The sequence below is a fragment of the Arthrobacter sp. zg-Y1143 genome (assembly GCF_030125565.1).
In the GTDB taxonomy this organism is placed as follows: domain Bacteria; phylum Actinomycetota; class Actinomycetes; order Actinomycetales; family Micrococcaceae; genus Arthrobacter_B.
In genome coordinates this window covers 557,058-612,894 of sequence record NZ_JASKLW010000001.1, presented here as the reverse complement: position 1 = coordinate 612,894, position 55,837 = coordinate 557,058, and the positions used below count along the sequence as shown (strand labels likewise).

At 66.7% G+C, this 55,837-nt stretch carries 53 protein-coding genes and 1 other RNA gene (1 of these 54 running past the window's edge); 24 read left to right on the top strand and 30 right to left on the bottom strand.

The genetic code is table 11. The features are described 5' to 3' along the window. Window positions 1-19: 19 nt before the first annotated feature. Window positions 20-1,132 carry an NAD(P)-dependent alcohol dehydrogenase gene (locus QNN98_RS03125; protein WP_283996234.1) on the bottom strand — a complete coding sequence of 371 codons (1,113 nt, stop codon included), beginning with the start codon at window positions 1,130-1,132 and terminating at the stop codon, window positions 20-22. A gap of 78 nt (window positions 1,133-1,210) precedes the next feature. Between QNN98_RS03125 and QNN98_RS03120 the strand changes: the two genes are divergently transcribed. Then, the gene (locus QNN98_RS03120; protein ID WP_283996233.1) at window positions 1,211-1,507 is read left to right on the top strand and encodes an EthD family reductase; all 297 of its coding nucleotides are present in this window, start codon (window positions 1,211-1,213) and stop codon (window positions 1,505-1,507) included. Here QNN98_RS03120 and QNN98_RS03115 read toward each other — a convergent pair. The 9 genes from QNN98_RS03115 to QNN98_RS03075 form a co-directional block, all read right to left on the bottom strand. Beyond that, a complete protein-coding gene (locus tag QNN98_RS03115; protein WP_283996232.1) occupies window positions 1,504-2,091 on the bottom strand; it encodes a DUF3592 domain-containing protein in 588 nt (195 codons plus the stop codon). The two genes, QNN98_RS03120 and QNN98_RS03115, sit on opposite strands and share 4 nt — an antisense overlap. 107 nt (window positions 2,092-2,198) lie before the next feature. Next, window positions 2,199-2,861: a DUF6308 family protein gene (locus QNN98_RS03110; RefSeq protein WP_283996231.1), complete on the bottom strand. Its 663-nt coding sequence runs from the start codon at window positions 2,859-2,861 to the stop codon at window positions 2,199-2,201. Between the two features lie 9 nt (window positions 2,862-2,870). Continuing rightward, the gene (locus QNN98_RS03105; RefSeq protein WP_283996230.1) at window positions 2,871-3,911 is read right to left on the bottom strand and encodes a glycine betaine ABC transporter substrate-binding protein; all 1,041 of its coding nucleotides are present in this window, start codon (window positions 3,909-3,911) and stop codon (window positions 2,871-2,873) included. After that, on the bottom strand, window positions 3,911-4,675 hold the full coding sequence (locus tag QNN98_RS03100) for an ABC transporter permease (protein ID WP_442860307.1): 765 nt from the start codon (window positions 4,673-4,675) through the stop codon (window positions 3,911-3,913). The genes QNN98_RS03105 and QNN98_RS03100 overlap by 1 nt, the downstream gene beginning before the upstream one ends. Window positions 4,676-4,698: 23 nt before the next feature. Further along, window positions 4,699-5,985, bottom strand: a complete 1,287-nt coding sequence (locus QNN98_RS03095) for an ABC transporter ATP-binding protein (RefSeq protein WP_227925557.1) — start codon at window positions 5,983-5,985, stop codon at window positions 4,699-4,701. After that, complete coding sequence (locus tag QNN98_RS03090) at window positions 5,978-6,619, bottom strand: ABC transporter permease (protein ID WP_283996229.1); 642 nt, start codon at window positions 6,617-6,619, stop codon at window positions 5,978-5,980. Before QNN98_RS03090 ends, QNN98_RS03095 begins: the two co-directional genes overlap by 8 nt. Before the next feature lie 370 nt (window positions 6,620-6,989). Then, window positions 6,990-7,706 carry a DUF6308 family protein gene (locus QNN98_RS03085; RefSeq protein WP_283996228.1) on the bottom strand — a complete coding sequence of 239 codons (717 nt, stop codon included), beginning with the start codon at window positions 7,704-7,706 and terminating at the stop codon, window positions 6,990-6,992. A 71-nt stretch (window positions 7,707-7,777) separates the two neighbouring features. Next, the gene (locus tag QNN98_RS03080) at window positions 7,778-8,338 is read right to left on the bottom strand and encodes a hypothetical protein (RefSeq protein WP_283996227.1); all 561 of its coding nucleotides are present in this window, start codon (window positions 8,336-8,338) and stop codon (window positions 7,778-7,780) included. A gap of 14 nt (window positions 8,339-8,352) precedes the next feature. Then, window positions 8,353-9,057, bottom strand: a complete 705-nt coding sequence (locus QNN98_RS03075) for an Rv1352/Rv1906c domain-containing protein (protein WP_283996226.1) — start codon at window positions 9,055-9,057, stop codon at window positions 8,353-8,355. A gap of 198 nt (window positions 9,058-9,255) precedes the next feature. Here QNN98_RS03075 and QNN98_RS03070 point away from each other — a divergent pair, with 198 nt between their 5' ends. Continuing rightward, window positions 9,256-9,810 carry a hypothetical protein gene (locus tag QNN98_RS03070; RefSeq protein ID WP_283996225.1) on the top strand — a complete coding sequence of 185 codons (555 nt, stop codon included), beginning with the start codon at window positions 9,256-9,258 and terminating at the stop codon, window positions 9,808-9,810. Between the two features lie 12 nt (window positions 9,811-9,822). Here the strand turns inward: QNN98_RS03070 and QNN98_RS03065 are convergent, their stop codons facing one another. Beyond that, window positions 9,823-10,284 (bottom strand): DoxX family protein, encoded by a 462-nt coding sequence (locus tag QNN98_RS03065; protein ID WP_227925564.1) that lies wholly within the window; start codon window positions 10,282-10,284, stop codon window positions 9,823-9,825. Window positions 10,285-10,325: 41 nt separating this feature from the next. After that, a complete protein-coding gene (locus QNN98_RS03060) occupies window positions 10,326-11,501 on the bottom strand; it encodes a M20 metallopeptidase family protein (RefSeq protein ID WP_227925566.1) in 1,176 nt (391 codons plus the stop codon). 362 nt (window positions 11,502-11,863) lie between these two features. Between QNN98_RS03060 and QNN98_RS03055 the strand changes: the two genes are divergently transcribed. The 4 genes from QNN98_RS03055 to QNN98_RS03040 all read left to right on the top strand — a co-directional run bounded on the left by QNN98_RS03055 (window position 11,864) and on the right by QNN98_RS03040 (window position 16,430). Further along, window positions 11,864-13,258, top strand: a complete 1,395-nt coding sequence (locus QNN98_RS03055) for a sensor histidine kinase (RefSeq protein ID WP_283996224.1) — start codon at window positions 11,864-11,866, stop codon at window positions 13,256-13,258. A 184-nt stretch (window positions 13,259-13,442) separates the two neighbouring features. Continuing rightward, entirely contained in the window at window positions 13,443-14,198 is a 756-nt protein-coding gene (locus QNN98_RS03050; protein WP_227925569.1) for a response regulator transcription factor, read from the top strand. Window positions 14,199-14,307: 109 nt separating this feature from the next. Further along, window positions 14,308-15,189, top strand: coding sequence for an ABC transporter ATP-binding protein (locus QNN98_RS03045; RefSeq protein ID WP_283996223.1), 882 nt, complete (start codon window positions 14,308-14,310; stop codon window positions 15,187-15,189). Continuing rightward, on the top strand, window positions 15,186-16,430 hold the full coding sequence (locus tag QNN98_RS03040) for an ABC transporter permease (RefSeq protein ID WP_283996222.1): 1,245 nt from the start codon (window positions 15,186-15,188) through the stop codon (window positions 16,428-16,430). Before QNN98_RS03045 ends, QNN98_RS03040 begins: the two co-directional genes overlap by 4 nt. Before the next feature lie 2 nt (window positions 16,431-16,432). On the opposite strand, the gene malQ is transcribed toward QNN98_RS03040, so the two are convergent. Further along, window positions 16,433-18,607, bottom strand: coding sequence for a 4-alpha-glucanotransferase (malQ, locus tag QNN98_RS03035; RefSeq protein ID WP_283996221.1), 2,175 nt, complete (start codon window positions 18,605-18,607; stop codon window positions 16,433-16,435). A 66-nt stretch (window positions 18,608-18,673) separates the two neighbouring features. After that, window positions 18,674-19,006 carry a DUF6221 family protein gene (locus QNN98_RS03030; protein WP_227911841.1) on the bottom strand — a complete coding sequence of 111 codons (333 nt, stop codon included), beginning with the start codon at window positions 19,004-19,006 and terminating at the stop codon, window positions 18,674-18,676. 128 nt (window positions 19,007-19,134) lie between these two features. On the opposite strand from QNN98_RS03030, the gene QNN98_RS03025 reads away from it, so the two are divergent. Then, on the top strand, window positions 19,135-19,377 hold the full coding sequence (locus QNN98_RS03025) for a hypothetical protein (RefSeq protein ID WP_227911842.1): 243 nt from the start codon (window positions 19,135-19,137) through the stop codon (window positions 19,375-19,377). 30 nt (window positions 19,378-19,407) lie between these two features. Here QNN98_RS03025 and QNN98_RS03020 read toward each other — a convergent pair whose 3' ends face one another. Further along, the gene (locus QNN98_RS03020) at window positions 19,408-20,172 is read right to left on the bottom strand and encodes an SDR family NAD(P)-dependent oxidoreductase (RefSeq protein ID WP_227911843.1); all 765 of its coding nucleotides are present in this window, start codon (window positions 20,170-20,172) and stop codon (window positions 19,408-19,410) included. 265 nt (window positions 20,173-20,437) lie between these two features. Further along, complete coding sequence (locus QNN98_RS03015) at window positions 20,438-23,905, bottom strand: bifunctional proline dehydrogenase/L-glutamate gamma-semialdehyde dehydrogenase (RefSeq protein ID WP_283996220.1); 3,468 nt, start codon at window positions 23,903-23,905, stop codon at window positions 20,438-20,440. Window positions 23,906-24,044: 139 nt separating this feature from the next. On the opposite strand from QNN98_RS03015, the gene QNN98_RS03010 reads away from it, so the two are divergent. Continuing rightward, window positions 24,045-24,944 carry a LysR substrate-binding domain-containing protein gene (locus QNN98_RS03010; protein WP_227911845.1) on the top strand — a complete coding sequence of 300 codons (900 nt, stop codon included), beginning with the start codon at window positions 24,045-24,047 and terminating at the stop codon, window positions 24,942-24,944. Between the two features lie 181 nt (window positions 24,945-25,125). After that, window positions 25,126-25,503, top strand: coding sequence for a hypothetical protein (locus tag QNN98_RS03005; RefSeq protein ID WP_229958040.1), 378 nt, complete (start codon window positions 25,126-25,128; stop codon window positions 25,501-25,503). Window positions 25,504-25,539: 36 nt separating this feature from the next. Here the strand turns inward: QNN98_RS03005 and QNN98_RS03000 are convergent, their stop codons facing one another. The 5 genes from QNN98_RS03000 to QNN98_RS02980 form a co-directional block, all read right to left on the bottom strand. Further along, complete coding sequence (locus QNN98_RS03000; protein ID WP_229958042.1) at window positions 25,540-26,010, bottom strand: hypothetical protein; 471 nt, start codon at window positions 26,008-26,010, stop codon at window positions 25,540-25,542. 156 nt (window positions 26,011-26,166) lie between these two features. Next, entirely contained in the window at window positions 26,167-27,132 is a 966-nt protein-coding gene (locus tag QNN98_RS02995) for a YsnF/AvaK domain-containing protein (RefSeq protein ID WP_227911848.1), read from the bottom strand. Between the two features lie 250 nt (window positions 27,133-27,382). Then, entirely contained in the window at window positions 27,383-29,083 is a 1,701-nt protein-coding gene (locus tag QNN98_RS02990) for a long-chain-fatty-acid--CoA ligase (RefSeq protein ID WP_283996219.1), read from the bottom strand. Between the two features lie 138 nt (window positions 29,084-29,221). After that, window positions 29,222-30,178 carry an ATP-grasp domain-containing protein gene (locus QNN98_RS02985; protein WP_227911850.1) on the bottom strand — a complete coding sequence of 319 codons (957 nt, stop codon included), beginning with the start codon at window positions 30,176-30,178 and terminating at the stop codon, window positions 29,222-29,224. A 352-nt stretch (window positions 30,179-30,530) separates the two neighbouring features. Then, the gene (locus QNN98_RS02980; RefSeq protein ID WP_229958045.1) at window positions 30,531-31,283 is read right to left on the bottom strand and encodes an SDR family NAD(P)-dependent oxidoreductase; all 753 of its coding nucleotides are present in this window, start codon (window positions 31,281-31,283) and stop codon (window positions 30,531-30,533) included. Between the two features lie 111 nt (window positions 31,284-31,394). On the opposite strand from QNN98_RS02980, the gene QNN98_RS02975 reads away from it, so the two are divergent. The 3 genes from QNN98_RS02975 (at window position 31,395) to QNN98_RS02965 (ending at window position 34,376) form a co-directional block, all read left to right on the top strand. After that, window positions 31,395-32,099 (top strand): phosphoribosyltransferase, encoded by a 705-nt coding sequence (locus tag QNN98_RS02975; RefSeq protein ID WP_227911852.1) that lies wholly within the window; start codon window positions 31,395-31,397, stop codon window positions 32,097-32,099. Window positions 32,100-32,258: 159 nt separating this feature from the next. Beyond that, entirely contained in the window at window positions 32,259-32,855 is a 597-nt protein-coding gene (locus QNN98_RS02970) for an HdeD family acid-resistance protein (protein WP_227911853.1), read from the top strand. A gap of 234 nt (window positions 32,856-33,089) precedes the next feature. Further along, window positions 33,090-34,376: an ammonium transporter gene (locus QNN98_RS02965; protein WP_227911854.1), complete on the top strand. Its 1,287-nt coding sequence runs from the start codon at window positions 33,090-33,092 to the stop codon at window positions 34,374-34,376. Between the two features lie 132 nt (window positions 34,377-34,508). On the opposite strand, the gene QNN98_RS02960 is transcribed toward QNN98_RS02965, so the two are convergent. After that, on the bottom strand, window positions 34,509-36,302 hold the full coding sequence (locus QNN98_RS02960; protein WP_283996218.1) for a thiamine pyrophosphate-requiring protein: 1,794 nt from the start codon (window positions 36,300-36,302) through the stop codon (window positions 34,509-34,511). Window positions 36,303-36,500: 198 nt separating this feature from the next. On the opposite strand from QNN98_RS02960, the gene QNN98_RS02955 reads away from it, so the two are divergent. From QNN98_RS02955 to QNN98_RS02935, 5 genes are all read left to right on the top strand, one after another. Then, a complete protein-coding gene (locus tag QNN98_RS02955) occupies window positions 36,501-37,034 on the top strand; it encodes a dihydrofolate reductase family protein (protein ID WP_283996217.1) in 534 nt (177 codons plus the stop codon). A gap of 197 nt (window positions 37,035-37,231) precedes the next feature. Continuing rightward, window positions 37,232-37,471, top strand: a complete 240-nt coding sequence (locus QNN98_RS02950) for a hypothetical protein (RefSeq protein ID WP_283996216.1) — start codon at window positions 37,232-37,234, stop codon at window positions 37,469-37,471. Window positions 37,472-37,596: 125 nt separating this feature from the next. Next, entirely contained in the window at window positions 37,597-38,376 is a 780-nt protein-coding gene (locus tag QNN98_RS02945; RefSeq protein ID WP_349643200.1) for an alpha/beta fold hydrolase, read from the top strand. A gap of 6 nt (window positions 38,377-38,382) precedes the next feature. Then, a complete protein-coding gene (locus tag QNN98_RS02940; RefSeq protein WP_227925590.1) occupies window positions 38,383-39,945 on the top strand; it encodes a PAS domain-containing sensor histidine kinase in 1,563 nt (520 codons plus the stop codon). Between the two features lie 139 nt (window positions 39,946-40,084). Beyond that, complete coding sequence (locus tag QNN98_RS02935; protein WP_227925592.1) at window positions 40,085-40,576, top strand: GtrA family protein; 492 nt, start codon at window positions 40,085-40,087, stop codon at window positions 40,574-40,576. A gap of 7 nt (window positions 40,577-40,583) precedes the next feature. Here QNN98_RS02935 and QNN98_RS02930 read toward each other — a convergent pair whose 3' ends face one another. After that, the gene (locus QNN98_RS02930; protein ID WP_227911861.1) at window positions 40,584-41,963 is read right to left on the bottom strand and encodes an NAD-dependent succinate-semialdehyde dehydrogenase; all 1,380 of its coding nucleotides are present in this window, start codon (window positions 41,961-41,963) and stop codon (window positions 40,584-40,586) included. 95 nt (window positions 41,964-42,058) lie between these two features. Beyond that, window positions 42,059-42,856 carry a trimeric intracellular cation channel family protein gene (locus QNN98_RS02925; protein WP_227911862.1) on the bottom strand — a complete coding sequence of 266 codons (798 nt, stop codon included), beginning with the start codon at window positions 42,854-42,856 and terminating at the stop codon, window positions 42,059-42,061. A 279-nt stretch (window positions 42,857-43,135) separates the two neighbouring features. Between QNN98_RS02925 and QNN98_RS02920 the strand changes: the two genes are divergently transcribed. Further along, window positions 43,136-43,768: a hypothetical protein gene (locus QNN98_RS02920; RefSeq protein ID WP_283996214.1), complete on the top strand. Its 633-nt coding sequence runs from the start codon at window positions 43,136-43,138 to the stop codon at window positions 43,766-43,768. 6 nt (window positions 43,769-43,774) lie between these two features. Here QNN98_RS02920 and QNN98_RS02915 read toward each other — a convergent pair whose 3' ends face one another. From QNN98_RS02915 to ssrA, 3 genes are all read right to left on the bottom strand, one after another. Further along, entirely contained in the window at window positions 43,775-44,083 is a 309-nt protein-coding gene (locus QNN98_RS02915) for an Rv3202a family protein (protein WP_283996213.1), read from the bottom strand. Between the two features lie 98 nt (window positions 44,084-44,181). Next, complete coding sequence (locus QNN98_RS02910; RefSeq protein WP_283996212.1) at window positions 44,182-45,225, bottom strand: glucose 1-dehydrogenase; 1,044 nt, start codon at window positions 45,223-45,225, stop codon at window positions 44,182-44,184. Between the two features lie 163 nt (window positions 45,226-45,388). Then, window positions 45,389-45,758: a transfer-messenger RNA gene (gene ssrA, locus QNN98_RS02905) on the bottom strand. Between the two features lie 205 nt (window positions 45,759-45,963). Here ssrA and QNN98_RS02900 point away from each other — a divergent pair. After that, complete coding sequence (locus QNN98_RS02900; RefSeq protein ID WP_283996211.1) at window positions 45,964-46,830, top strand: PaaX family transcriptional regulator; 867 nt, start codon at window positions 45,964-45,966, stop codon at window positions 46,828-46,830. Window positions 46,831-46,846: 16 nt separating this feature from the next. On the opposite strand, the gene QNN98_RS02895 is transcribed toward QNN98_RS02900, so the two are convergent. Beyond that, complete coding sequence (locus QNN98_RS02895; protein WP_227911867.1) at window positions 46,847-47,248, bottom strand: RidA family protein; 402 nt, start codon at window positions 47,246-47,248, stop codon at window positions 46,847-46,849. A 161-nt stretch (window positions 47,249-47,409) separates the two neighbouring features. Between QNN98_RS02895 and QNN98_RS02890 the strand changes: the two genes are divergently transcribed. The 5 genes from QNN98_RS02890 to QNN98_RS02870 are packed head-to-tail and all read left to right on the top strand — an operon-like array spanning window position 47,410 to window position 53,750. Then, window positions 47,410-48,267, top strand: a complete 858-nt coding sequence (locus tag QNN98_RS02890) for a fumarylacetoacetate hydrolase family protein (RefSeq protein ID WP_283996210.1) — start codon at window positions 47,410-47,412, stop codon at window positions 48,265-48,267. A gap of 43 nt (window positions 48,268-48,310) precedes the next feature. After that, on the top strand, window positions 48,311-48,781 hold the full coding sequence (locus QNN98_RS02885) for a cupin domain-containing protein (protein ID WP_227911869.1): 471 nt from the start codon (window positions 48,311-48,313) through the stop codon (window positions 48,779-48,781). Then, window positions 48,778-49,647 (top strand): acyl-CoA thioesterase, encoded by an 870-nt coding sequence (locus QNN98_RS02880; RefSeq protein ID WP_227911870.1) that lies wholly within the window; start codon window positions 48,778-48,780, stop codon window positions 49,645-49,647. Before QNN98_RS02885 ends, QNN98_RS02880 begins: the two co-directional genes overlap by 4 nt. 41 nt (window positions 49,648-49,688) lie before the next feature. Continuing rightward, on the top strand, window positions 49,689-51,314 hold the full coding sequence (locus QNN98_RS02875; RefSeq protein ID WP_283996209.1) for an AMP-binding protein: 1,626 nt from the start codon (window positions 49,689-49,691) through the stop codon (window positions 51,312-51,314). Window positions 51,315-51,350: 36 nt separating this feature from the next. Then, entirely contained in the window at window positions 51,351-53,750 is a 2,400-nt protein-coding gene (locus tag QNN98_RS02870; protein ID WP_283996208.1) for a bifunctional salicylyl-CoA 5-hydroxylase/oxidoreductase, read from the top strand. A gap of 100 nt (window positions 53,751-53,850) precedes the next feature. On the opposite strand, the gene QNN98_RS02865 is transcribed toward QNN98_RS02870, so the two are convergent. Next, a complete protein-coding gene (locus tag QNN98_RS02865) occupies window positions 53,851-55,509 on the bottom strand; it encodes a thiamine pyrophosphate-binding protein (RefSeq protein WP_227925607.1) in 1,659 nt (552 codons plus the stop codon). A 59-nt stretch (window positions 55,510-55,568) separates the two neighbouring features. Beyond that, window positions 55,569-55,837, bottom strand: partial view of an MFS transporter gene (locus tag QNN98_RS02860; RefSeq protein ID WP_227925609.1) — the 3' end only. Its footprint extends 1,096 nt past the window's final position; the window shows 269 of its 1,365 coding nt (coding positions 1,097-1,365); the start codon falls outside the window, past its right edge; it ends in the stop codon at window positions 55,569-55,571.

Here is a 55,837-nt window from a genome sequence, read left to right as displayed (position 1 = left end):
AAGCAGGTCCGCCGCGGCGTCAGCGCCACGGCTGGACCAGTGCCTTGAGCGTCTCGGGCCGGCGTCCGGCGTCGAGCGCCTCCGCCACCTGCCCGAGGCCGAACAGATCCGTCACCAGCGCATCCAGGTCCACCCTGCCTTCGGCGGCGAGGCTTATGGCCGTGGGCCAGGTGTTCGCGTAGCGGAAGACTCCGGTAACCCAGAGCTCGCGGTTCTGGATCACGCTCACCGGCAGCTCGGCGTCGTCGGCGCCCATGCCCACCAGCACCGCCCGGCCGCCCGGCGCTACCGCCCGGATTCCGGCGCGCACAGCGGAGGGAGCACCGGACGCGTCGATAAACGCGTCCGCCCCCAGCCCGTCCACCGGCTGGGAAGCGTGCAGGGTGTGCGTGGCGCCGTGCCCGGCGGCGAAGTCCAGCCGTTCCCGGGAAATGTCACTGACGTAGACGGCGCTGGCCCCGAAGGCCCGCGCCACCTGCGCAATGATGACGCCCACCGGACCGGCCCCGGCCACCAGCAGGCGCTGGCCCGGGCCGATGCCCGCCTTTCGGCAGGCCCAGATCCCCACGGACAGCGGTTCCAGCAGGGCGGCGGCCTCGTCCGAGACGGAGTCCGGGACGGGATGGGCGAAGTCCGCCTCGATCACCACGTATTCGGCGAAGGCGCCGTCCACCGGCGGAGTGGCATAGAACGCCATGTCCGGGCAGAGGTTGTAGCGGCCCTGCTTGCACTGCCCGCATTTACGGCAGGGCTTCTGGGGCTCAATGGACACCCGCTGTCCGATCCGCTCCGGATCCACGCCGGGCCCGACGGCGGCGACGGTACCGGATGCCTCGTGCCCGAGCACCAGCGAATCCTCCACCACAAAACTGCCGATCCGTCCGTGCCGGTAATAGTGCACGTCGCTGCCGCAGACGCCGACGGCGGCCACCCGGACCAGCACCTCGCCCGCGCCCGGCTGCGGGACAGGACGTTCCTCGACGGTGAGCGTGTTGGGGTGCTCGGTGCCGGGAACTGCGGCCGGGTCGTCGGCACCGGGGTGGGCTGCGGGGACGCGCAGGACCGAGACGCGCATGGTGGCCGGAAGGTCCGGCGTCGGAACGGCGGAAGCGGGGCTGGTGGTAAGCGACATAGACAGGACCCTAGCCCCTGCGGCCGCGGGCCGGAACCACTCGTGCCCGCCGCCGTCGTTCGCGCTACCCTGCCCGGCATGCACACCCTTGTTGTCCTCTACGGCCATCCCCTGGACCATGACGCGTTCCGCCGGCACTACCGGGACGTGCATCTGCCGCTGGTGCGGAACATTCCGGGTATCCGTGCTTTCCGGCAGTCCCAGCGGCTCAGCTCCCCGGAGGGACAGGCTCCGTTCTTCGCGCTGTTCGAGGCGGATTTCGACGACGAGCCGGCCATGCAGGAGGCCATGACCACCGCCGAGGGCCAGCTGGCCAACGCCGACATCCCCAACTTCGCCTCCGGCGGGGTGACGGTGTTTACCTACGGAACCTAGCGGCCCGCAGCTCCCGATCCGGCGCCCTCGTCAGCAGGTTTCGCCTTTTTCTTCAGGCCCTTGACCAGCGGCACCAGGAAAAGGCAGCTCAAGAGGCCAAAGAACGCAATGATGAAGTAGCCCACGCCAGTAGAAGCCTCCTGGCCCTGCACTACGGCTTCCCCGGGGTTGGACCGCTCATAAAAGACAGTAACGCCGGCACCGCGCAGCTTCTTGGACACCTCGGCTTTGGAACCTTCTTCCTTGCTCCGGTACGGATCCTTGTAGGTCACCGAATGCGTGTGTCCCTTGGTGTCCTGATAGGAAGCGGTGACAACCTTCTTGTCGCCCTTCTTGCGTCGGTGCTCGAAGACCACTTCGGTGACGGTGCCCTGCGTCTGGACACCCATTGATATCAGCTGATGATCCCGATGGCTGTCGGAGATATCGTCAATGCCGAGAAAGAGGCCCGCAAGCAGCAGCACCAGCCCCACGGCCAGGTCGGTCAGCGGATGGTGCTTGCCCTTGGCGGTCTTGGCGGTCTTGGCGGCGGCGGCGCTGCTGCCGTCCTCCCTGGGCAAACCTGGATCGGTGTTAACCGTCATACTAAATCCCCCCGAAATCAGTACTTTTGTCAAAAGTGCGGCAGTTTCTGCCACGTGGGATCCTACCGCCAACCACCGCCGCCCCGGTGCCCTCCGGCTCCCGCGCGTCAGTAGCTGCGCTGCTTGGCATCCATCCAGAGAATGACGTCCATGGCCCGCAGCGCGGAGATCCGCACCGGCAGGTCCGCCGCGTCCTGGACGGAACCGAGCCGCCGGACCAGGGCGCCGTCGTCGGCCGTGAGGAGCCGGTGCCACTCTTCCCAGTAGGTCAGCGAGGTGTCCAGGTCCGCTGCCCGGGCCAGTACCGGATCCCAGATGGGAATCAGCCGCGGCCGCTTCCGGGCCAGGAGCTTGCTGGTTTTCGCCGCCCCCATCCGCCACTGTCCGCCCGCATAGCCGCGGACCACATCCCACAGCTGCCAGGCGGCGCTGTTCCGGCCGTACACCCGGATGTAGTCCTGCGGCGGAACATCCGCCATGTCCAGATCCGCCGGGATTTGTTCCAGCAGCTCCGCAACCGGAGCGGCGTAGGTGCCCAGCAAACCCAGGGCGGCCGGGCCCTTGATGTCCTCGCCCAGCAGGGTGACCGCCACCAGGTCATCGGCCGTCAGCCGGTTCACGGTGTCGGGCGCGTCTCCCCCGCCGGCCCACGTGTCGAAGGACGCGCCGGTGCGGACGTGCCCGGAGGTCAGTTTCCGCGTGTAATAGCTGCGCAGCAGCCCGGCCGCCTGCTGCACGTTCCTTTGCCCAAGGATTGCCGGTAGATCCACGGGGCCACCTCATTCCGGAGCGGTAATCAGCCCCTTGGATATCATCCAGTCGTACGCCACCTCGGCCGGTTCCTGGCCGTTGACGTCCACCTCCAGGTTCATTTTCCGCAGCTCCTCATCGGTCAGCAGCGGGGTGATCAGCGCAAACACGTCCACCAGCTCCGGATATTCCTCCAGCGCCTTGGTGTTGAAGACCGGAGCACCGTTGTAGGCCGGGAAATAAGCGAGGTCATCCTCGAGCACCGTCAGCCCCAGCGAATCGATGCGCCCGTCCGTGGCGAACACCTCGCCGAAGTTGCATTCCCCGGCGTCGCTGGCCGAATACACGGCACCGGTGTCATAGATGCCGATGTTCTCGTCCGGCACCCCGTCCGGGGAGCCGCGCGGAATGCCGTATTTCTCCAGCATCGGGTTCATGCCGTCCGGGCGGGAGTTGAATTCGGATTCCAGGCAGAAGGTTCGCTCCTCCACAGGCAGGGAGGCAATGTCGGAGATGCTGTCCACTCCCAGCTCCTCGGCGGCTTCGCTGCGGATGGCGAAGGCATACGTGTTGTTCATTGGCGCCGGGTCGCCCCAGGTCAGCCCGTTGGCCAGGTCCGCGTCATGCACCGCCTGCCACATCTCCTGCTTATCCGCTATGCCTTCCGTCTGCCCCAGGTAGGCAATCCAGCCGGTGCCGGTGTACTCCCAGGTCATGTCCGCCTGGCCGGAAACCATCAGTTCGCGGGCCGGCTGGCTGCCGGGAATGTTGGTCAGGTCGGTGACGTCGAACCCGGCAACCTTGGTGGCCAGCACCGAGATCTTGCCCAGGATCAGCTGTTCGGTGAAGTTCTTGCCGGTGACCGTGAGCGGGGCAGGATCCGGCAGGCCCTCGATTGGCTGGATCAGGCCGGGATCGGCGTCCGGCACGTAGGAATCAGCCGGTTGCAGGCCGCAGCCGGAAAGCAGGAGCCCGACGGCGGCGGCACCCGCTGCGGCGGCACCGGCAGCCCGGCGCAGGTACGGGCGGCGGGCAGGGTTTGGGCGGGCGGGATTGTTCGGCCGAACCATCACAGTCCTTTCGGCCGGGCGACGTGTTCCACCAGCCGCCCGATCCAGTCGACCACCAGTGCCAGCAACGCCACGAGCAGCGCCCCCGCCACCAGCACCTTGTCCAGGTTCAGGTTCACCCCGGTGGTAATGAGGATGCCCAGCCCCCCGCCGTTGACGAACGTGGCCAGGGTGGCGGTACCCACCAGCAGCACCAGGGCGGTGCGCACGCCGGAGAGCATCACCGGCACGGCGAGCGGCAGTTCCAGGCGGAACAGCACCCCGGCGGAACTCATGCCCACCCCGCGGCCGGCCTCCACTATGCGCGGATCCACCTGCTGCAGCCCCACCATGGTGTTGCGCATGACCGGCAGCAGGGCATACACCACCAGCGCGGTAATGGCCGCCCAGAACCCGAAGCCCAGCCAGAAGGCCAGCAGCACCAGCAGCCCGATGGCCGGGGCGGCCTGGCCGATGTTGGCCACCGCTATCACCGGCCCGGTCAGGCGGCGCAGCGGACCGCGCGTGAGCAGGATGCCCAGCGGAATGGCCACCACCAGCACAATCACGGCGGCGACTCCCGTGAGCAGCAGGTGCTGCACGGTGTACGCCCAGAGGGCTTCCGGTGCCAGGGTAGCCCGCTCGGTGGCGCTCAGCTCCACGGTGGTCAGCCAGAGCATGAGAAGCCCCAAGGCCACCGCAATGCCTGCCAGCTGCAGCAGCAGTGGCCGCCAGGACTGTGGACCCGTGCCGGTCTGCGTGTCGGCATGGGTCCGGGCCGTCAGCGGGACCGCCGGCTGGGCCGCGCTCACCGGGACCCCCGCCCGGCGGCGGCACCGGCGTCGTCGGCCGTAGTGCCGGAACCGTCCGCGCCGTTCCGTGCAATGAGGCCGCTGTTGATCCCCACTGGCGCCCCGGAGGAGCCCAGCTGCGCGGCTTCGTTCGCGGCGGTAATGGCTTCCATGACCGTCTGCACGGTGACCAGGCCCAGGAAACGGTCCCTCGGCCCGGTCACCAGCGCCGCGCCCGTGCTGGAAACCAGCATGGTGTCCAGGGCGTCGTTGAGGGTGGCCTGGTCGCCGATCACTGGAAGCTTCAGGTCCGGAGTGTCCGTGTGCCGGTCCAGCCGGCTGAGCTGGCGGCGGGACAACCACTGCACCGGGCGGCCGCGCCCGTCCAGGACCACGACGTTCTGCTGGCCTTCGCCCTGCAGCCGGGAAAGGGTGTCGCTGGCCAGGTCCCCGGCGTTCGCGGTGACCGGCATGGCCAGGTCCACTTCGTTGACCCGGGTCAGGGTGAGCTGCTTCAGGCCCGCGCCGGAGCCGATGAAGTTTTCCACGAACTCGTTGGCCGGGTTGGCCAGGATCCGTTCCGGGGAGTCGTACTGCACCAGGTGCGCGCCCTCCTCGAAGATCGCGATCCAGTCCCCCAGCTTCACAGCTTCATCGAAGTCGTGGGTGACGCACACAATGGTTTTGTGCAGCTCCGACTGAATGTGCAGCAGTTCGTCCTGCAGCCGCTGGCGGGTGATCGGGTCCACTGCGCCAAACGGTTCATCCATGAGCAGCACCGGCGGGTCTGCGGCCAGCGCCCGGGCCACGCCCACGCGCTGCTGCTGCCCGCCGGAGAGTTCCTTCGGATACCGGTCCCGGTACGCGGCCGGATCCAGGGAGACCAGTTCCAGCAGTTCGTCCACCCGGGCGCTGATCCGGGCCTTGTCCCAGTTCAGCATTTTGGGTACCACCGCAATGTTCGCGGCCACGGTCATGTGCGGGAACAGTCCACCGGCCTGGATCACGTAGCCGATGCCGCGGCGCAGCTGGTCGCCGTCCATCCCGGTGACGTCCTCGCCGCCCAGGATGATCTGTCCGCTGGTGGGCTCAATCAGCCGGTTGATCATTTTCAAGGTGGTGGTTTTGCCGCAGCCGGAGGGGCCCACCAACATCACGATGCTGCCTTTCGGGATTTCCAGGGTGAGCCCGTCCACGGCCGCTTTCTCCTGGCCCGGGTAACGCTTGGTGACGTCTTCCAAAAGGATGCTGGCTCCGGTGACGGAACCGCCGTCGTTAGCTTGGGGGGATTCTGTCTCAGACACGGATACCTCGCGGGGTTGTGAGCCGGCCCAGGCCGACCAGGAGCAGGTCAAGGATCATGGCCAGCAAAATGACGCCAACCACGCCGACCACCACGGATTCCAGGGAATTGGCGCCGCCGAGCCGGGACAGGCCGGAGAAAATGAAGCCGCCCAGGCCCGGACCCAGGGCGTATGCGGCAACGGCGGCAATGCCCATCACCATCTGCGCCGACACGCGTACGCCGGCCAGGATGACCGGCCAGGCGAGCGGCAGTTCGATCCGCAGCAGCGTACGCAGCCGGCCCATACCGATGCCGCGGGCGGATTCGACGACGGCGGGCGACACACCGGCCAGCCCCACCACGGCGTTGCGCAGGACGGGCAGGGTGGCATAGAACGCCACCACGATCACGGCCGGGGTGGCACCGAAACCCACGGGGCCAATCAGCAGGCCGATCAGGGCAAAGGAGGGCAGTGTCAGCCCGACGGCGGAAACGCCGTTGGCCAGCCCGGTCAGGGTCTTGTTCCGGTAGACCAGTGCAGCGATGACCACCGCCAACACAGTGGCCAGGACCAGGCATTGAATAACTAGGCTGAAGTGCTGCCATCCGGCGAACAGGATCTGCGGATACCTGTCCGCCACGAATTCCCACACATCAAGACCTCTTCACTTTGGTACGTATGTTTCTTGTCCAAGCCGCCGCCGGCCCGAAGGCGGCGGGGCGAAAACGAGCAAGCAAACTTACCGTTACCACCCTCACATTAAGCGCCTAAAGACCCCGCAGCGGAACAACGCGGGGCTTTGGCGCCGGTTTCGGGGCCGGGGTTGACGCCGGATGCGGGAGGTGGGTGGAGGGGCAGTGCGGGGGGCGAGGCGGGTGGGGGAAAACCCTGCCGGTTTGGGAAAAATCGACCGGTTTGGGAAATCCCTGCCACTGCATAGCGGCAGGGATTTCCCAAACTGGCAGGAGAATCCCGGAATGGCAGCGGAAACGCCATCCGGTCAGGAACCAGCGGTCCGGAAGCTAGGCGGCGTCACTATCATCGGCTTCGTCGGCTGCCGGCTCCAGAAGCCCTCCGTCAGTTCCGTGCATCCACAGGACAACGTCCATGGCGCGGAGCCGGGAGACGGGGTGCGGGAGGTTGGCCTGCTGCTGAATTGCATCCAACCGGTCCGCCACCAAGCCACCGTCCCGGGTGAGCAGGTCATGCCAATCAGACCACTGGGTGAGCGAGCCTTTCAGCTGGGTCTCTTTCTTGACCACGGAATCCCAGACCGGTATCAGCAGGGGCCGCTTTCGGGCCAGCAGCTTGCTGGTTTTCGTGGATCCCATTTTCCACCGTGCACCCTTGGAACCGCGGATCACCTTCCACAGCTCCCAGGCGGCGCTGCCCTCACCGTAAAGCCGCTCGAAGTCCTGAGGTTTCACATCGGCCATATCGACGTCCGTGGGAATCTGCTCCAGCAGCCGGGTGATCTCCGCAGCATGGGTGTCAAGCAACCCCACTACAGCTGGGCCCTTAACCTCCACGCCCAGGAAGGCCAGTGCCAGCAGGTCGTCGGAGGTGACGGCGTTGGCTACTGCCGGCGCGTCGCCGCCGCCTGCCCACGAATCAAAGCGTGCGCCGGTGCGGATTGAACCGGTGATCACCTTTTCCGTGTAGTACCGGCTCAGAAGCTTGGCAGCTTCGCCGGTGCGGTCTTCAGAAAGGATTCCAGGCAATTCCACGACGTTCCCCATTCGGTGGTTTGTTTGTCTAATGACTGGCCCGATAGTACCGACAATGGTGTCCGGCACCCGGCAGGCTGCAGCTAGTCTTCGCTGGGTTCCGGGATTTCGATGACCACGTTCATCCCGCTGTCCGGGTGGTAGCTCCAAGACGCGGCGAACTCATCCCACTCGGCGGTCAGCCGGCCGTCCAGGGACCGGGTGGCATTCATGCGGTTACTGACGCTGTCCGGAATGTCGATGGCATCCAGCACGCAGGTGATGTCGGCGAAATCGGCCCCGTAGGATTCCTTGCCCTCGCTGTCCATCGTCAGGCTTTGCCCCTCGTCTCCGAGTTCGATGCCGGTCGTGTCCTCAACCCCGCAGCTGCTCACCGCGTCGGTCAGTGCCACTGAGGGCTCGGGCTCGGACGAAAAATCGATCTGCGCGAGCAGGAATCCTGCACCCAGGCCCAGCACCAGTCCGGCGCCTGCGAACAACGCGTAGTTGCGCCGCGGAGATACGGGATCGGGCGCTGTCCGGTATGGCTCCATGACGTACGGTGCGGCCGGTGCCGTGTTCACCGGCGCCGCGGGCGGAGGAGGCGGCACCGGCATGCCGCCGTCGGCGACGGGCGGTGTCAGGTTTTCCGGGTTCTGTGTCATGCCATTTTCCTTCATTACTGCTTCTCCCACTTTCCGCAGCGGCTGGACTTGAAGTCCTGGCCCTCCGAGATGGTCACCGACGGGCGTCCGCCGCCGGGAATGTCGTTTTCGATGATGTCGTCGCCGTTGGAGCCGCTGCGGTAGATGCCCCAGTAACAGCTCGAGCCGACGTCCGTCGTCGTGGTGTAAGTGCCCGCCGCGACGGTCTTTCCCACCGTCCAGGTGCCGTCGGTGATGGTGTTGGCTGCCTTGGTGGCTTCGGCGGAGGTCACCGCGGTTTCGCGCGCCTTCACGGCAGCTTCGGCCGCGGTAACCGCTTCTTCCCGCTCCCCCACCTTCTTCTCCCGGTAATAGATGCCCGCGGAGAGCTTGTTGTAGTCAGCCTTCATGGCGTTGTAGTCGCTCTGGGACTTCTCCAGCCGCGCCTGCCGCTGTTCGGACTCGCCTGCCTTTGCCGCGTATTCGTCGCTGCGCGTCGGATCGGTCAGGAAGTGCCCGCCCACAGCGCCACCGGCCAGCAGTACGACGCCGGCCGCGGCCAGCCAGATCCGCTTGCCTTTCCGCCCGCCCGGGGTTCCGGCCGGAGACCGCTTCGCCGCGTTGGCACCCTTCAGGGTCTTGCGCGTCCCGCTGGTCTCCGCCGGTTCGCCCGTGACAGGAGGTGCGGGCGGTGGTGGCGGTGTGATGGAAGGGGTGTGGTCCGATGGGTGCTGCACCATTGCTGCTGTTCTTTTCTGCGGAAGGGCCAAAACGGGGTGCATTTATGCGCCGTCGGCACCGCCCCCATACTTACAGTCGGCCCAGCGCGGCGTGCAGTATGCCGCAGGGACCGTGATGGTGGTCACTAAGCCTGAGGTGTAGAAACCCGCCGCGGAAATTCAGCACGTCGACCGCACCGCCCCCTAGAGTGTCGGTCTATGGACTCACCCCTGTATGCGTACATCCTGATCGGCGCCTCGGCCCTGGGCCTCGGTCCGGTGATGATTGTGATGGGGCTGCGGGCATACACCGGCCGGTGGACGTCGTGGCTGGCTTTGACAGCGCAGTCAACGGCAAAGCATTCCCGCCTGGGGTTCGTGCTGTTCTGGGGCGGGCTGGGGGTCACCGGATGCTTTCTGCTTATCGGATTGCAGGAGATGGGCGTCAGAATTCCCGGTTCGGAGGCCGTCTTCACCACCTTCTGGTGTGTTTGCATCGCCATTGCGATGATGCACCAGTTCTTCCTCCCGAAATTCCTCCGCCCCGTGCTGCTCCCGCAGTGGTACCGGGACTGGGAAGCGGAACAGTTCGAACGGGAGGCGCGCCAGGATAAGCAGCGCCGTGCCCAGCGCCGGTTCCGCCGGGAAAAACGCCGCCTGGCCAAGGAGCAGGGCGCACGCTCGCCCTTGAACGAAACCGATCCCGTGGGAACGCCCTCAATCACCATCGAAGTTGAGGAGAAGGTCATCTGGTCAAAAACCTGGCGCTCCTAGGCCACCCTTGCGTCAGGAGCGCCGAGCGCCGGTTCCCGCCCGCAGCGCCTGCCACGCCCCGGTGGACCACAGCGCCCAGAGCACCAGCGGCGGCTGGAAGAACAGCCGCACCAGCCGTGCCCGGTCCGAGTCCAGCCCGAACGCGTCCGTGTGGGTGGCGTACTGGGAAATGTTGCCCGGGAAAATCGCCACAAAGAACAGCGCAGCAGCCAGACCCACGGGCACCCGGCGTTTGCGCAGCAGGATCAGTGCGGCGCCCAGGCTGAGCTCGGCCGCGCCGGAGAGCAGCACCACCGCGTCCTCGTCCAGCGGCACCCAGTCCGGGACCTGGGCCCGGAATTCCTGCCGGGCGACGGTCAGGTGCGAGGTTCCGGCGAACAGCAGGAACGCACCCAGCGCGACGGCGCCGGCGCGCCGGGGTTTCGAGGTCGGCGGGGCGGGGCGGACGACGGCGGCCCGGAGTTTTTCCATCATCCCGCCGAGGCTAGCACCACCGCTGCTGCTCACGGCCGGTCCTAGGTCAGCTGGTTGTAGGCGAGCTGGGCCAGGGCGGCGGCCTGGTCTCCCAGCACCGAGTCATCAAAAACCACCCGCGGGGAATGGTTCCAGGCGGCGGTCACCGGATTGAGCGACGGCGGGGTGGCGCCCAGGAAGATGAAGGTGCCGGGCACTTCGTTCAGGATCAGGGAGAAATCCTCCGAGCCCATGAGCGGGTCCCGGGATTCCTGCACCCGCTCCTCTCCGAAGATTTCCCGCAGCCCGGTGACCGCCTCACGGGTGCGGCCGGCGTCGTTGGTGGTGACGGGATAGCGGATGGTGAAGTCCACCTCGGCGGTGCAGCCGTGCGCGGAGGCGATGCCCTCGGCGAGCGCCTTGGATTCGATAATCACCCGGTCCAGGGATTCCTCGGACAGGGTCCGCACCGAGGCGCCCAGGCTGGCAGTATCGGGGATGACGTTGATGGCCTCGCCGGCGGAAAGCTGGGTGACGGTGAGCACCACCGGGTCGAAGGCGGAGAACCGGCGGGTGGTCATGGTCTGCAGCGCAGTGGCGATCTCGGTCAGCGCCGGCACCGGGTCAATGGCGGTTTGCGGCTGGGAGCTGTGCCCGCCGGAGCCCTTGACGGTAATCCGCAGTTCGTTGGCGCCGGCCATCAGTGTGCCTGGCTTGGTCCGGAAAACGCCCAGCGGGCCCGGCCGCACATGGATGCCGTACGCCGCCACGGGACGCTGCCCGGCGGCGTCGAGCACGCCTTCCGCGATCATGGCGCTGGCGCCGTCGTGGCCCTCCTCCCCCGGCTGGAACATAAAGACCACGCTGCCGGAGAGGTCTTCCTGCTGGGCGCTGAGCAGCCGGGCCGCACCGACCAGCCCGGCCACATGCAGATCATGCCCGCAGGCGTGCATGTTGCCGTTGGTGGAGGCATAGTCCAGGTCCGTCAGCTCGGCCACCGGAAGGGCATCCATGTCCCCGCGCAGCAGCACCACCGGTCCGGGTTCGGCGCCGCGCAGCACCGCCACCACGGAGGTGGACTTCATCCCCAGGGTGATTTCCAGGTCCAGGCCCTCCAGTGCGGCAAGGATCTTCTGCTGGGTGAGCGGCAGGTCCAGGCCGGTCTCCGGTTCGCGGTGCAGGCTGCGGCGCAGCGCCACCAGCTCCGGAAGAATGGCCTGTGCTTCTTCAACAAACATGCTTTGAGTCCTGTCATCCACGCTGATGCCCGGCCGTCCGTACCCGGTTGCCGCTACCTACGCAGTAAATCACTCCTTGCACTCCAGCACAGCCTTGGGCGGGCAAACCGGGGCGGTTCCGGTCTGACGACGGCGCCTCCGCAGGCGTTCCTCCCGGTCCCCGCACCTTGTGGCAATTCCCGCACTGCGCGGCGCGGGGAATGACGCAAAACGCGGCGAACCGGACAAAGCGCGGGGAATGGCCGCGCCAGCAAGGCCGCATCCGTGCCCGGGTTCCGGTCCGGATCGGCCGGCAGTCCCTCCCACGTCCCTCATCCCCGCGGCGGAGCCCCGCACCCTTTCCGGCTCCTAGACTGGGCAGCATGATTGACACCCTGGCCTTCGACAGCCCCGGCCGGCGTGCGGAAACCCCGCCCGCGCCGCACTGGCGCGCCCGCCTTCCCTGGCGTACCGGCGAAGACTGGGAACGTCCCGGGCCCACGCCCAATCAGCAGCGCAACGACGTAGTCGGCGCCGTGGTCCTGCTGCTGGTTTCGGCACTGGTTCTGGAGGTTAGCCGCGGCATCGGCGCGGCAGCGGGTGAAACCCGGCCCATCTGGCTCCAGCACCTGGCCTTGGCCCTGATCATCCTGCCGCTGATGGTTCGGCGCCGCTTCCCCGTGATGGTCATGCTGCTGTGCAGCACCGGCTTCCTGTGCCTGTCCCTGCTGGTCCCGTCGGTGAGCACGCAGTTGACGTTCGCGGGCGCTTACTTCGCCGCCCTCTATACGGCCGTGGCGTGGTCCCGGGACCGCCGGATCCTGTGGATGGGATCTGCGGTGGTCATTGCCGTGATGGCTTTGTGGGTGTTGCTCTCCTTCACCGTGTCCTCCTCCTATGACGGCATGCTTGAACGCCTGATGGAGGGCGATGAGACCTACCGCGGTGTCCTCCCGCCCCTGGCATCCCTGGCCATCTACAACTCGCTGATCAACGCGGCATACTTCGGCGGGGCCATTATTTTCGGGATGGGTGCCTGGCGTGCTGCCCACCGGCGGGAGCTGCTGGTGAAGCAGTCCGCCCAGCTCGAGGCGCAGTCCGCGGAGCTGGCACGGCAGGCGGTGCTGGACGAACGCCTGCGCATCGCCCGGGAACTGCACGACGTCGTCGCCCACCACATTGCGGTGATCGGTGTCCAGGCCGGTGCCGCGCGGCGGGTCCTGGAGAAAAAGCCCGAGGCCACCGCCGGTGCCCTGCAGACCATCGAGGCCTCGTCCCGGGAAGCGGTCGCGGAAATGCGTTCGCTGCTCGGTGTGCTCCGTGCCGGCGAGGAACCACCCGCAGCGTCCGACGGCGGGGTGAGGCGCACGCCCGAGCCGGGGCTGGCGGAGCTGCCGGCGCTGGTGGCCGAGCACCAAAAGCTGGGCTTGTCGGTCACCTACCACCGCTCCGAAGAGACTCCCGGGGACTTGGACGCAGTCCCCGCGCCCATGGCCCTGTCCATTTACCGAACCATCCAGGAATCGCTGGCCAACGTGCGCCGGCACTCCACGGCCGGGTCCGCCGTCGTCGCCCTGCGCACCGGTACGGCGGAAACCGGCAGCTGGGTGGAGGTGGAGACCGTCGACGACGGCCGGCCCCGCTCGAGCAGTACCGCCGGCTCCGGTTTCGGCATCCGCGGCATCCGGGAACGGGCCGCACTGCACGGCGGCGAGACGGAAATCGGTCCCCGATCCGGCGGGGGCTGGCGGGTCCGGGTCCGCTTCCCGGTGCGCTGAGGCCCGGGCCGCGAACCGCCGCCAACGGTCACAGTCCGTCAACAGTCACAGTCCCGTCACATCCCGGGCCGCGCCGGGGATTCCCTCCCGCTCCGCGCCGCTGCCCGCTACCGTGGCTGCCGGGGGCGGCAGCGTGCTGCCATTTGCCCGGGCCGTGCCCGGGCAGAAAGGAAGAGACACAGAGATGGAACCGATCCGGGTGCTGCTGGCCGATGATCAGGCGCTGGTGCGGGCGGGCTTCGCCATGATGCTCTCCGTGGAAGAGGAAATCGAGGTGGTGGGGCAGGTAGCCAACGGCCGCGATGCGGTGGACTTCGCCGCTGCGCATCCGGTGGACGTCATCCTGATGGATGTGCAGATGCCCCAGCTGGACGGGATCCGTGCCACGGAAGAAGTCGTCCGGGCCGGCACAGCCAAGGTCATCATCCTGACCACCTTTGAACGCGATGACTATCTCTTCGACGCCCTGCGGGCCGGAGCCAGCGGTTTCCTGCTCAAGAACGCCGATCCGGATGATCTGGTGGCAGCTGTGCACGCAGTGGCCGGCGGCCACGCCCTGCTGGCACCGGAAATGACGGTGCGCGTCATTGAACGCTTTGCCCGGCAGGCCCAGGAACAGTTTGTTCCCGGCGGCGGCCCCGCAACCGCACCGGAAGGATCCGCATCCCCGGGAACGCAGCCCGCGCCGTCGGCCGCCACCGCCGCCCAGCAGAAGCTGCTCGCCACCCTGACCGCCCGCGAACGTGAAGTTTTGATGAATGTGGCGGCCGGGCAGTCCAACGCGGAAATAGCCGCCGGCATGTTCGTGGCCGAGGCGACGGTCAAAACCCATGTCTCCAACCTGCTGGCCAAGATCCAGGTCCGTGACCGGGTGCAGGCCGTGGTCTTCGCCTACGAATCCGGGCTCATCCTTGCGGGGGACAAACCCGCCGCCGGGTAGGCGCCGCGGATTCCCCCTGGCGGGCGATCCGCCCCGCTCGGCGGATGCCTAAACTCGGAAGCAGCAGAACACCACCGAGCCCGGCACACCGGGAAAAGGAGCAGCCGCCATGCTGCAGGTCCGCAACCTCACCCGGCGTTTCGGGGAGAAAACGGCTGTCGACGACGTTACGTTCGACATTCCGTCCGGCCAGATGACCGGCTTTGTCGGCGCCAACGGTGCCGGGAAAACCACCACCATGCGCATGATCATGGGCGTACTAACCGCCACCTCCGGCGAAGTGCTGCTGGACGGCGCCCCCTTGACCGCCCAGCGGCGGGCAACCTTCGGGTACATGCCCGAAGAACGCGGCCTGTACCCCAAGCAGCCCATCATCGACCAGCTGGTCTACCTGGGCCAGCTGCACCGGATGAGCCAGTCCGCGGCCCGCCGTGAAGCCCTGGACCTGCTGGAACGCTTCAATCTGGCGGACCGCAGCAAGGACAAACTGGAATCGCTGTCCCTGGGCAACCAGCAGCGCGTGCAGATTGCCGCATCCCTGCTGCACCGGCCAACCGCGCTGATCCTGGACGAGCCCTTCTCCGGCTTGGACCCGGTGGCCGTGGATTCCATGGTGGAACTGCTGCGCGAGCGTACCGCCGCCGGTGTGCCGGTGCTGTTCTCCAGCCACCAGCTGGACCTGGTGGACCGGCTCTGCGACAACCTGGTGGTGCTGCAGCAGGGACGCCTGATGGCCGCGGGCTCCGGCGACGATCTGCGCGCCGCGGTCCCCCGCCGGCACCGCATCACGGTTTCCCCCGACGCCGGCTGGCTGCGGGAAGAGGCCGGGCTGAGGGTCATCGACGTCGCCGGTCCCACGGCCCTGGTGGAGTTCGACGACGACTCCGGCGCCCAGCGCACCCTCGCCTCCGCCGTCGCGCGGGGTACGGTGCACGAATTCACCCCCATCCGCCCCTCCCTGAGCGACATTTACCGTGAGGTGACCGCATGAGCACTGCAACCCGTACCCCGGAGAAACCAGAGAACCCAGAGAACCCGGAGAAAACCGCCGAACAAGGCAGCACCACCCCTGCCTGGGCCGTGGTGACGCTGCGCGAGGTCATGGTCAAGATGCGGGACCGCACCTACCTGATTTCCACCCTGGTCACCATGGTGCTGATTGTCGGCAGCGTCCTGTTCAGCGGCTACATGTCCTCCCGCGCTTCCGATTTCACCGTGGCGGTCACTGATTCCGCCGGGTCGGAGATCATCACCGGCGCGGACGCCGTCGGACAGGAAAATGACGGGAACACCTCCTTCGAGGTCCGGACCGCGGACTCCGAGGACGCCGCCCTGCAACTGGTCCGCGACGAAGAGGCCGACGCCGCACTGCTGCGCGGGGAAGAGGGCACCTGGACGCTCACCGGCCGGGAAGACATCGATGCGGAACTGCGCGGACCGGTGGCGGATGCCCTGACCAGCTACGTCATCAGCACCAACGCCGCCGCAGCCGGAACCACGGCTGAGGAACTGACCGCCGGCAGCAAGCTGGACGAAGCCCTGCTCGAAGGCGACGCCGAGAACTCCTCGGTGGCTTCCGCCGTCGGTTTCGTGTTCAGTTTCCTCTTCTACATGGCCACCATCATCTTCGGGATGGCGATTGCCACCTCGGTGCTGGAGGAGAAGCAGAACCGGGTGGTGGAGATCCTGGCCACCGCCATCCCCATCCGCCAGCTGCTCTACGGCAAGGTGGCCGGCAACACCGTGCTGGCCATCATCCAGCTGGCCCTGTACGCCGGGGCGGCCCTGCTGGCGATGAACCTGACCGGAACCGCGGAGACGCTGGGCTTCATCATCCCGGTCTCGGGCTGGTTCCTGGTCTTCTTCCTGGTCGGGTTCCTGATCCTCGCTGCCGGCTGGGCCATGCTTGGTTCCATGGCCAGCCGCAGCGAGGACCTGAACAGCAGCTCCACCCCCGTGATGGCGGTGATCATGGCTGCCCTGTTCGCGGGGATATTCGCCAAGGGGCAGCTGCTGGTGCTCGCGTCCTTTGTCCCGGTGATCTCCTCGGTGGCCATGCCCATCCGGATGCTGAGCACCGAAGTGCCGCTGTGGCAGTCCCTTGCCTCACTGGTTCTGGCACTGGCGGCAGCTTACGGCCTGCTGTCCTTCTCGGCACGGATCTACCGCCGGGCCGTCATGCAGAGCGGCGGCTCGCTGACCCTGCGCAAGGCCATGAAGCTCGAGGAGTAGGCCTAGATCCCCTTCTGCATCAGCGCAGCCAGGGACCGGAACCGGGGGTTTGCCTCCAGGTCGTCCAGCAGCACCGCCTCTCCGTCGGGACCGCAGAGGGGTATCCGCCAGTTCGGGTACTCATCGGCGGTCCCGGGCTGGTTCTGGGTCTTCTTCTCCCCCACCAGGTCCGCCAGGGCAACCCCGAGCAGCACCGAGGGCGTCTGCAGGATGAACTCGTGCAGCGCCTCCACCGTCTGCTGGATCTGCTCGCCGCGCAGCTGCCCCGCGACCTCCCCCTCGGCGGCGGCGGGCAGCAGGCCGCGCTGCCGCAGCGCCTCCAGTACGGCTTCCTGCGCCTCGCTGTCCGCCTGGCGTTCTTCTTCCACGGGCCGGTTCAGCAGGCCCAGTTCCTCGCGCAGGTTCACGTGCTCTCCGGCCAGGTATCCCGCGGTGGGCGGCAGGTCATGGGTGTTCACGCTGGTCAGCGCACCCGCCCGGTACTCCTCGGGAGCAAGCGGGCCGTCCTCGGTCTGCTCGAACCAGAGGATGGACGTGCCCAGCACCCCGCGTTCAGCCAGGTAGTCCTGCACCCACGGCTCGAAGACGCCCAGGTCCTCGCCGATGACGACGGCGCCGGCACGCTGCGCTTCCAGGGCCAGAATGCCGATCAGTGCCTCGTGGTCGTAGTAGACGTAGGCGCCCTCACCGGGCGACTCGGCGTCCTGGGGGATCCACCACAGCCGGAACAGGCCCAGGATGTGGTCCACCCGGATGCCGCCGGCGTGCCGGAGGATGGTGCGGATCATGTCCCGGTATGCGGCGTAGCCGGACTCGGCCAGGCGTCCGGGATGCCACGGCGGCTGGCTCCAGTCCTGTCCGCGCTGGTTGAACATGTCCGGCGGGGCTCCCACGGAAATGCCGGAGGTCAGCACGTCACGCAGCATCCAGGCGTCCGCGCCGGCGGGGTGTACCCCCACCGCCAGGTCATGGATGACGCCGATTCCCATGCCGGCCTTCCGGGCCGCCTGCTGCACGGCTTCGAGCTGTTCGTCGAGGATCCACTGCAGCCACTTGAAGAAGCCGATCCGTTCCTGGAGCCTGGGCAACTGCGCCAGCACGTACTCGCTGTCCGGACCGGAGGCGTCGTCCCATTCCGGGGCGCCCGGCGCCAGTTCCTCGGCCAGCGCACACCAGCGGGCGAAGTTCTCCAGGCCCTGGCCGGCGTCGGCCGTGAATTCCTCGAACTGCCGCTGCCGGGCCGGGCTGCGCGGGACGCGGTAGACGTCTTCGAGGACCTTCAGTTTCCCGGCGAAGCTGGCGTCCCGGTCCAGTTCGGCAGCCGAGGTGTTGGCCTCATACAAGCTGCGGGCGGTGTCCTCGGCCGCCCGGTGCTGCGCATCGTCCAGGTAGGCGTACTCCGGCACGGCTTCCACCCGGATATACAGCGGGTTGAAGAACCGCCGGGTGGTGGGCAGGTAGGGGGACGGTTCAATGGGCGGTGCGGGCTCGGCGGCGTGCAGCGGGTTGATCAGGACGAATCCGGCGTCATAGTCCGAGCCGGCGACGGCGGCCAGGTCCGCCAGATCGGTTAGGTCACCGATGCCCCAGGACCTGGAGGAGCGCACCGAATACAGCTGTGCCTGCACTCCCCAGGCCCGCTTGGCCAGCAGTGCGTCGGCGGTGCCCAGCCGGTCCGGCGTCACCACCAGCACCGCCTCCGCGCGGGTATCTCCGCTCGTCAGCTCCAGTCGGTGCCAGCCCAGTTCCAGCCCCTCGGGCAGCGGCACCGCGGTGCGGGCCACCAAAGTGCCGTCCACCTCTAGTTCCGCTTCGGGGGTGTCCGGCCAGTCCAGTTCCTGTTCGCTGCCGTCTTCCAGCCGAAGAGTCAGTTGTGCGGAACTCCCGGCGGGCAGGTGCACCGCGACAGTACCCGGGGAGCCCTGCCGGACGACGGCGGTGGGCGGCAGCGGCCGCTTCCAGTCGGCGGCCCGAGACTGTGCCAGCGACCGTTCCAGATCCTTGTCCGTGGCGGTGTCCAGCCCCATCGCGGACAGCACCCGGCGCAGGGTGGCGTCCGTAACCTGTTGTTCGGACCCGTCCCAGCCCTTGAACGTGGTGGCGACGTGGTGGGCGTCGGCGAGCTGGTGGAGCAGATCGGTGTCCGGCACAGATTGATCAGTAGGCTTTGCACTCATGGAACCAATCTATTGCCCAAAGCGCTTCGGCGCATACGCGGGTCCCACGGCCAGCCTCCGGGCCGGTTAGGGGCGTTCCTGCGTGAGCCGCCACGCGTCCTGGAAATCCGGGTGGTCCTCGTGCACGGCGGCGAGGGCGGACAGGGCCAGCCGCGTCCATTCCAGTTCTTCCCGGAACCGGGGATCATCCTCGTCCTCTTCGTCCAGGATCATGCGGGAGAGGGCATGCCGGCGTGCTCCGCCGATGATCTCAATGAGCATGAGCTTGGTTTCGCATTCCTTCAGCAGGCGGTCTTCATACCAGCGGTCGGAGAGGGAAACGTTCGGGGAGGCGAGGAGTTTGCGGGCTTCGGAGATGTCTTCCTGGAAGCGTGTGACCAGGAAATCCACGATATCCATGGCCGAATCCTACCCGCGGCTGCCGTCCGGGGGTGAGGGTTGCATGCGTGATCGGGAATATTTGATGCATATGCGTTTGTTGGCATAAATATCAGCCCGCTAGGAATCAACCCACTAGGAGACGCCCTTTGCCGGTAGCAAGCGCCCAGCCTTCAGCCCCCTCGGCCCGAACCGTGCGTGCCAAGCGCGTACGCAGCATCCGCTCCCTTCACCGCGGTGACACCGTGGAAGCCCGCAGCGGCGGGGAAACCTATTTCCGCGGCTCCGTCCAGGAGACTGCCCCGGGACTGGCCACGGTCTGGATCCGCGACGAATCCACGGACGTGCGGACCGCCGTCAGCATGGATGACTTCTCGCTCTGGAAGGTCTAGTGCCGCTTCGAGGATCAGAGCGGCAACGCCTCAGCGGTCAATCAGCGCACCGGCGCTGATGTTCAGCGTGGCGGCAGTCATGCTGGCAGCGCGGTCCGAGGCCGCAAACGCCGCCGCATAGCCGACGTCGTCCAGCGTGGCGGCACGGCCCAGCATGGTGGCGTTGGTGATGGTGTCGGCAATTTCGCCGGCACCTTCCATATTTTCCGGCAGGGTTTCCGGAATGCCCCCGGTGCGCAGGGTCAGGACCCGGATGCCGTAACGCCCCAGCTCACTGGAGAGCTGCCGGCGCATCGCTTCCATGGCTTCGAACGCGGTCTGCAATCCGCCTAGGTACAGCCCCGGCACGGGGTCCCCGGACCCGCCGAAGGCCAGGATCACCCCCGAACGCTGCCTCATCATGTGGCGGGCTGCGGCCTGCGAGGTGAGGAAAAAGGTCTGCACCGCAGTGTCCACCGGGCGCAGGTACTCCGCCACGGGCATTTCCACCATGGGGGTGCCCTGCACGTCTCCGTGCTGAATCACGTTCAGGGAGATGTCCAGGCTTCCCGCCGCGGCCGCTACGTCGTCGGCATGCTGGTTCACGGCCCGCTCGTTGGTGGCATCCAGCAGTGCCGTGTCCGCCACTCCCCCGGCTGCCCTGATCGCCGCGGCCACCGCCTGCAGCGGCTCCGGGGTGCGCCCGGCAAGGAACACGCGGGCCCCTTCCCGGGCGAAGGCCTGCGCCACCGCGCCGCCGATAGCCCCGCCGCCACCGTAGATGACGGCGTTCTTGCCCATAAGCAGCGGCTGCATGTTTGCCTCCCGGACGGCGTGCCGAAGCCCGATACACCCCGGCCACCCCATCATCAGCCGCCATTGCAGCGGGGACAAGGGCGGGCCCGGGCGAATGTACAGAAGGGGGGGGGGGGTGCGGGGTGACCCCCCGGCGTGCGTTTTGTGGGGGGGGTTTGGGGGCACACGGGCGGGCCCGGGCGAATGTACACCCGGGCGGTACGCTTCCGGCTTCCCGCCCTTCTGTACTTTTCTGCGGTGCTTTTCCCGGCAGGCGGCCGCGGAGCTAGATCAGCGCATCCGAAAGGTGGTTCGGCGTGCCGAAGCGGTGCGCCGTGATGCTGACGGCCTGCTCATGCAGGAACGGCAGCAGCTCCAAGCGGCCGGATTCGGTGACCGGCTGGGCGTACACGGCAATATCCGGGGTGCCGCCGGTCGCCTCGGCCAAGGCCCGGGCGGAACCGCCGATCAGCCGGACCCGGCCGTTCTTCAGCGAGGCAGCGGCGGAAGCCAGCCAGGCGGCGTCGTCCTCCACCCGGAACTGGAGCCCGAGTTCGGTCAGGACCGCCCGCACGCCGGCGGGGAGGTCGACGGCGGTGGATACGGCCACCGTTGACCCTGCCGTCAGCGCTGCGGTCAGCACCCGGACGAGCCGGGCCGCCGGCTGGCCCTCGGACAGGCGGACAGTCACCGGCACGGGAACGTACCGGAACACGTTGCGCTCTGCGGAGAGTGCGGAGACGTCCTTGGCGGTGCCGAATTCGCTGTTCCAGGCCTGCGCGTCACGGTTCGCCGCGCGGCGGAGGAAGGCGGCGTCGTCGGCGCTGAAGGCCGACGCGGCCGATTCCGCCGCAGCTACCAGGCGTGCCGCCGGCGCTGCTGCGGGGAGCTCAAGGGCTGCCTCGGAGGTGCCGTCTACCGCTTCCCAGTTGCCCAGCCCGATGAGGTAGTTGGGGCCACCCGCCTTGGTGCCGGCGCCCACGGCCGATTTCTTCCAGCCACCGAAGGGCTGGCGGCGCACAATGGCACCGGTGATGCCGCGGTTCACGTAGAGGTTGCCGGCAGAGATGCGGTGAAGCCATACATCCATCTCCGCCGGGTCCAGCGAGTGCAGGCCGGCGGTGAGGCCGTAGTCAATGTCGTTGGCCATCTCGATGGCCTCTTCCAGCGTGTCCGCCGTCATCACGCCCAGGATCGGGCCGAAGTACTCGGTGAGGTGGTACTCGGAGCCGCGGCGGACGCCGGTGCGGATGCCCGGGCTCCACAGCCTGCCGCTCTCATCGAGCTGTTCGGGCTGCAGCAGCCAGGTTTCCCCAACGCCCAGTTCGGTGAGGCCGCGCAGCAGCTTGCCGGCGGCCGGTTCGATGATCGGACCCATTTGCGTGGTGGGATCCTCCGGGTAGCCGACCTTCAGGGACTGCACGGCGTCCACCAGCTGGTTGCGGAAGCGCGGGGACTTAGCCACGGAGCCGACCAGGATCACCAGCGACGCGGCCGAGCACTTTTGCCCGGCGTGCCCGAAGGCGGAGGCTGCGACGTCACGGGCGGCCAGATCGAAGTCAGCACTCGGGGTGACAATCACAGTGTTCTTGCCGGAGGTCTCGGCCAGCAGCGGCAGGTCCGGGCGGAAGGAGCGGAACAGTTCGGCCGTCTCGTAGCCGCCGGTGAGGATCACGCGGTCCACGGCCGGGTTGGAAATCAGCTGGCGGCCCAGTTCCTTTTCGCCCAGCTGGACCATCTGCAGCACGTCGCGCGGGACGCCGGCTTCCCAGAGGGCTTCCACCATCACGGCGCCGGAGCGCGCGGACTGGCGGGCGGGCTTGATGACGACGGCGGACCCGGCGGCCAGCGCTGCCAGGGTGGAGCCGGCGGGAATGGCCACCGGGAAGTTCCACGGCGGGGTGACCACGGTCAGGCGGGAGGGCACAAACCGGGCACCTTCCACGGTGTCCAGTTCACGGGCCAGCTCGGCGTAGTAGTGCGCGAAGTCGATGGCCTCGGAAACCTCGGGGTCCGACTGGTCCAGGGTCTTCCCGGTCTCGGCGGCCATGACCTCCATCAGGTCGGCGCGGCGGGCCTCAAGGACTTCACCGGCGCGGTGCAGCACTTCGGCCCGCTCCGCACCGCTGAGCGCACCCCAGGCCTTGCCCTGGGTGACGGCGGTGTTGATGACGGCTTCCAGCTCGGCTTCGGTGCTGACTGCGGCGGCGGCCACAGCGGCCTCGCCCAGGTCCGAGCCGGGCACACGCGCCAGGATGCCGCGGCCCCAGGCCTGGTTGGCGGGCAGCGACGGATCACTGTCCGGAGTGTTGTCGAAGCTGTCCGCGGCGGCAGCGGCGGCCGGCATGTTGCGGTCCTGCACGCGGTGCGGTGCGGGAACGGCGGTGTCCAGGTTCTCCAGCGAGGCCAGGAAACGCAGCTTTTCCCGCTCGAACAGGGCCTCGTTCTCGGCCAGCTCGAAGACGGCTGACATGAAGTTCTCGGAGCTGGCGCCCTCTTCAAGGCGGCGGATCAGGTAGGCGATGGCGACGTCGAACTCCGCCGGGTGCACCACCGGGGTGTAGAGCAGCAGGCTGCCGACGTCGCGGCGCACCACCTCGGCCTGGCCGGCGGCCATGCCCAGCAGCATTTCGAATTCGATGCCGTCCCGCACGCCGCGTTCCCCGGCCAGCAGCCAGGCGAACGCGACGTCGAACAGGTTGTGCCCGGCCACGCCGATCCGCACGTTGGAGATCCGGTCCGGGTGCAGTGCGTAGTTGATGACGCGCTTGTAGTTGGTGTCGCTGTCCGCTTTGGAGTGCCAGGTGGCCAGCGGCCAGCCGTGCAGGGAGGCTTCCACCTGCTCCATGGGCAGGTTCGCGCCCTTGACCACGCGCACCTTGATGGCGGCTCCGCCTTCGGCACGGCGGGCGGCGGCGAATTCCTGCAGCCGCATCATGGCCGAGAGGGCGTCCGGCAGGTAGGCCTGGAGCACGATGCCGGCTTCCAGTTCTTTAAACTCAGGCTTGGCAAGGAGCCCGGTGAAGACCGCCATGGTCATTTCCAGGTCCTTGTATTCCTCCATGTCCAGGTTGATGAACTTCTTCACCGGGGACTGCGCGGCGCGGCGGAAGAGCGGAGTCAGCGACTCGATGACGTGCTGCACGGCCTCGTTGAAGGCCCACGGCGAGTGCGGGGCCACGGTGGCGGAGACCTTGATGGAGACGTAATCGACGTCGTCGCGGGCCAGCAGTGCGTGTGTGCCCTCGAGCCGGCGGGCGGCTTCATGCTGGCCCAGGACGGCTTCGCCCAGCAGGTTCATGTTCAGCCGGATGTTCTCCTTGCGGATGCCGGCGATGGCCTTGCCCAGCTTGGCGTCGGTGGCGTCCACAATCAGGTGGCCGACCATTTCGCGCAGCACCCTGCGGGCGGCCGGAATGACGATCTGCGGCACCACCGGGCCCAGGATGCCGCCCGCGCGGACGGCCGCGCGCATGTACCAGGGCAGGAAGCCGGGCACGCGCGGGGCCAGGGCGGCCAGGTTGCGGGCAGCGACGCGGATGTCTTCGGGGCGGACGACGCCGTCCACGAAGCCCACGGTGAAACCGAGGCCGTCGGGGTCCTTGAGGACGCCGGCCAGCTGCGCTGCGGAGGCGTCCACGGGGACGGCTGCGGCCTCGGTGAGCCAGCGGCGGACGAGGGCTACGGACTGCTCTGCCAGCGCGGCGTTGGGGACGGCATCGGCGGTGGCGCGGTCCTCAAAGGTGTCGGTCATTTTCCTGGTGCTCTTTTCGTCTAACAAGTGGGGTTCCCCCGAGGTACTGACTCAGTATCCGCTTGTAGTTCAATTAGATAAAGCGATCTTTTCCGACCAATACTGGTCAGCTTTCCTGAACGTTCTACGAGGGGTTCCCGTGCTCGATATCCGCCGGCTGCGGCTTCTGCGTGAATTGAAGGTCCGGGGTACCTTGGCGTCTGTGGCCACCGCGCTGAACTTCAGTCCGTCCTCCGTATCCCAGCAGCTGGCCCTGCTGGAAAAGGAGGTGGGAGTGGAGCTGCTCCGCAAGACCGGCCGCCGGGTGACACTGACGCCGCAGGCGGAAATCCTGGTGGACCACGCCGCCCGCATCCTGGACTCCATGGAATCCGCCGAGGCGGATCTGGCCGAGTCGCTGACCACGGTTGCCGGCACGGTCCGGGTGGCCGTATTCCAGTCCGCCGCGCTGGCGCTGATGCCGGACGCGCTGACCATCCTGGGCCGGGACTACCCCGAGGTGCGTATTGAAATGACCCAGCGCGAACCGGAAACGGCACTGTATGAAACCTGGGCCCGGGACTTCGACCTGGTTATTGCCGAGCAGTACCCCGGGCACGCCGCTCCGAGGCATCCCGGGCTGGACCGGGAACAGCTGACCACTGACGCCATCCATCTGGCCGTGCCTGCGGAGAACCTGGGCGGGCCGGATATCCGCTCCATTGCCGACACTGCCTCCCTGGCCTGGGTCATGGAGCCCCGCGGTGCAGCTTCGAGGCACTGGGCGGAGCAGGCCTGCCGGCAGGCCGGGTTTGAACCGGATGTGCGGTATGAAACGGCGGACCTGCAGGCGCAGATTCGGCTGATCGAGTCCGGCAACGCCGTCGGGCTGATGCCGGAGCTGGTCTGGACGGGCCGGCCCCCGACCGTGCGGCTGCTGGATTTGCCGGGCAAACCGCGGCGGACCATCTTCACTTCGGTGCGTGAGGCCGGCAGCCAGCGTCCGGCCATCCGTGCCTGCCGGGAAGTGCTGGAACGGACGGCCCGGCTGGTGGCGTAGGGGCTTGGGGTGTACTCCTGCCGGTTTGGGATTCTCCTGCCGGTTTGGGAAATCCCTCAGCTGCGCACTGGCAGGAATTTCCCAAACTGGCAGGGATTTCCCAAAGTGTCAGGGTTTCCGAAGTGCGGAACTCCGGAATCGCCGTTCGCCGTTCGCCGTTCGCCGTGCAAGGATTCGGTCCATGGACGCAGCATTTGTGAGGTACCAGGCGACAGAACTCAGCCGCCGCGGAAACAGGGTGGGGATCTTTGGCTTAGCCAACAGCCTGGCCGCAGAGGAAAAGCTGTCCCGGGACGACAGTGAGTGGCTGGCCAGTGCCAACGCCTGGTACAACGCCGCCTACCCGGATCCGTGCGTGTCAGACCCCTCGGTGTATGACCGGGATCTCCACCCGCACGCGCAGGCCTGGTTCAAGAGCACGGCCGTTCATCTGCTGGCCAGGGTTCCGGGGTACCTCGCCCTCTTGACCCGCTACGGAGTTCAATGGGAGGAAGTCCGGTCGGCACATCCCGGAACCGTTATCTATGAGGATGCCCTCCAGGTAGTGGTGGATCCGTAACCGGGAACGCCGTCAAGACCTGGCATTTAGCCGGACTCAGCCCACTTCATAGGGCGCGCACGTTGCTTGGAGGTCCGCAATGGTGCTTTGCCAGGCGAACATGTCGAAGCTCGATCCGGCAGCCTGGCTTTCGGCCGCAATGATGGCCTTACCCAAGGACGAGACCAGCTCATCCAACTGCACATCCAGACCCTCCGGCGCGGTGAGGGCGATGCTGCGGATCTGCTTCTCCACTGTGCGGGCGCTTTCTGCCGGCCCGTTGAATCCGTAGGTACCCTCATTGATTCGCACGAAATAGCTGGCCTGGGAAAGCACCCCTTTGCCCTCCGGCCCGAGGAGTTTGCGGCAGGACTGCTCCAGTGAATCCTTTGCCGACGCCGTCGGAGTGGCGGAAGGCGCGGGGGTAGCGGAAGGCGCTGCCGGTGCCGCGGCGGGTTCCGTCCCTGCCGCACTGCAACCGGTGGTGAGCATCAGGGCAAGGGCCGCAATGGCGGCGGTTTTTCGCATGGTTCCCCCGGGAATCGAAGACAGTTGCCCCACCTTAGCGGGTAACAACGGGGACGGGAAACCTTCCGGCGTGCCGCCTGCAACCCAGCAAAACGGCGGGCCCCGGAAAACCCGGGACCCGCCGTCGTCGTGCGTACTAAATTGCTGTGCCGGATGCTAGCGGCCGCGGCCGGACCCGGAACCCGAGCCCGAGCTGCCGCCCGACCCGGAGCCGCCGGACCCGGACCCGCCGGACCCGGACCCGCCCGACTTCCCGCGCCGGATGTCGCTGTCGTTGACGTCCGTGTCGATCTGCTCCTTGCGGACCTCCTCGGAAACGCTCTCGGTATCAGTGACGGTCTCGGTGTCCAGCCGTACCCGCTCCACCGGCTCGGTGTGCTTGGACACCACCGGCTCCTCGGCGTGCAGGGTCACCTCGTGCTCGTCCTCGGTGAGTTCGGCACCGGAGAGGGCATCGCCCGCGTTGGCGTCCGTGATGGGCTCGCGCTCAATCCGGACTTCCTCGTGGCTGACCGGCACCTGCTGGGTGACGGTCTCGGTGACGATGTACTTGCGCAGCCGGGCCTTGCCTACCGCACGGTTTTCGGTGCCGACGTTCAGCCGCTCCTCGGACCGGGTCATGGCATCGTCGATGTTTGCACCCGACCGCGAGTGGTCCGACAGGTTGGACGTGCCCGACCCGGTGGATGTACCGGCGGTGCGCTCATCGGAAACCAGGCCGGCGTCGGCGTCCCTCATGCCGCTGGTTCCGCTGTCCGTGGTGATGGTGTCCGTCTCGCTGAAGGACTCGGTGGAACCGTCGTCGTAACTGAACCCGTAGTAGCGGTACAGCGTGACTTCTTCTTCGGGGCTGATCGAACCGTCGCTTTCGATCTGCGGCGCGTTCTTGACCTCTTCCTTGGAATAGGGCACCAGGACGTCAACGCCCTCAACGGTTGCCTCGCTCAGGGGAATGAACGTTTCAGACGTGCCGAAAAGGCCGGTGTTGACCGTGACCCATGCCGGTTCGTCGGTCTGGTCATCCAGGTAGAAGGTGCCGACGGAACCGATCCTGTCACCGTTCGGGCCCAGTACGTTGCCCGAACCGGTCATAAGTCCTTCGACCTGCTGATTCGTGATCATCTTGTTCTCCTCGCGACAGCGAATCCGCCGAGTCGGTTGACCGGCGGTAATTCACCCCCGGCCTGTGGAGGAAAACAGCGAAGCGGTCGGTTTCCGCCTGCAGCTCCGGGTGGCCGGTTGGTTGACTTGTGAGTGACCTGGCACACATACCAAGCCCACTTACAATTCCAGCCCCTCGGCCGGAGAACCGTCAATAGGTACCCGAAGCGCGAGGCGTAAACCTCATGCCCCCGCGAAAACGATGATGGAGCTAGGCGTCCTGCAGCAGGGAGTCCCGCACCTGGCGCCGGAGCACCTTGCCCAGCATGGACTTGGGCAGTTCGTCGATGGCGACAATCTTCCGCGGCACCTTGTAAGGGGTGAGCCGCTCCCGGCAGTAGGCGCGCAGCGCGGCCTCATCCAGCTCGGCACCTTCCTGCAGGACGACGGCGGCCACTACCTGCTCGCCGCCGTCTGCCCGGGGCAAGCCCACCACGGCGGCGTCGAGAATGTACTGCTGGGTGCGCAGCACGTCCTCCACCTCGGTGGGGGAAACGTTGAAGCCGCCGGTGATGATCAGTTCCTTGCGCCGATCCACCACCTTCACAAAGCCGTCTTCATCCACGGTGACAATGTCGCCGGTGCGCAGCCAGCCGCCGTCGAGCAGCACCTCCGCGGTGCCCTCCGGGTTGTTCCAGTAGCCGGCGAAGACCTGCGGACCGCGGACCAGCAGTTCGCCCGCAGCTCCGGGCTCGACGTCGTTTTCCGGCGCCTCGGGGTCCACTACCCGCATTTCGGTGCTCGGGAACGGCACACCGATGGTGCCGTTGCGCCGCGATTCGGCGAACGGATTGCCCAGTGCCACCGGTGAGGATTCGGTGAGGCCGTAGCCTTCCACCAGCAGCCCGCCGGAGACCTCTTCCCACAGCTTGACCGTGGCGGCCGGCAGGGTCATGGCACCGGAGATCGCGTAGCGGATGGTCGACAGGTCCACGCCGCGCTTCTTCGATTCGGTGGCGGTTTTCTCGTAGATCGGCGGCACGGCGCAGAAGACGGTGGGGCGGGACTTCTTCGCCGCCGTCAGCACCAGGTCCACGTCGAACTTGGGGAACAGCACCAGCCGGGAGCCGGTGAGCACCGAGAAGGTCAGGTACAGGGTCAGGCCGAAGGCGTGGAACATCGGCAGCACGCCGTAAATGACTTCCTTGCCTTCCTGCGCGCCGTGCATCCAGGCCTTGCCCTGCAGGGCGTTGGAACGCAGGTTGTAGTGCGTGAGCATGACGCCCTTGGGCGCGCCGGTGGTGCCGGAGGTGTACTGCAGCGCGGCCAGGTCGGTGACCTGCGGGCGCGGGTGGTCCTGCGCCAGCGGGGCATGGTCCAGCAGGTCTTCCCACGAGGTGGTGCGCTCGGTCTTGGCGGTCAGCCCCTCGCGGGTGCGCCGGACGGAGGGCAGCGGCAGGGTCAGGGCGATGCGCTTCAGGCGCGGCATGGCCTTGGTGATGTTCACGGCCACGATGGTTTCCACGGCAACGTCGCCGGGGAAGTCCTGGACCTTCTCCACTGCCTTGTCCCACACGATGGCAACCTTGGCACCGTGGTTCTCGAACTGGTGGCGGAGCTCGCGCTCCGTGTACAGCGGGTTGTGCCCGACGACGACGGCGCCCAGCCGCAGCACGGCGTAGAACGCGATGAGGTACTGCGGGCAGTTGGGCAGAATGATGGCCACCCGGTGGCCCTTGCGCACTCCCAGCCGGCGCAGGCCCTCGGCCGCACGGTTGATCCGGTCCCCCAGATCCTTATAGGTGGTCTCGGCACCGAAGAACTCCAATGCCACCTTGCTGCCGAAGCGTTCTACAGCTTCTTCCATCATTGCGGTGAGGGATTCCGTGGGCAGTTCAATCTGCGCCGGAACACCGCTCTGATAGTTCTTGACCCACAGGGGTTCAGAGGCACGCTCAGCGGCGACGGACATGGAGTTGCTCCTTAAGTTGGCTAAAAATGACTATAGCGAGGCCGCCCTTCCACCGATAAATAACGAGGCCCAAACCACGCCGGTTCCGTCCCGCCGCCGAGGTGTGGAGGAACACTCGCCGGGTCCGAACGGACGCAGCTAGTCCGTCAGGGACGCCAGGTAGCGGGCCAGTGCACGCGGTGCCGACCGCGGGGCAACGGCTTCCACTGCGGCGTTGTAGTTGGTGTTGGTATTCACGTCGTAGGTCAGCAGCCGGCCGTCGGCAGCTTCAATGAACTCGATCCCGCACACCTCCAGCCCGTTGCGGCGGGCAAACTCCAGGTACTTCCCGATCACCGGGGAGTCGAAGTCCTTCCGAAGGCTGAACAGCTGCGTGTCGGCGTCCGGGGCAATGGTGGCGCCCGGCGGCATGATGGGCCTCCCGGTGGCCGGGTCAATGGCGCAGGCATCGGCCGGGCAGAGCTGGAAGCCGCCCCGGGCGGTGTCCGCCTTGATCGCATAAATGAACTCCCCGCCCACAATTTCAACGCGGGTGATAAACGGTTCGGCAGCGGAAATGTACTCCTGCACCAGGGTGATTCCGTCCGCCGGTTCCTCGAACTCCGCTGACGCCACGTAGTCCGCCAGCTCACCGTGGGACTCGAACTTCCGCACGCCCAGGCCCTTGCCGCCCTGATTGTGCTTGACGATGAAAGGGGTCTCGAACTCCTTGGCCGCCGCCAGGATCTGGTGGCGTCCGACGGCGGCAACGGTGCGCGGGGTGTCGATGCCGGCAGCCCGCAGGGCGGTCAGCTGGTCCACCTTGCTCATCTCCAGTTCCAGGACCCGGCGGCCGTTTACGGTCCGCCGGCCGTGTGCCTGAAGCCAGGACAGCACGGCCCGGGCATAGTCCTTGGACAATCCGTGGTCCCGCGTATGGGACGACGCACTGATCCGCGACCAGAAAATCCCCTCCGGCGGGACCGCATCCAGGTCCAGCACACCGTCGGTCAGCAGCCATTCCTCCACATGGACGCCCTCGGCCTCGAAGGCCCGGGCGAAGGGCGGAAACCATTCAGGGTTCTCGTGCAGTGCGTAAACCGTGGGGGTGCTCATGGGACTCGCTTTCGCCGTGGGGAACAGCCGTGGGGAACAGCATCCCGGGTCCGGGTCACGCCTGGCCGGGGCGGCGCCGCCGGGAACCGCACAGTCACCCTAGGCCCGTGGCCGGGCAACGGCCAGCCCGCATGACGTCCCGAGTCACGGGCGTTGCCGGTCTGGGTGGGTGTCCCGCCCTGCCTTTCCTGCCGCATCCAATTTCCCACGAAGTGTTACTGCTGCGCCGCGTGGGGAAACACCCGTCCCACCAGCACCAGAGCGTGGGAAAACCGCTTCCCCAACACCGGCCCACCCAACGAACCCCAAGCCGCCCCCCGGCCCCGCTCCGCGCGTCGTCGTCCGCCTCCGGTTACCTGCCCCGGCCCGCGATCCGGGCCACCATCCCCTGCGGGGCGAGACCGCTGACCGCGGCGAGCGCCCGGTACCGCTTGGACGGAATCGACACTCCCTTGCCGGCAAAGGCTGCGGCCAGCCCCTCCCGCACCACGCGTTCGGGCTGCAGCCACATCCAGCCCGGGTAGACCGTCTTGTCCATCTGCATGCGCTGGTGGAATTCGGTGTGCACAAACCCCGGGCATACCGCCGTCACGGTGATCCCGCGGTCCTTGTAGTAAATGTTGGCCCAGCGGCTGAAGTTGATGACCCAGGCCTTCGCGGCGCTGTACGTTCCCCGCGGCAGGAAGCCGGCCAGCGAGGCCACGTTGATGATCCGTCCGCCCCCGCCGGCCTGCATGCTGTTCAGCGCGGTGTGGCTCAGCTTCAGCGGTGCGGTGACCAGCACATTGAGGTGGTCCACTTCGGCGTCCAGGCTGTTGTGCGCGAAGTCGTTCTTCAGTCCGTAGCCGGCGTTGTTCACCAGCACGCGCACGTCCGGTTCCCGCACACGCGCGGCGACGGCGGCCACACCGTCGTCGGTGGACAAGTCGGCGCCGAGGTACTCGGTTTTGACGGAGTACCGCCGGGCCAGTTCAGCGGCGGAGGCCTCCAGCCGTTCGGTGTTCCGTCCCGTCAGCACGAGGTTGTAGCCCCGCTCGGCCAGTTGGCGGGCGAACTCGGCCCCGATACCCGATGTTGCTCCTGTAATTACTGCGGTCTGCGTCATACCGGCCACTTTGCTATGCCCGGCGCGGCTTTGGCAACGAGGGCCCCTACCGGCCGGCTGCGTCCGCGCCTAGCGTGAAAGGACCATCCCCTTTCCGGAAAATGGCTGGTTATGCCGGATCCCCCTCAGCAGCACAATCCCCGCCCGGGCTGGCAGGACCGGGCCGACGCCGGACGCCAGCTCGCCGCGGCGCTGGCCGGGTATGCGGGCAGCACGGATCTGCTGGTGCTGGGACTGCCGCGCGGCGGGGTCCCGGTGGCAGCCGAAGTGGCCCGCAGCCTGGGAGCCGCCCTGGACGTGGTGGTGGTGCGCAAGGTCGGATATCCGCCGCAGCCGGAGCTGGCGGCCGGAGCGGTGGCGGGAATTGCGGGGGTGACCAGCATGGTGCGCAACGAGGATGTCCTGGCGTACTGGCGGACCCGCGATCCGGAGGCCGAGGCGCTGTTCGACGCAGCTTCGGGCGAGCAGCTGGCCGAGGTGAGGCGGCGGGAGGAGCTGTTCCGGCAGGGTGCCCCGCCCCGCCGGCTGCGGGGCAGCACGGTCATTGTGGTGGATGACGGCATCGCCACCGGGGCCACCATGCGCGCCGCGCTGGGCGCCGTGCGGCAGCTGGACCCTGCCCGGCTGGTGGCTGCGGCGCCGATGTCCTGCGGCGGTGCCGCAGAGCTGCCCGCATTCGGGGCCGACGACGTCGTGGTGCCGTGGGCGCCCAGCGGACTGCCTGCCGTCGGACTTGCCTACCGCTCCTTCCCGCAGACCACCGACGCGCAGGTGCGCGAACTGCTTGGCATGCCAGGGGCACCGGGCCTGTCCTGACTATCCCAATAAAGAGGGCATGGCCGCCGTCGCCGGCATGATCCGGGCCGTGCTGACCGGTTCCGACAGCCTTCCCTAGAGAAAGGCGCGGCCCGCGGCAGATACTGGACAGGCCGGTATTTGCCGGAGCCGCTTGGGGGAAACTCTCAGGAGGTCTTGATGTCCACATCAGGCAGCGCTTTCCATCAAGAGGGCGGGTTCGCGTTGGACGCCCTCACCCTGGCCAAATCCGCTATCCGCGGGATCCGCCTCGGACTGGCGACCATCGGGGTGGTCTCGGTGGTCCTGGGCCTGCTGGTCCTGTTCTGGCCCGGGGCAACCCTTGAGGTCCTGGCTGTCCTCTTTGGCCTCTACTTTGTGGTGGCCGGCGCCATCCGCATCCTGCTGGGCGTCTTCACCGGACTGGGCCCGGGGCTGAAGATCCTGAACATCCTGGTGGGGCTGGCCCTGGTGGCCGTGGGTGTGATCGCCATCCGCAATCCCGCTGCATCCCTGACCGCGCTGGCCCTGGTCATAGGTATTGCCTGGATTGTGGAAGGCGTTATGAGCCTGGCCGAGTCCGACCGCGGGGGCTCCCGCTGGTTCGCCATTGTGCTCGGTGTCCTGAGCATCCTCGCCGGTATTGTGGTCCTCTTTATCCCGGTGGAATCCCTGGCTGTCCTGGTGATCTACGGAGGGATCTTCCTGGTGGTGCTGGGCATCATCCAGATTGTCCGGGCCTTCACCTTCGGCCGCGGCATGCCCCGCAACGCCTGACGTTCAGCAAGCTCCCAGCAGGTGCCCAGCCAGCGTTAACACAGCGCTAACCCGGCGGCGCTCCCGTTCGTAACATCCCGGCACCACCATGGAATCAGTGCCCCGCATCCACCGGGGGCGCCGGTCAGTACCGGGGGGCTGATCCGTCCATCATCCCCCGCCCGGCTGTTGCCCGGCCCTGTTGACGCAGCGCCCATGCAGACCCGGGCCCCCGACCCGAACGGGAGTACCTCCATGGACTCTGGAAACACGGCCTGGCTGCTGGCCAGTTCGGCACTGGTCTGCCTGATGATCCCCGGGATCGCCTTTTTCTACGGCGGCATGGTGGGTTCACGGCGGATCCTGAACATGATGATGATGTGCTTCGGCGGAGCCAGCCTGGTGGCCGTCCTATGGGTGCTGTACGGGTATTCCGCAGCGTTTGGCGATTCGCTCGGGGGCCTGGGCCTGCTGGGTAACCCGGCAGAGTTCTTCGGCCTTTCCGCGCTGCTCACCGAGGACCCGGCAGCGTCCATTCCCCTGGCGCTGTTTGCCGCCTTCCAGCTGATGTTCGCCTGCGTCACCACCGCCCTGGTGGCCGGTTCCGCCGCCGGCCGGATGAAGTTCGGTGCGTGGATGGTCTTTGCCGGACTATGGGCCACATTGGTTTACTTCCCCCTCGCGCACTGGGTCTTCGCCTTCGACAACGAGGACGGCACCGTGGTGGGCGGCTGGATCGCCAACCAGCTGGGCGCCATCGACTTTGCCGGCGGCACCGCCGTGCACCTGAACGCCGGGGTGGCCGCCCTGGCCCTGGCCCTGGTCCTGGGCCGCAGCAAGGGCTGGCCGCACAGCCATGGCCAGCCGCACAGCCGCCCGCTGATCCTGTTGGGGGCCAGCCTGCTATGGATCGGCTGGTACGGCTTCAACGCCGGATCCGCCCTAAGCGCCGGACATTCCGCCGCGGTTGTATTCCTTAATACTGCCGTCGCGGCTGCCGCGGGACTGCTCGGCTGGGCCCTGATGGAACGCATGCGGCTGGGCCGGTCCTCCAGCCTGGGCGCGGCGTCGGGCCTGATCTCAGCACTGGTGGCCATCACCCCGGCCTGCGGCGCGGTCAGCCCGCTGGGCGCCGTGGCCATCGGCGCTATTGCGGGACTGGTCTGCTCGCTGGCCATCGAGCTGAAGTTCCGGCTCGGCTTTGACGACTCCCTGGACGTGGTGGGTGTCCACGCTGTCGGCGGCCTGCTCGGCACCCTGCTGATCGGCCTGTTCGCCACGGACGCCGCCCCCAACGGGGTCAGCGGCCTGTTCTACGGCGGCGGTTTCTCGCTCCTGGGCATCCAGGCCGTGGCCTGCCTCGCGGTGCTGGCCTATTCGTTCGCGGTCACGTGGCTTATTGCCAAGGTGCTGCAGCTGACCATTGGCCTGCGCATCCCGGAGGAGAGCGAGCTCAAGGGCATTGACCTGATTGCCCACTCCGAATCCGCCTACCTCAATGACGAAGAACCCGTGGAACTCGGCGCGCCGACCCGCTCCTAGCCCCCTCGAAGGCAGGTCCGGTCCGCCGAAAGGAGGAACGGGCGCACCCGGCCGGGTGCGCCCGTTCCGTTATCGGGGCCTTCGCAGCAACGGGCTCAGCAACGGGCGGAGCGCCGGGCCTAGCGCCAGGCCTCAGAGGTCCCCGTACAAGCCCTCTTCCTGGGCCAGGTAGATTTCCAGCATCCGGCGGGAGTGTTCACCGGCGGCGCCTTCCTGGTCCAGTCCGTCCTTCATGGTTTCCGCCTGCGCCGCACCGGCCGGGAAGGGCGGCAGCAGCGGCACGGCTGGATCGGTGACAACCTCGATCAGGAACGGGCGCTTGGCCGCGAGCGCCACGTCCCAGGCTTCTCCCAGCAGTTCCGGATCCTCCGCCCGGATGCTTTCCAGGCCGAGCAGCTTCGCGTATTCGGCGTATTTGAAGTCCGGCAGCGACTGGCTGTCCTCAAACCGCGGGTCACCCTCCATTTCCCGCTGCTCCCAGGTCACCTCGGCCAGCTCCCGGTTGTTCAGCACGCAGATGACAAACCGCGGGTCCTCCCACTTCTGCCATAGCCTGCTCAGGGTGATCAGTTCGGCCACCCCGGCCATCTGCATGGCGCCGTCACCGGAGAGCGCCACCACGGGACGGTCCGGGGCGGCGAGCTTGGCGGCCAGGCCGTACGGCACCGCGCAGCCCATGCTTGCCAAGGTGCTGGACAGGTGCGCCGGCACGCCTTCGGGAAGCTGCAGATGCCGGGCGTACCAGTAGACCGAACTGCCGACGTCGATAGCCACCTGCGCGTTGGCCGGCAGCCGCCGGTTCAGCTCATAGACCACACGTTCGGGGTTCACTGGGTCCGCTTCGGTCATGGCGCGGACGCGGGCCAGTTCGTGCCAGCGGCGTACGCTTTCCTCCACCTTGCCGCGCCACGGTGCGTCGGGTTTGGCGTCCAGCAGCGGAAGCAGGGCATCCAGTGTTGGACCGGCGTCTCCGGTAATGCCTACCTCCACCGGATAGCGGTTGCCGATGGCCGAGGCGTCCCGGTCAATCTGCACGGCGCGGGCGGATCCGGGCGTCGGATAGAACTCGGTCCACGGGTCATTGGAGCCGATGATCAGCAGCGTGTCGCAGTTGTTCAGCACGTACCCTGCGGAGGCGGTGCCCAGATGGCCCATGGTGCCGGCAGCCAGCGGCGCGGTTTCATCCACGTACGGCTTGCCCAGCAGGCTGGTGGTGATGCCGGCGCCTATCTTTTCGGCCAGGGCAGCCACCTGGGCGCGGGCATGCCGGGCGCCCTGCCCCACCAGCAGCGCCACCTTTTCTCCAGCATTGATCAGGTCCGCGGCGGCGCGCACATCCGCTTCGAGCGGCTGGATGCGGGCCGGGCGGAACACTGGGACGGTGTCCAGGATGCCGTGCTCCTGCTCCAGTTCCGGCGCCGGCGCCTGCTGCACGTCATGCGGAATGATGACGACGGCGGGGGTGCCGGTGGCCAGGGCCTTCTTGAAGGCGCGGTCCAGCACCAGCGGAACCTGTTCGGGGGAATTGATCTGCTGCCGGAAGGCCGAGGCCACGTCCCGGGTCAGGTTCATCAGGTCCACCTCCTGCATGTAGGAGGACCCCAGGACGCTGCGGGACTGCTGGCCGACAATGGCCACCACGGGCACCCCGTCCAGCCGGGCGTCGTACAGTCCGTTGAGCAGATGGATGGCCCCCGGCCCCTGGGTGGACATCACCACGCCCACGCCGCCGGTGTACTTGGCGTGCCCCACGGCCATAAAGGCGGCGTTTTCCTCATGCCGGACCTGGATGAACTCGGGGTCCCCGCTGCGGCGCATGGCTCCCAGCACGGTGTTGATGCCGTCTCCGCTGTACCCGAACACCCGCTGGACGTCCCAGGCCTTCAACCGGTCGACAATCAGGTCAGCTACGAGCCGCTCGCTCATATGTTCTTCCTTCCGCGTCCCGCCCGGTGCCGTCCGCCGGCCGGATCCAAAATAGTCAGGCTGCTTATGGTGCGTGCTTCTCAACCTATCCCAGAAGCTGGCGGAGCGCGCCGGAAGGCGGGCGCAATCCGGTGCCCGGGGCTACCGTTTGGGACCGTCCACTGCCCGGCACTGCGGGGGCGCCGGTAGTCTTTCGGCATGCCCAAGGTCATCTATTACGTCGCCTCGTCCCTGGATGGCTTCATCGCTACCGAGGACAACAGCCTGGACTGGCTGCTGCAGTTCGGTTTCGAAGCGTTCCAGGCGCACTATGACCGGTTCATTGCCGGCGTGGGGGCGGTGGTGATGGGCGGGGAAACCTACCGCTGGCTGCGCACGGAGGAACCGGACAACTGGTCCTACCGGCAGCCGTGCTGGGTGCTCACCAGCCGGGAAGAGTCCGCTCCCCCGCAGGCCGACGTGCGGTTCGCGTCCGGCGACGTGCGCGAGGTGCTTGCCGCAGCCCGGGATGCTGCCGGTGAACGCGACGTCTGGCTGGTGGGCGGCGGCAATGTGGCGGCCCAGTTTGCCGACGCCGGGCTGCTGGACGAACTGTGGGTGACCTATATGCCCGTTGCCCTGGGCAACGGCCGGCGGCTGCTGCCGGTGGACGGCCCCACCCCGCCCATGCACCTGGTGGCCACCACCCAGTTCAACGGCGGGGCGGCCGAACTCCGCTTTGCCGTGGGCTAAGGAGCAGGATCGCAGCAGCAATTGAGGCCATCGACCTCCAGTACCAAAAACAGGAATTCCCGTGTTTTGCGCAATTCGAATTACGCACCTCCGCGCCCCCATGGCAGCATGCCGGCCCGGACCTTTCCCTTTTCCCCGCACACCGCCACCGCGCTCGAGGTGGGCGACATTGTTCCCGTACAGTCGCCGTCGGGCGCTTGGGCATGTTTGCAGGTGGTGGAAGCCTGCAGGTGACCGGGGATGCTCAGCCCAACGACGCCGGGCAGGAACGCTGGTACGGGCCCGGCTACGTCGGAAAAACCACGAGTGTGTGGGGATGGATAGCCACCATCCGGGTTGCCCGGGAAGCCGCGGATAACCAGTGGCCTGAAGATCGGAAATCCCCGGCGGAGCTGCACGCTAAACGCATTTCCGAACGGAACCAATATGGCGTCTAAAGCTGCCGGGAACCTGTAAAGTGTGCAGTTGAATCCGCTGTGGGGCAGGGGCGGACATTGCATCAGAAGAAAAGCAGGCGCAAACGTACATGACAACTGATATCCGCACTCGGAACAATGTTCGAGTGCTGGGACGCGCCGACGGCCCGGTACTGCTTTTCGCCCACGGATTCGGCTGCGACCAGGGCATGTGGGAGGGCGTTCTTCCCCGCTTCACGGATGAGTACAAAGTGGTTGTCTTCGACCACGTGGGCGCCGGCAATTCCGATGCCGCTGCTTATTCTCCGGCCAAGTACTCCAGCCTGGACGGCTATGTGGATGACGTCCTGGAACTGTGCGAGGAACTGGACCTGCAGGACGTCACGTTTATCGGCCACAGCGTAAGCGCCATGATGGCTATTGCTGCCGCCGCCGCAGCACCCGCACGGCTGGGCCGGGTCGTTCTCGTGGCCCCGTCCCCCAGTTACATGGACCACCCGGAGGAAGGCTATGAAGGCGGCTTCAGCCGGGCCGACCTCGATGATCTGCTGGAGTCCCTGGACGCCAACTACCTGGTCTGGGCGGCAAACATGGCGCCGGTCATTATGGGCAACCCGGAAACTCCCGCCCTCGGCGCCAAGCTGGAGGGCAGCTTCTGCCGGGTGAACCCAACCATCGCCCGCCAGTTCGCCCGGGTGGCGTTCCTCTCCGACGTCCGCCACCTCCTGGCCCGGGTTGCCGTTCCGGCCCTGATCATGCAGGCCTCCTCGGACCTGCTCTGCCCCGAGCACGTGGGCCGGTACCTCCGTGACGGGATGCCGCAGAGCACCCTGGTGCAGATGAAGGCCACCGGGCACCTTCCCCACGTCAGCGCCCCCGACGAGACCGCAGACATCATCCTCGACTTCCTCCAGCAGCCAAAGTAGCCCGCGGTGGACCGGCTTTTCCCGCTCGACTACGAGGAACTGTTCAACAACGCACCCGCCGGGCACATCCTCACCCTGGAAGACGGCACCGTGGTGTCCGCCAACGCCATGGTGCTCAAATGGATCGGTAAATCCATTGAGGAGCTGCGCGGCACCAGCCTGCTGAAGCTGCTGCCGGTGGGTGACCGGATTGTCTACACCACGCACGCCATGCCCCAGCTGGGGATGAACAAGGCGTTCGCGGAACTCGCCGTCGACCTCATGGGACCCGGAGGCCAGCGCATTCCGGTACTGCTTTCCGCCACCCGCACGCCGGCAGCCGGCGACCGGCCCGCCCTTGACCAGATTGTCGCGTTTTACGCGCACGAGCGCCGGTTGTACGAACGGGACCTGATCTCGGCGCTGCGCACGGCCGAGGACGCCGAGTCTGCCCGTGCTGCGGCGGAAGCGAGCCTCACCGCCCAGGCCGTGGTGCTGCAGGAAAAGGACGTGGTGCTGCAGGCTTCGCTGCTGGAGAGCCTGCGCAAGGAATCCATGCTGGAGACCATCCTGGACACGGTCCGGGTGGGTGTGGTGGTTATTGACGAGGACGGACGGCGGATCCTGACCAACTCGCGCCAGCGCCTGCATGAGCGTTTGGCCGCCCCCTACTTCACCAAGCGTCCGACCGAGGGTGAAATGCTGATTTTCGGCCCCGACCGCTCTACGCCGGTCCCGCTGGAGCAGCGTCCCGTGCAGCGCGCGGGCCGCGGACAGTCCTTCTCGGACCAGCTGGTCTGGTACGGCGAGGGCGAGGAACAGAAGGCCCTGAGCGTATCTGCCCGGTCCATGAAGGGCGACGACGACGCGTTCCGGGGCTCGGTGATCGCCTACAGCGATGTCACCGGCCTGGTCAACGCCGTGGCAGCCAAGGACGACTTCGTGGCCAACGTTTCACACGAGCTGCGTACCCCGTTGACTTCGATCATGGGTTACCTGGAGCTGGCGCTGGACGAAGAAGATTCCATTCCGTCCTATGTGGCGTCCTCCCTGAAGGTCGCCCAGCGGAACTCGGAGAAGCTCCTGCATCTGGTTTCCGACCTGCTTTCCGCCGCTGCGGGGTCCACCAGCGTGGAGCAGGAAGTCACCGACCTCAGCGAACTGATCCGCTCCTGCATCACTTCCGCCGAGCCGCGGGCTGAAATCAACGCCGTCGAGCTGATCGCCCAGGTCCCGGAGTCCCTGCCGGCCATGGTGGATCCCAAGCGCATCTCGCAGGTGCTGGACAACCTGCTCTCCAACGCCGTCAAGTACTCGCCCGACGGCGGCCAGGTGACGATCCGCGCCTGGCGCACTGACGCGGGCGCCACCATTTTGCAGGTGGCCGACTGCGGCATCGGCATGACCGAAGCCGAGCAGGCGGAGGTATTTACCAAATTCTTCCGCTCCGGCACCGCCCGCCGCGCGCAGATCCCCGGCGTGGGGCTGGGTCTGGTCATCACCAAGCGCATTGTGGAGGAGCACGGGGGCACCATCGCCATGGAGAGCGAAGCCGGCAAGGGAACTGTCTTTACGGTCACACTGCCCTGATTCCGCTTGCGTTTGACCCGATTTTGCGGCCAAATGCACGGTGTGCAATCATCCGAAGGTAAAAGTCCCACACCTGCGTGATTGCACGGCTTGGGCAGGAAGCTGCGTCCCGGTGCGAACGCGTTGAACGGATTCGGTAATGGCTAAAACCAACAAGGTGCGCGCGATCGCCCGCCGCCTCGGCTCCTTCTCGGCTGTGGGAGCCGTGGCCTTCGTGGTGGATGTGAGTTTGTTCAACATCCTCTCCTCCACCCTGATCCAGGACAGCCCCATCCTGGCCAAGACCATTTCCGTCCTGGCAGCGACCACCGTCTCCTGGCTGGGCAGCCGCTACATCACCTTCCGCAAGCTGCGCACCCGCAGCATCCGCACCGAATCCCTGCTTTTCGGCCTGACGAACCTGGTGGGCCTGTTCATCGCCACCGGCTGCCTGTACGTCTCCCACTACGTCCTGGGCTACCGCAGCCAGTTCGCGGACAACATCTCCGGCAACATCGTCGGCATAGCCCTTGGCAACATCTTCCGGTACTTCGCCTACCGCTACGTGGTGTTCAACGGACCCAGCGACCACGCGGATGCTTCCCGGCCGGAGCCCGAAAGCGCGGAACCGGAAAGCACCCGCGCGGCCTAGTCCGTCCTCAGCGCTTGGCCGGGGTGCGGACCAGCTTCTTGTTGACGAACTCGTCCATGCCGTAGCGGCCCAGCTCGCGGCCGACGCCGGACCGCTTGACGCCGCCGAAGGGCAGGTCAGGCTGGGTGCTGGCGGTGCCGTTGATCCAGACCATGCCGCTTTCCAGCTGGTCCGCCACCTCCAGTGCCTTGTCCTCATCTGCGCTGAAGACGGTGCCGCCCAGGCCGAACGGTGAGTTGTTGGCCAGCTCCACGGCCTCATCCGCGCTGGCCACCTTGTAGATGACGGCGGCCGGTCCGAACAGCTCCTCGGAGAAGGCCCGCATGTCCGGGGTGACGTCGGTGAGCACGGTGGGCTGCACGTAAGCGCCGGGGCCGTCGATGTGTCCGCCGCCGGTGCGCAGCGTTGCCCCCTGCTCAACGGCGTTGCGGATCTGTTCCACCAGCCCGTCCGCTGCGGCCTGCGAGGAAAGCGGGCCGAACCGGGTTTCCGGATCCAGCGGGTCGCCGGGTTCCATGGCCGCCATCCCTGCGGTGAACTTCTCCACGAACTCCTCGTAGATGTCCTCCATCACAATGAACCGCTTGGCGGCGTTGCAGGCCTGCCCGGCGTTGTTCATGCGGCCGGCCACGGCCGCCTTGACGGTGGCATCCAGGTCCGGGCTGTCCAGGACAATGAACGGATCGCTGCCGCCCAGTTCCAGCACGTACTTCTTCAGGTTCCGGCCGGCCACCTCGGCAACGGCGGCGCCTGCCCGTTCGCTGCCGGTCAGGGATACACCCTGGATACGCGGGTCGGCGATGATGTCCGCGGCCTGCTCATTGGTGGCAAACAGGTTGATGTAGGCACCTTCGGGCACGCCGGCGTCGGCGAAGATCTGTGCCATGGCCAGCGCGGACTGCGGGCAGTTGTTGGCGTGCTTGAGCAGCACCGTGTTGCCCAGCACCAGGTTGGGGCCGGCGAAGCGGGCCACCTGGTAGTAGGGGAAGTTCCAGGGCATGATCCCCAGCAGGGGGCCGACCGGCAGGGTACGGACGACGGCGGTGCCGCCGCCCTTGGGTGCCAGCTGTTCGTCGGCCATAAAGCCGGGGCCCTCGGTGGCGTAGTACTCGTAGATGTTCGCGGAGAGGGCTACCTCGCCCTTCGCCTGGGTCAGCGGCTTGCCCATTTCCGTGGCAATGAGTGCGGCCAGTTCGTCGGCGCGCTCCCGGTACAGTTCGGCAACCCGGGCAACAACCTTTGCCCGGCTCGCTACCGGTTCGTTGCGCCAGGCGAGGTACGCCTCGTGGGCGGACGTGACGGCCTGGCTGATCTGAGCATCGGTGGCTTCGGGGAATTCCTGGAGGGTCTCTCCAGTGGCGGGATTTACGCTTTTGTAAGCAGTCATAACGGCCACGCTACTCCGGCGTAGCGAGTCTGCAAAAGTGGATTTTTTCGGGACTAAATCGTCCGGAATCAGCGTTTTAGCGCAAATAAGCGCAGTTATTCGCGTCCGGTGTCATCTTGGTCCGGGTTCTTGTGCCCGGTTCCTTCCGCGGCGCCTTCCCCGGATGCAGGGCGGGGCCGTGGCCTCAGGCGGGGGCGCCGGAGTGTGGGCCGCGGCCAACCTGCTGCCTGCCGCTCGGCCGGGCGGGTGCGGCGGGGCAGCTTGACGGTGAACTCGCCCGGGCCGGGCAGCCGCCAGCCGCGGCGCCGGGCCATGATGCACAGGACCGCGCAGGTGCCGATGGCCACGCCCATGCCCACGTTCTGCATTCCCAGGCTGTACAGGACCACCATTTCGGCGGCCGCCACCAGTGCGCCGGTGGCATACAGGGTGTTGCCGCCGAAGATTGCAGGGACGCGCCCCACCACAATGTCGCGGATCATGCCGCCGCCCACCGCCGTCGCCACGCCGATCAGGATGGCAGGCAGCCAGTCCAGGTCCACGGCCAGGGCCTTGGCGGTACCGGTTGCTGCCCAGCAGCCAAGTGCGAGGGCGTCGATCACAATCAGGAAGCGGTTGGCCCATTTGCCCTTGAGTTCAATGGCGTACGCGATGAAAGCACCGGCAATGGCCGTGAACAGGTAGGCGGGGTTGGTCAGGGCCACGGGTGTACCGGCCTGCAGCAAGGTATCGCGGAGTACACCGCCGCCCAGGGCGGAGGTAAGGGCCAGCACAATGAAGCCCACCGGGTCCATCCGCAGCTGCCGTGCCACGGCTCCGCCCAACACCCCGTTGGCCAGCACTCCGGCGAGGTCAACGGCGTCGAAAACCTCCGCCGGGTCGAATAAGTTCACGCCGCTCCTGCTGTTTCCTCCGGCCGTGTTGCCGCCGTCCATTCTACGGTGGTCTGCGGCTCCAGGCGGATCCAGGGCGTCCTCAGCAGGGCGGTATGGACAGTTCGGCCCATGGCCGCACAAATGGAACTCATGCAATACTCGGGGGCAGTCATTCGGTCAGGTCCAGGGGGATGGAAATGAAGTTTCAGACTGATGCATGAGTCTGTATATCGAGGACACCGCGAAGAGCACCCGGAGTTATGCGAATGGAAAACTGGGCGTGAAAGGCCTGGAACAGTGAGCGAATTGACTCCACGGTCCCGCGGCCGCTCCGGCGCCGTCATACTGGCACTTTTGATCACCGCCGCTGCCGCAGGATGCGCGCCCTCGGTGCAGGCAGAATCCCAAGAAACGGAGACATCCACGGCAGCACCTCTTTCCGCGGAAGAGTTCGCGGACATTCAGCAGGAGCTGGAGAAACTGGTTCCCCTGCTGCAGCAGGGGACGGGAGGCACCGGAGAACTGGCGGTCGACAAACTGCGGGAAATCTCCTGCCTTCGCCCCGAAAACAAGGAACAACAAAAGCAAACAAGCTGGATGTCGGAACTGAGCGCGACGCCGCAGGACGCCACCGCAGCCAACGCGGCACTGGAGCAAGTTGTCTCCACCTTGGAACAGGAGGGATGGACCTTCTCCCGCGAGGCCGGAGATTCCGAGGAAACCGATGGCGTTGTCCGCGAAATAGTGCTGAGCAACGGAGGCCTTCGCGCCACGGTCACCTACGAACGCGGCGAATCAAACCCGGGGCACTTCGTCACGGTCTTCCTGCGCACCAGCTGCCTGGAACACCCTGCGGACCACCAGATGCAACGCTCCCCGCTGGATCCCGACTACGGCATAAGCGACTTGTACTACCCCGACGGTGCCTGACCCCCGCTAGCGCTCGTTTGAATCGTCTTCTTCGGATCCCTGCGGATAGCCGTCGTCATCCACCGGGACCTCCGCCTTCTGTTCCAGGATGTCGGCCTCGGACCCCTCGGGATAGACCGGGCCACTGGGGCCGGCGTCGCCCGCCCCGGGGATCGTGGGAATTTCCTGTTCCATTCCGTCCGCCTCTGAACCGTCGCGGTGGATTTCCCCGGCCGGGCCGGCGTCACCGGCGCCCGGAACGGTAGGAATGTCCTGATCTGCCCGGTCGGCGTCCGAACCGCCGGGCATGATGGGAAGGTCGGTTTCCTTGGTCATCAGCGTCCCTCCAATGCGGGTTGCCGCGGCCGCCGGGCGGCCCTGGTTCTTCCTGTCTACCACTGAAGCCGGCCCCGCTGAATACCCTCCCGGACGGATCAGGCCAGGTCCAGCACCACCTTGATGTCGCCGTCGCGGTCTTCGAAGGCCTGCTCGTAGTCGGCCAGCGCAACCCGGCGGGAAATCATCTTGTCCAGCCATGATGTGTCGGCTTTGGCCAGTGCCTCCGCCGCCTTGAGGTAGTGCCGACGGTTGGCGTTGATGGTTCCGAAGACCACCCGGTTGTCCATCACCAGGGACAGGTTGAGTGCCCCCAGATCCAAAGGCTCTTCACCGCCTTCCTCGGAGACTCCGGTCAGGCAGGTGACGGAGTTTTTGGCGCCGTTCTGCAACACCTCGCGAATCACGGCGGGAGCACCGGTGCACTCGATGGTGATATCGGCACTGACACCGGATTCGGCGAGGGACTCGGTGTGGAAAACGGCACCGAGTTCCTTGGTGAGGGCTTCCTTGGGCCCGCCTTCTTCCAGGTCGAAGACATGCACCTCCATTCCGCGCTGGATGCCGAGCAGCGCGGCCAGCAGGCCCACCGGTCCTGCGCCGGTCACGGCGACCACGTGCGGGCGGAAATAGGCACGGCTGCCAATCCGGTCCACCTGTTCCCATGCCTTGGCCAGGATGGTGGCCGGTTCCAGCAGCACGCCCACGCGTTCCAGGGAAGGCTTCAGCTTCACCATGTCCTCCGGTTCACCCCGCCAGCGTTCGCGGGCAAAGCCGTCCAGGGCTTCGATACCGTGCTCGGTGTAGTTGCCGGTATGGCACATGTCCCATTCACCGGCAGCGCAGGCCCGGCAGTTCTCCGCACAGGGACGGCGGACGATCCCCACCACCAGGTCCCCCGCGGCCAGCCCGGAGCCTTCCGGCGCTTCCAGCACCCGGCCCAGGTTCTCGTGGCCCATCACCAGGTAGTCCCGGCCCTCGGGAGCAGTACCGAACTCGTCCGCGATCACTTCCCGGTCCGTGGCGCACAGCCCCACAGCAAGCGTTTCCACCAGTACGCTGCCTTCGGCGGCTTCCGGCTCCGGCAGGTCCGCCAGGTCCAGCGAATCCTTCTGCCCGGGGGTAATGGTCAATGCCTGCATGGGTGTCCCTTCACGCGTACCGAGTTTGTTCCCCCCAGATTAGCGCCCGCTCAACGCGGCGTTGGAAGCGCTTGCCGCCGGACAAAGAAAAACACCCCGGTCCGAAGACCGGGGTGTCAACGTTGACCCGACTCACCCGTAAAGGATGTCTCGGCGCACCATACGGTGGAGATGGGGGGAATCGAACCCCCGTCCGGTGTTGTATTGTCAGGGCTTCTCCGGGCGCAGTATGCGTCGGATTTTCTCGGCCCCAGCCATCTTGCAAACGAGTGGCTGATCCGGGCCCAGCCGTCATAAAGTCCCGAACACCCCGACGGCGGAGGTATTCAGCAGTGGCCCTCTAAACGACGCCAGGATCCGGAGCGAGAGCGACTCCGGGCTGACGGACTACTCCGGCTGCTTAGGCAGCGAGAGCGAAGTCAGTGCGCATAGGTTTGGCACTTATTTTTTTGCAGAGAGCGTTAACGAGATAACTCTGCGTTCTCGGCCCGCTTCCCCTGGCTCAACAAACATCGTCGAAACCGATCATCCCCGTGTTCAGTTGCCAAGTACTTCCGGTGTTTCTTCAACTGCGTGTTACCTCAACTGCCGGCCCTCTCGGTCCAGCATTGGGTATAACGACGACGGCGCGCGGATGATTCCCGCCGTTTGCGGCAGATTTCCGGGCCGGCAGTACATGCTGCGCTGCCCGGCGGCCGGGGGTCAAGCCGCAGGTCCGGCGCGTTGTACCATAACGGAATGATCAAGGAAGTGCCGCCTGCGGCGGAAATGCAGGAAGGCACGGTGCCCCGGCACCACCAATTGATCGTTACGCTGTTTGGCCTCTATGCCCGGACCCCGGGAGCAGGCATTCCGGTGGCCACCATCATCCGGCTTCTACAGGACGCCGGTGTCGGTCCGGCGGGGGTGCGCTCCTCCATCTCACGCTTGAAGAAGCGGGGTGTCCTGGAAAGTGTGACCGTCCAGGGCCGCAGCGGATACGCCCTGTCGTCCGGGATGCAGGACACCTTCCGCGAAGGTGACGAGAGGATTTTCCATCCCCGCCGCGCCGGCATTGAGGATCCCTGGCTGCTCGCCACCTTCACCGTCCCTGAATCCCAGCGCAATATCCGGCACAAGATCCGCAGCTCACTGGTGCGGATGGGTTTCGGATCAGTCACCCCGGGGCTATGGATTGCCCCCGGACATTTGCGTCCCTCGGTTCTGTCCTACTTCGAAAACCGCGGTATGGGCCAGTACCTGGAGTTTTTCCTCGCCGACCACGTTGGCAGCAGTGACATGCGGGCCAATGTGGCGCAGTGGTGGGACCTGCCGGCGCTCGAACTTCAGTACGCCGAGTTCATCCGCCTCCAGCAACCGCTGCTGGAACGCTGGCTCGACGGCGGGCAGCCCGTTGCGGACCGCATGGCCCGCGCGTTCGTGGACCACTTGCTACTGCTCACCGAATGGCGCCGGCTCCCGTACCTGGACCCGGGGCTGCCGGTGGAGCTGCTCTCCAAGGACTGGAATGCGCTGGAGGCACACGACCTCTTTTCCCGGCTGCACTCCGTTCTGGGTCCGCTGGCCGAAGAGCACGCGACCGCCGTCATCGACGACGTTCCCTAGTTCCGGCTCGTTCCGGCTAGTCCCGGTCCTGGATTACGGCGACGCCCTGGATCTCGATGACCGCTTCCTTCTGCCACAGCCGGCTGACACCGATCCCGGCCATCGCCGGATACTCCGACCCCGCCATCTCGCGCCAGATACGGCCGATTTCGCGGCCGTTGGCCATGTAGTCGTCCACATCCGTGAGGTAAATGGTCACGGATACCAGATCCTCGGGACGGCCGCCCGCCTCGGCCAGCGTTGTCAGCACATTGCCGAAGGCCTGCCGGAACTGTGCAACCACACCGCCTTCCACAATCCGCATCTCTGCATCCAGGGCAGTCTGCCCGCCCAGATAGACCGTGTTCCCCGACAGCACGCCGTGCGCATACCCCGACGGTTTGGGCAGCGAAGAGGGGTTGATGACCTTATTCTGCATTGCGGTTTTTCCTCCTGAGCGGATCACTTTCCTGCGTGCAAATGCCTCTGTTCAAGCCATTTGCACCGTGCTACATTGAGCCTACGTGACGCCAGTCACAAAGTCGACATATTCCTCGGGACTGCTTCCACGGCCGGGGAAGACACAGGCAGGGAGAGCATATGAAGCTGGCAACCATAGCCGCCGGGGGCGGCACAAACGCGGCCGTTGTGCTGCCGGACGGAAGCTACCTCCCCTTGGGCGCACCAAACCTCAGCTCCCTGCTTCAGCAGGACCAATGGCGCGAAGAGGCAACCCGGCAGGCCGCCGCACCGGACGCCGTCGCCCGTTCCGTCCCGCGTGAAGGGACCACGCTGCTCAACCCGCTCCCGGTGCCGGCCAAGGTCATTTGCTGCGGCCTGAACTACAGCGAGCACATCTTGGAAATGGGCCGGGAGCTTCCCCGGTTCCCCACACTCTTCGCGAAATTCGCGGACACCCTCACCGACCCCTTCGCGGACCTGGACATCAGCGGCAGCGAAAGCGTGGATTGGGAGGGCGAACTTGCAGTAGTGGTGGGAACCGCGCTCCGCCATGCCGACGAGGCTGAAGCAGCAGCAGGAATTGCCGGCTACACCGCGGCGAATGATATCTCCATGCGGGACTGGCAGAACCGGACACTGCAGTGGTTCCAGGGCAAGGCCTTTGACCGGAGCACGCCCCTGGGGCCGGTGCTCGTCACCGCCGATGAACTGGACCCGGAGGCCGGAGTGGAAGTCAGCTGCTACCTCAACGGCGAGCGCATGCAGCACGGCAATACGGCCAGCCTGGTCTTCAGCGCCGCCCGCCTGCTCTCCTATATTTCCACCTTCACCGAGCTGCGTCCGGGCGACATTGTCCTCACCGGGACCCCCGGCGGAGTGGGCATGGGCATGAATCCTCCCCGCTATCTGTCCGACGGCGATGTCCTCACCACCGAGGTGGGCGGGATCGGCCGGCTGGAAAACCACATCCGGGTCTCCTCCCGGGTCACCGCCTAGAGCATCCACCCACCGGCACCCACGGTGCCAGGAAAGGAAAATCATGACCGCGTACAGCGTCGAAGGAGACAACTCCGTTTATGCCGGCCCCGACGGGCAGGTGGTGCCCGTGGTGACGCGGGCCGGGGAGGAAGACACCAACACCGCCCAGTCCGGGGACTGCGTCCGGGTCTCCGGCGTAAGCATCCAGCACACTCCGGCCACCAAAATCTGGTTCGGGCAGGTATCCAATGTGCCCGGTTACCGGTCGCTCCCGCATCACCACGGCGAAGCGGAAACCGGCGGCTATGTCCTCCGCGGCCACGGACGCATCTATTTCGGTGCGGACTACTCCGAGTACCTGGATATGAAAGCCGGAGACTGGGTCTTCGTGCCCCCCTTCATGCCCCATGTGGAGGCCAACATGTCGGTCACAGAGGAGCTCGTCTGGCTCACCGCGCGGACCCCGGAAAACATTGTGGTCAACCTGGACGACGTGCCGGACGAAACGCTGGACGGATACCGCCGCTCGTGAACTCGGATACCTTCCTGCAGGCCATCGAGCTCAAGCCCACCGTGGCGGAGATCTTTGACCAGGCCTACACCGCCATGCCCCAGTACGTTCCCTGGCCCAAGGCCTACGGCGGGGACATGGTGGCGCAGGGTGCGCTGGCCATGATGCAGTCAGCCGCCGCGGACCGCCGGCTGCACTCCATGCACAGCTACTTCCTGCGGCCGGTGGATGTGGGGATTCCGGTCCGGTACGAGGTGGAGCTCCTGCGCGACGGGCGCGGCTACTCCACGCGGCAGGTGCGGGGCTACCAGAACGGAAAGCCGGTCTACGCAGCACTCGGGTCCTTCCACGTGCCCGAAGACGGCCCGGAGTATGAGCCGGACCTGCCGGCGTCGTACGCAGGCGTGGATCCTGAGTCCCTCGCCAGCGCCGCCGACGTGCTGGACGGCCACGACGGCGACGACGCCCGCTACTGGTCGGCCGGCCGCAGCTTCGACATGCGCCATGTTCCGGGACCGCTGTACCTGGAAACCGGCAGCGGCGTCACCGCCCACCAGGCCGTGTGGGTCAAGGCTTTCTCGGAACTCCCCGATGATCCGGCGATCCAGCGTGCGGCCCTGGCCTATGTCTGTGACTACACCATCCTGGAACCCCTGCTCCGGGCCCACGGACTGGCCTGGGCAACCCCCGGGTTGACCACCGCAAGCCTGGACCACGCCATGTGGTTCCACCGTGACGGCCGGGTCGATGACTGGGTGCTCTACGCCCAGGACGCCGTTTCCTCCCAAAACAACCGGGGGCTGGCAGCGGGCCGGTTCTTCACCCGGGACGGAACCCTGCTGGCCACGGTGGCCCAGGAGGGCATGATCCGCGGTCCCCGCTCCTAACCCATCCCAGGGACACCAGCCCAGCTACGGAAAGAGGCACCATGGAACTATCCCCCTCGGCCCATCAGGACACCTTCACGCGCGACCACCTTCCGCCCGGGGAACAATGGCCGGTGCTGGAGTTCACCCTTCCCGAACTGCAGTACCCCGACCGGCTCAACGCTGCTGAAGCACTGATTGATGACACCGCTGCCGCGATGGGCGCCGACCGCACCGCGCTGCTGACCCCGGACGGTGAGCGGTGGAGCTACGGACTGCTGCTTGAGCGTTCCAACCAGGTCGCCCGGGTACTGGCCGAAGACCTTGGCGTTGTTCCGGGCAACCGGGTGATGCTGCGCGCACCCAACAACCCGTGGCTCGTGGCCTGCTGGCTGGGCGTACTGAAGGCGGGCGCCGTTGTGGTGACCACCATGCCTGCCCTTCGTGCCGGGGAAATCGGCACACTGATGGAACTGACCCGCCCCACGGCGGTGCTCTGCGACCACCGGTTCCTGGATGACATGAGGGCCGCGGCCGGCGAGGTGCCGGTGGTCCCGGTGGGCGGCGACGACGACGGCGACCTCACCGTCCTGTCGGCAGCCAAACCCGCCAGCTTCACCAACGTGCAGACCGCCGCCGACGATGTTGCCTTGCTGGGGCCCACCTCCGGAACCACGGGCACACCCAAAATCACCATGCACTTCCACCGCGACATCCTGGCTAATGCCGACACTTTCGCGCGGCACATCCTGCAGCCGGTTGCCGATGATGTCTTCGCCGGCTCACCGCCCCTGGCCTTCACCTTCGGCCTCGGCGGACTGGTGGTTTTTCCGCTCCGGTTCGGTGCCAGCGCCCTGCTGACCGAGCGCACCACTCCGGCCCAGCTGGCCGAACTGAGCCGGCAGGCCGGTGCCACCGTGCTGTTCACCGCGCCCACCGCTTACCGGGCCATCATCAAGGAAGGGCTCGCCGATCTGCTGCGCCCGCTGCGCATGGCCGTCTCGGCCGGCGAGCATCTGCCGGAGGCAACGTGGCGGGAAGTGAAGAAGGAGACCGGTCTTGAACTGGTCAACGGAATCGGCTCCACCGAAATGCTGCACGTCTTCATTTCCGCTGCGGGCAGCGATATCCGCCCGGGTGCCACCGGACGTACCGTGCCCGGTTTCCGGGCCACCATCCTGGGACCCGATGACGAGGAAGTGGCCCCCGGGGAGATCGGGCGCCTGGCCGTCATTGGTCCCACCGGCTGCCGGTACCTGGATGACCCGCGGCAGGAAAACTATGTGGTCAACGGCTGGAACGTCACCGGGGATACCTTCCGCCAGGACGCCGACGGCTACTTCTACTACCAGGCCCGGTCCGACGACATGATTGTCTCCTCTGGCTACAACATCGGCGCCCCGGAAGTGGAAGCCGCCCTGAACCAGCACCCCGACGTACTGGAGAGCGCTGTGATCGGCCGCCCCGATCCCGAACGGGGATCCATAGTCCTCGCCTTTGTGGTGCTGCGGGAGAACGTTCCGCCGGGGGATGCGAAGGCCGTCGAACTGCAGGACTTCGTCAAACAGGTGATCGCGCCGTACAAGTATCCCCGCGCCATTTCGTTTGTCGACGAGTTGCCCCGGAACCCCAGCGGCAAGCTCCAGCATTTCAAGCTCCGCGAAATCGTTGAAACGGCCCAGGCCTAGATCCACGCCGGACACCCGGTATTGAAAGGACACACCATGAAGATCGCAGTTGTCGGCGGCGGCCCCGGAGGGCTCTACTTTGCCGCATTGATGAAGCAGCTGGATCCTGCGCACGAGGTGACCGTGTGGGAGCGCAACGCCGCGAGCGACACGTTCGGGTTCGGCGTCGTGTTCTCCGACGAGACCCTTGGCGGCATCGGGAACGCGGACACCGAGATTGCCGCCGCGATGTCCCGGCGTTTTGCCCGCTGGACGGACATCGACATCCATTTCCGGGGTGAGCAGCACACCGTGGGCGGACAGGGCTTCGCCGCCATGAGCCGCAAGGAACTGCTCGAACTGCTGCAGCAGCGGTGCGGAGACCTCGGCGTCGACGTGCGGTTCTCCACGCTGGCCCCCGACGTCGCCGAGCTCAGCCGCACCCATGACCTGGTCCTCGCCGCCGACGGCCTCAATTCCGCCATCCGCGGCGCCTACGCGGATTCCTTCAAACCGTCGCTGGACCTGCGCCGTTCCAAGTACATGTGGCTGGGAACCGACCTTGTGTTCGAGGCCTTCAAGTTCTTCATCAAGGACACCGAGCACGGCGTCATGCAGATCCACGGTTACCCGTATTCGGACCAGGGCTCCACCTTTATTGTCGAAATGCATGAGGATGTATGGCGTTCGGCCGGCTTCGACGAAACTGAAGGGCAGGTGTTCCCTCCCGGCGTCAGCGACGAAGCAGCAATCGCCCGGATCACGGAAATCTTCCGGGACGAACTGCAGGGACACAGCGTTCTGTCCAACAACTCCAAGTGGCTGAACTTCACCACCGTGCGCAACGAAAACTGGCGGCACGGGAACATCGTCCTGCTTGGCGACGCCGCCCACACCGCGCATTTCTCGATCGGCTCAGGCACCAAACTCGCCATGGAGGACTCCTTGGCGCTGGCTGCCTGCCTGCACGAGCATCCCGATGTGGAGACCGCGCTGGCAGCCTATGAGGCGGAGCGGCGTCCCGTGGTGGAATCCACCCAGCGTGCCGCACAGGCTTCGCTCGAATGGTTTGAGAACATCGGCCAGTATGCGGGCCAGGATCCGGTGCAGTTCTGCTTCAACCTGCTCACCCGCAGCCGCCGCATCACCTACGACAACCTCAAGCTCCGCGACCCTGGCTTCGCCGCCCTGGCGGACAAGGCCTTCGCCGAGTCCGCCGGCGTGCAGGACGTGGCACCGGCCATGTTCCAGCCGGCCCGCATCGGCAGCCTGGAACTCAAGAACCGCATAGTGGTCTCCCCCATGGACATGTATTCGGCGGTGGACGGACTGCCGGGGGACTTCCACCTCACCCACCTGGGCAGCAAGGCGCTGGGCGGCGCCGGACTGGTGATGACCGAGATGGTCTGCGTGTCCGATGTCGGCCGGATCACCCCGGGCTGCACCGGCCTGTACTCGGATGAGCAAGCTGCCGGCTGGCGGCGGATCGTGGACTTTGTCCACCAACAGTCCACGGCCAAGATCGGTGCGCAGATCGGGCACTCCGGACGCAAGGGGTCCACCCGGCTCATGTGGGAGGGTATTGATGTTCCGCTGGAGGACGGCTGGGACGTGATGGGTCCGTCGGCGCTTCCCTACGGCGAGAACTGCAACGTGCCGCGGGAAATGGACCGATCCGACATGCAGCAGGTCTTGGCGGAGTTTACCGACGCGGCCCGCCGTGCTGCCGACGCCGGCTTTGATTTGCTCGAACTCCACGCCGCGCACGGATACCTTCTGTCCTCCTTCCTCTCCCCGCTCTCCAACCGGCGCACGGATGAATACGGCGGCAGCCTGGCGAACCGGCTGCGCTATCCCCTCGAAGTTTTCGACGCCGTCCGGGCGGCTTGGCCGGCCGAGCGCCCGCTCACCGTCCGCCTGTCCGCCACGGATTGGGTTGAGGGCGGAAACACCGACGACGACGCCGTGGAGATCGCGCGTGCGTTCATCGCCCACGGGGCAGACGGAATCGACGTGTCCTCCGGCCAGGTCTCGAAGGAGGAAAAGCCGGCGTTCGGCCGCAGCTACCAGACACCCTTTGCGGACAAAATCCGCAACCAGGCGGCAGCTGCTGCCGGCGTGGCCGTTATCGCCGTCGGCGCTGTTTCCTCCTACGACGACGTGAATTCCATCCTGCTCGCCGGGCGCGCCGACTTCTGCGCGTTGGGCCGCACCCACCTGTACAACCCGCAGTGGACGCTGCAGGCCGCGGCGGAGCAGGACTACCGGGGGCCGGGAGCGGATTGGCCCCTGCCGTTCAAGGCCGGCCGGCGCAAGCCGCCCAGCGCCCGGACCGACGCCGTCCGGCCCCGGCTGTCGCTGCTGCGTGAACTGGAACCGGAATCCGCTGCGACGCACGTGCGGTGGACACCAAAAACCGCCGCCCGGTCTGCGGAAGTCCTGGCTTCGGGCGTATAGACCGCCCCTTCCAAAGGGAAAGGTCCCGTCTACAGCAGACGGGACCTTTCCCTTTGTGCTTCCAGCCGGGCTTTCGGCATGCTCTCCGGAGCCGGGCTGCTTAGTGGCTGCTGAAGGCCTCGGCGAGCCACCAGGCACCGTTGTCCGACGTGATTTTGGCGTCGATGACCAGCGGCCGGCGCGGGCCTGATACCAGCCACTGAGTTACGGCGTCCAGGTCCTCGGCCTTTCGGACGGTGAGCCCGTCTGCACCGAAACCGCGTCCGATGGCTGCCGCGTCCGTTTCCGGGAACACCACCGTGTCCATGTCAGCATGCGGATTGTCCGCACCGAAGTGATGGACCTCTGCCCCGTAGGCGGCATCGTTGTACACAACGCAGACCAACGGCAGGTGGAGCCTCACGGCGGTTTCCAGTTCCGCCAGGGCCATGTGGAAGCCGCCGTCTCCGGTCCCGAGGACCGGGAGGCGGTCCGGGCGGGCTACAGCTGCTCCGATCGCGGTGGCCAGGCCTAAGCCAACGGACTGGAACGCCTGCGTGAAACAGAACCCGAACTCGTCCGGAACTTCGAGGAACTGGCTTGGATAGCCCATGAAATTGCCGGAGTCCACGGCAACAATCCGCTCTGCCGGCAGCAGCTCGTCTAGCCTGCGGGTCAGGACACGCGGATCGATCCTGCCGCCGGCTGAGGAATCCACCAGCGGCTCATCCCGCCACCGGATGGAGGCGGCGATGCGCCGGCGGACGCCGTCGGTCCGGTACCCGGTGCGCGCAGCGCTCCCGCGGCTGGACAGTTCCACGAGTACCGCCGTCGCCGTTTCGGCTGCGTCGCCCTGCACCCCCAAGGTGATCGGACGGTTGGCGCCGAGTGCTTCGTCCTCCAGATCGACCTGGACCACGGCGGTGTCGGGGCCCACAAGATGCCCGTGCCGCATGGTCCACATATTCAAGGCGCAGCCGAAACCGACCAGCAGATCCGCGTCCGTGATCAGCTCAGCGGCCAAGGGTGAGGCGAACCCGCCGGAAATGCCCAGGCTGAACGGGTCTGCGTTGAACAGCCCCTTGGCCACCGCGGAAGTAGCCACCAGGGCACCGCTGCGGCGGGCCAACGCCAGCAGTTCGTTCCGTGCCCCTCTGCCTCCCCGGCCGGCAATGATTACCGGACGCCGGGCCTTTTCCAGCAGGTCCGCGAGCGCGGCAACAGATCCTGCACCCGGCCGCACCGGATCCGGCCGCCGCAGGGCGGGGACCGGCTGCGAAGGAATTTCCGGCACTGCTTGGGCCTGTACGTCCAGGGGAAGATTCAGCACAACCGTGCGCCTGTCATTAACTGCCCGGCGATAGGCTCTGACCGTGTCCGCGACTGCGGTCCGGGCAGAGTGGATCCGTTCGGGAACGGCCAGGACGGACCGGGCGAAGCTGTCCTGATCCATGCTGAAGTTTGAGTTCACGGATGCGGACGGGGCCTCGGCAGCCAGCACGATCACCGGTGTCCGGGACTTGGCCGCCTCGCCTATTCCTGTTGCCGCGTTTGTCAGCCCGCACCCCTGGTGCACCGAGACGAGGCCCACCCGGCCGGACATGCGGGCATAGGCATCGGCCATGGTGGCAGCGCCGCCCTCATGCCGTGCGGCGGTAAACGCTACTCCGTGCTCGCGTAGAGAATTTGTCAGGGTGAAGTTTCCCGACCCCACCACGCCGAAGCAGTGCCCGGCACCCAGTTCCGCCAAGGTCCGGCCCACCAACTGCGCTACGTTCATGCAGGTCCTCCGCCGACAGGGTTGGTGCCCGGCACGCGGCCGGGCACCAACCGTAGGTTTTATTTGGTGGAACCGGCCGCAGGGGAGGCAGCCGGTACGGCAGTATCCGCAGCCAGGCCGTCCAACTGGGGAACCCGCTTGGGGATCATGGCGACCGCGCCGGCGGCAACCAGGCCGATGACGGCAAAGACGGCAAAGTTCCATTCGAAGGGAACTCCGGCACCGGCGATCCAGCCGCCGATGATTGGACCGCTGATGGCACCGATCCGCGCGAAGCTGAGCGCCCAGCCCGTGGCCGTGGCTCGGGTGGCCGCCGGGTAGTAGTCCG

What these genes read in the sequence shown, in the direction of transcription:
- QNN98_RS03125 (WP_283996234.1), bottom strand. Translation starts at nt 1,132, where the DNA reads ATGTCGCTTACCACCAGCCCCGCTTCCGCCGTTCCGACGCCGGACCTT.
- QNN98_RS03120 (WP_283996233.1), top strand. Translation starts at nt 1,211, where the DNA reads ATGCACACCCTTGTTGTCCTCTACGGCCATCCCCTGGACCATGACGCG.
- QNN98_RS03115 (WP_283996232.1), bottom strand. Translation starts at nt 2,091, where the DNA reads ATGACGGTTAACACCGATCCAGGTTTGCCCAGGGAGGACGGCAGCAGC.
- QNN98_RS03105 (WP_283996230.1), bottom strand. Translation starts at nt 3,911, where the DNA reads ATGGTTCGGCCGAACAATCCCGCCCGCCCAAACCCTGCCCGCCGCCCG.
- QNN98_RS03085 (WP_283996228.1), bottom strand. Translation starts at nt 7,706, where the DNA reads ATGGGGAACGTCGTGGAATTGCCTGGAATCCTTTCTGAAGACCGCACC.
- QNN98_RS03080 (WP_283996227.1), bottom strand. Translation starts at nt 8,338, where the DNA reads ATGACACAGAACCCGGAAAACCTGACACCGCCCGTCGCCGACGGCGGC.
- QNN98_RS03075 (WP_283996226.1), bottom strand. Translation starts at nt 9,057, where the DNA reads ATGGTGCAGCACCCATCGGACCACACCCCTTCCATCACACCGCCACCA.
- QNN98_RS03070 (WP_283996225.1), top strand. Translation starts at nt 9,256, where the DNA reads ATGGACTCACCCCTGTATGCGTACATCCTGATCGGCGCCTCGGCCCTG.
- QNN98_RS03065 (WP_227925564.1), bottom strand. Translation starts at nt 10,284, where the DNA reads ATGATGGAAAAACTCCGGGCCGCCGTCGTCCGCCCCGCCCCGCCGACC.
- QNN98_RS03060 (WP_227925566.1), bottom strand. Translation starts at nt 11,501, where the DNA reads ATGTTTGTTGAAGAAGCACAGGCCATTCTTCCGGAGCTGGTGGCGCTG.
- QNN98_RS03055 (WP_283996224.1), top strand. Translation starts at nt 11,864, where the DNA reads ATGATTGACACCCTGGCCTTCGACAGCCCCGGCCGGCGTGCGGAAACC.
- QNN98_RS03050 (WP_227925569.1), top strand. Translation starts at nt 13,443, where the DNA reads ATGGAACCGATCCGGGTGCTGCTGGCCGATGATCAGGCGCTGGTGCGG.
- QNN98_RS03045 (WP_283996223.1), top strand. Translation starts at nt 14,308, where the DNA reads ATGCTGCAGGTCCGCAACCTCACCCGGCGTTTCGGGGAGAAAACGGCT.
- QNN98_RS03040 (WP_283996222.1), top strand. Translation starts at nt 15,186, where the DNA reads ATGAGCACTGCAACCCGTACCCCGGAGAAACCAGAGAACCCAGAGAAC.
- malQ (WP_283996221.1), bottom strand. Translation starts at nt 18,607, where the DNA reads ATGAGTGCAAAGCCTACTGATCAATCTGTGCCGGACACCGATCTGCTC.
- QNN98_RS03030 (WP_227911841.1), bottom strand. Translation starts at nt 19,006, where the DNA reads ATGGATATCGTGGATTTCCTGGTCACACGCTTCCAGGAAGACATCTCC.
- QNN98_RS03020 (WP_227911843.1), bottom strand. Translation starts at nt 20,172, where the DNA reads ATGCAGCCGCTGCTTATGGGCAAGAACGCCGTCATCTACGGTGGCGGC.
- QNN98_RS03015 (WP_283996220.1), bottom strand. Translation starts at nt 23,905, where the DNA reads ATGACCGACACCTTTGAGGACCGCGCCACCGCCGATGCCGTCCCCAAC.
- QNN98_RS03005 (WP_229958040.1), top strand. Translation starts at nt 25,126, where the DNA reads ATGGACGCAGCATTTGTGAGGTACCAGGCGACAGAACTCAGCCGCCGC.
- QNN98_RS03000 (WP_229958042.1), bottom strand. Translation starts at nt 26,010, where the DNA reads ATGCGAAAAACCGCCGCCATTGCGGCCCTTGCCCTGATGCTCACCACC.
- QNN98_RS02995 (WP_227911848.1), bottom strand. Translation starts at nt 27,132, where the DNA reads ATGATCACGAATCAGCAGGTCGAAGGACTTATGACCGGTTCGGGCAAC.
- QNN98_RS02990 (WP_283996219.1), bottom strand. Translation starts at nt 29,083, where the DNA reads ATGTCCGTCGCCGCTGAGCGTGCCTCTGAACCCCTGTGGGTCAAGAAC.
- QNN98_RS02985 (WP_227911850.1), bottom strand. Translation starts at nt 30,178, where the DNA reads ATGAGCACCCCCACGGTTTACGCACTGCACGAGAACCCTGAATGGTTT.
- QNN98_RS02980 (WP_229958045.1), bottom strand. Translation starts at nt 31,283, where the DNA reads ATGACGCAGACCGCAGTAATTACAGGAGCAACATCGGGTATCGGGGCC.
- QNN98_RS02975 (WP_227911852.1), top strand. Translation starts at nt 31,395, where the DNA reads ATGCCGGATCCCCCTCAGCAGCACAATCCCCGCCCGGGCTGGCAGGAC.
- QNN98_RS02970 (WP_227911853.1), top strand. Translation starts at nt 32,259, where the DNA reads ATGTCCACATCAGGCAGCGCTTTCCATCAAGAGGGCGGGTTCGCGTTG.
- QNN98_RS02965 (WP_227911854.1), top strand. Translation starts at nt 33,090, where the DNA reads ATGGACTCTGGAAACACGGCCTGGCTGCTGGCCAGTTCGGCACTGGTC.
- QNN98_RS02960 (WP_283996218.1), bottom strand. Translation starts at nt 36,302, where the DNA reads ATGAGCGAGCGGCTCGTAGCTGACCTGATTGTCGACCGGTTGAAGGCC.
- QNN98_RS02955 (WP_283996217.1), top strand. Translation starts at nt 36,501, where the DNA reads ATGCCCAAGGTCATCTATTACGTCGCCTCGTCCCTGGATGGCTTCATC.
- QNN98_RS02935 (WP_227925592.1), top strand. Translation starts at nt 40,085, where the DNA reads ATGGCTAAAACCAACAAGGTGCGCGCGATCGCCCGCCGCCTCGGCTCC.
- QNN98_RS02930 (WP_227911861.1), bottom strand. Translation starts at nt 41,963, where the DNA reads ATGACTGCTTACAAAAGCGTAAATCCCGCCACTGGAGAGACCCTCCAG.
- QNN98_RS02915 (WP_283996213.1), bottom strand. Translation starts at nt 44,083, where the DNA reads ATGACCAAGGAAACCGACCTTCCCATCATGCCCGGCGGTTCGGACGCC.
- QNN98_RS02910 (WP_283996212.1), bottom strand. Translation starts at nt 45,225, where the DNA reads ATGCAGGCATTGACCATTACCCCCGGGCAGAAGGATTCGCTGGACCTG.
- QNN98_RS02900 (WP_283996211.1), top strand. Translation starts at nt 45,964, where the DNA reads ATGATCAAGGAAGTGCCGCCTGCGGCGGAAATGCAGGAAGGCACGGTG.
- QNN98_RS02895 (WP_227911867.1), bottom strand. Translation starts at nt 47,248, where the DNA reads ATGCAGAATAAGGTCATCAACCCCTCTTCGCTGCCCAAACCGTCGGGG.
- QNN98_RS02890 (WP_283996210.1), top strand. Translation starts at nt 47,410, where the DNA reads ATGAAGCTGGCAACCATAGCCGCCGGGGGCGGCACAAACGCGGCCGTT.
- QNN98_RS02885 (WP_227911869.1), top strand. Translation starts at nt 48,311, where the DNA reads ATGACCGCGTACAGCGTCGAAGGAGACAACTCCGTTTATGCCGGCCCC.
- QNN98_RS02875 (WP_283996209.1), top strand. Translation starts at nt 49,689, where the DNA reads ATGGAACTATCCCCCTCGGCCCATCAGGACACCTTCACGCGCGACCAC.
- QNN98_RS02870 (WP_283996208.1), top strand. Translation starts at nt 51,351, where the DNA reads ATGAAGATCGCAGTTGTCGGCGGCGGCCCCGGAGGGCTCTACTTTGCC.
- QNN98_RS02865 (WP_227925607.1), bottom strand. Translation starts at nt 55,509, where the DNA reads ATGAACGTAGCGCAGTTGGTGGGCCGGACCTTGGCGGAACTGGGTGCC.